Below are 56,049 nucleotides of genomic sequence, written 5' to 3'. Positions count from 1 at the left end.
GGCGTGCACGGCCTGCGACGCCTGCTCCAGCGACTCGGTCGTGCCCGTCGTGCCCGTCGTCATCCGGTCGAGGAAGGACGCCCCGAGGAGGGCGCGCGCGTCGTCGACCTCGGCCGAGAGGTCGTCCCGGACGGCGGGGTCGGCGACCTTCCCGTCGGACTCCGCCAGCAGCTCCTCCGCCGCGGCCGTCCGCCCGTCCAGCTCGTCGTAGGTCGACCCTCGGTACCAGACCAGCCCGCCCCCGGCGGCCCCGAGGAGGAGCGCCAGCGTCACGACGACCGCCACCCACACGCCGCGGTGCCGGCGCGTCCCCCGCGCGTGCCGCCGCTCCCGCCCCGTCGGGTATCCCGAGGGTTCGGTGGAGGAAGGGGCGTTCGTGACGGTCACACCGCCAGAACCTACGCCACCCGGCGTACGCCCTCGGACCGTTCACCGGGTGAGCGTGGACACGCTCACCGAAGTATCACGATCCCCGCCGGACCCTCCCCAGATGATGACCCCCGGCGACGGTGCCGGAGGCGAGACGGGGAGGGGCCATGAAGCGGCTGGTGCTGTGCTGCGACGGCACGTGGAACTCGCCGGTGAACGCGAGCGTGTCGAACATCGAGAAGATCGCGCGCTCGGTCCGCACCGGCATCGGACCGGACGGCGTGCAGCAGATGGTGTTCTCCGTCGAGGGCGTCGGGGCGCAGGGCTACCTCGTCGACCGCCTGCTCGGCGGGGCGTTCGGGTACGGGCTGACGCGCAACGTCGTCGCCGGGTACCGCCACCTCGCGCTCAACTACGAGCCCGGCGACGAGGTCTACGTGTTCGGGTTCAGCCGCGGGGCGTACACGGCCCGCAGCGTCGTCGGCATGGTCGCGACCGTCGGGCTGCTCACCCAGGACTCCCTCGCGCGCGACCACCTGGGCGACGCCGAACGGATCTACCGCCTGCGAGACGGTGCCCAGCGGGCGGAGCAGGCGGCCGTCTTCCGCGCCGCGCACTGCCACGACCACGTCCCGGTCGCGTTCCTCGGGGTGTTCGACACCGTCGGCGCGCTCGGGGTCCCCGGCCTCTCGCGCCGGCGCAGCCGGTTCCACGACCTGCGCCTGTCGACCGACGTCGAGTGCGCCCGCCAGGCCCTCGCGATCGACGACCGCCGCATCACGTTCGAGCCGTGCCTCTGGGACGTGCCCGTCTCCATGGCGGCGCGGGTCAAGCAGGTCTGGTTCCCCGGCGGGCACAGCGACGTCGGTGGCGGGGCGCGCGCACGGGCGCTCTCCGACACCGCGCTCCTGTGGATGGTCGGCGAGGCCGTCGCCCGCGGGCTGTCGTTCGACGAGGACCGGCTGTTCGCGCAGCTCCACCACGAGGACGAGCTCGTGTGCCGGTTCCGCCCCGGACTGCTCTTCGGCGCACTCAATCTCCTCAAGCGCATGCACCCGCGCCCGCGCTTCCGCGGCGACCGGCGCGTCCTCGCCGGGGTGCCCACCCCGCCGGACACCGTCGACGCCGTCTACCTCGCCGAGACGGCCGCGTACCTGACCGCGGACCCGGCCTCCGAGTACGCGCGCCACGCCCGGAACGTCACGTGGTGGCGCGAGAGCGCCGGGCCGGGTCTGGAGCACCTCGTCGAGCCGATCCCGGGCGGCGTCCGGGACGACCGGCCGCTGGTCCTCGCGTGAGGGGCCGGCCGGTCGCGCACGGTCGACGACGGTCCGCACGCGGACTCCCCGCGACGCCCGCGCGGGTGCGGGGGACGACGTCGTCCGCTCGCCGGGTGCGACGCGCCGCCCCCGTGCCATGCTGGGCCACGTGAGCGAGCAGACCGCAGCCCCGATCCCGGCCGAGCAGCTCGTCCCCGCCGACGCGCACGTGCTCGGCAACCCGGACGCGCCCGTCACGATCGTCGAGTTCGGCGACCTCGAGTGCCCGTACTGCGCCGCCGCCGCGCCCGTGCTCCGACAGGTCGTCGAGGCGTCGGCAGGCCAGGTACGTCTCGTGTTCCGGCACTTCCCCCTGTTCGAGATCCACCCGCACGCGCTCTCCGCGGCGCTCGCGGTCGAGGCCGCGGCGGCGCAGGGGCGGTTCTGGGAGATGCAGGCAGCGCTGTTCGAGCACCAGGACCAGCTCGGCGAGGCCGGGCTGGCCGACCGCGCCGAGGAGCTCGGCCTCGACGGCGCGTCCGTCGTGGGGGACGCCGCGCAGCAGCACGCCGCGCCCGTGCAGCGCGACTACGCCGACGCCCTCGCCGCAGGAGTCCAGGGCACCCCGACGCTGTTCGTCAACGGCGTCCGCTACCGCGGCCGCGTCACGGCCGACGGCCTCCGCACCGCGATCGACGCCGCCACCGCGCCGAGGGAGAACCCCGGCCACGCGAGGTAGAGCCGTGGTCGCACGAGGTAGAGCCGTGGTCACGCGAGGTAGAGCCGTGGTCACGCGAGGTAGAGCCGTGGTTGCGCCAGGTAGAGCCGTGGTTCTTGTGCTCGACGGCGCGTGGTCGCCCTGGGTGGTCGGGGTGGGTGGTGGTGCCGCGTCGACCATCCGCCGCTCGTTCCTCGCGGCTCCCGCGTTCTCGGTCGGGATCGTCCTGCGTTCGCCAGCTCACTCCGGACGATCCCTCGTTCCAGGCCCGCCACGACGCGGCACCACCACCCACCCCGCCCGGCGTCGTCTCGCCCTGGTCTCCGCTCACCTCGGGCGACTGCCCGCGGTGTCGGTTCACCGAGCATGTTCCCGGTGTCGCCTTCGGTCGCCGCGTGGCACGGTCGCTCCCGGCTCCCGGCTCCCGGCTCCCGGCTCCCGGCTCCCGGCTCCCGGTGCCGTTGCGCGCCGTGGCCGTGGGTCGTGTCACCGTCGCGACGGTGCTGGTGGTAGCGATGTCGCCCCGGATCGTGGCGACATGACGTCGAGCAGGTGGTTGTGGTTCGTCGGGGGGTGTCTGACGAGCCGCGGTCGCCTGTTCGGCTTGCCTGGACGGCCTGGACGGCCTGGACGGCCTGGACGGCCTGGTCGGCCGGGTGGCGGGCCGTGGTGGGTCGACGGCTGAGCGGTGGGGGTGGGCTCGGATGCGAAGGGGCGTCAGAGCGGCGCTCCTCGAACCCACGGCCGAGGGACCAGGGTGACGGCGCCGCAGCCCCGAGCACCGAGGCCACCCGCGCCGCGGACCCGACCACGCGGGCCTGCGGCCCGACCAGGGCTCTACCTCGCGAGACCAGGGCTCTACCTCGCGAGACCAGGGCTTTACCTCGCGAGACCAGGGCTCTACCTCGCCCGACCGGGGCTCTACCTCGCGGGACCGGGGCTCTACCTCGCGGGACCGGGGCTCTACCTCGCGAGACCAGGGCTCTACCTCGCCCGACCAGGGTTCTACCCCGGTGGACCAGGGTTCTACCTCGGCGGGGGCGGGTGCGTGCTCAGGTGGTCGTGGGTGGGCGCCAGGGGAGGGGCGGGAGCTCGGGCGGGGGGCCGTCGGCGCCGGGGGAGCACAGAGGCCAGCGCTCGCCGACGAACCGGAGCGCGAGGGAGCCGAGCACGGCGGCGACGAGCGAGCCCGCGAGGATGCCGATCTTGGCCTGCTCGATGAGCGCCTCGTCGTCGAACGCGAGCTCGGCGATGAAGAGCGAGATGGTGAAGCCGATGCCGGCGAGGATCGCCCCGCCGAGCAGGTGGGAGTAGCGCACCCGACCGGGGAGGTCGCCGAGGCCGAGGCGCAGGGCGAGCGTCGCGGCGCCGAAGATGCCGACGGCGTTGCCCACGACGAGCGCGACGGCGACGCCGATCGTCACGGGCGACGTCGCCGCGGTCCGGAGCGACTCGGCGTCGAGCTGTACGCCCGCGTTGGCGAGGCCGAACACGGGCACGACGACGTACGCGCTCCACGGGTGGAGCACGCGCTGGAGTCGCTCGCTCGTGGGCACCGCCGCGCGCGCGGCGAGCTCGGTGAGGTGCTCGCGCTCCGCCGTCGTCTCCTGGGCGAGGCGCTTGGCGTACTTGGGCACGACCGCGACGTCGACGGGCCGTGAGGAGCGCGACGGGACGAGCAGGCCCACGAGGACTCCGGCGAGAGTCGCGTGGACGCCGGACGCGTAGACCGCGCCCCACAGCGCGATCCCGGCGAGCGCGTACGGGGTGAGCCGCCAGACGCCGAGCCAGCGCAGCGCGAGGATGACGACGACGAGCACGGCGGCGACGAGGAGCCCCGGGAGCCAGAGGTCGTCGGTGTAGAAGAGCGCCATGACGGTGATGGCACCGATGTCGTCCACGACGGCGAGCGTGAGGAGGAAGAGCCGGAGCTGGTCCGGGCAGCGCGGTCCGAACAGGGCGAGGATCCCCACGAGGAACGCCGTGTCGGTCGACATGACGATGCCCCACCCGTGCTGCGCGGGGGAGCCGGCGTTGAACGCGACGTAGATGAGGGCGGGGACGGCGAGGCCGCCGAGCGCGCCGAGCGCGGGCACGGCGACGGTCCGCCGGTTGCGGAGCTCGCCGCTCGTCACCTCGCGGTTGATCTCGAGCCCGATGACGAGGAAGAAGACGGCCATCGCGGCGTCGTTGACCCAGTGGTGCAGGTCCATCTCGAACGACCACGGCCCGACGTGCCAGCCCGCCGTCGCGGACCACAGGTCGTCGTAGGCGCCGGACCAGGCGGAGTTCGCCCAGACGAGGGCGACGACGGTCGCGACGAGCAGCAGCACCGCGCCGCCCGCCTCGGTCGCGAGGAACGACCGCAGGGAGGGCGCGACGGGACGCAGCTGGAAGCGCAGCGGCGGGCCCGGCCGGGCGGGGACGCGGACGATCGGGAACGACGACGGCGGAGCGGGCTCGGTCACGGGGCCTCCGGGTGGTCGGGGACGGGCGACGCCCCCGGGCGTCGGACGTGAGAGCGGGGATCTTCGGACCGACCCTGGGTCGGCCCTGCGCTGGGACAACTCTTCCGGGCGGGAGTTCCTTCCGCAACGGGCCGGGTGCGGCGGAGTTCTCCACCGCTCTGTCCACAGTGTGGAAAAGTTCTTCCAAAACTCTTGTGTCCTCGGTCACGCGCTGCTAGCGTCGTGCGTGCCAACGGCGGGCCCGGGCCGAGCGACACGCTCGGTGGTCGACGCGATCGATCCGACACCGGCAGCTACCAACCAGGCGGAAGTGACAACTCGCCTGCAGCGGCCCGCCGGCCGCCTCCTCCCGGGTCACCGACGAGCCGGAAGCCGGAGGCGGAGCACCCGGCGTCGCTGCCCGAACCGTGGAGACTCACCATGGACACTCTTGTCGTGGACGCAGCACACCTGGACCGAGCCGTCGCCCTCGCGGTCGACAGCGTCGCGAACGCCGGAGGGCCCTTCGGCGCCGTGATCGTCACCGCCGACGGGCAGGTGTTCGAGGGCAACAACCGGGTCACGCAGGACAACGACCCCACCGCGCACGCCGAGGTCACCGCGATCCGTCGCGCGTGCGCTGCGCTCGGCACGTTCGACCTCACCGGCGCGACGCTCTACTCGAGCTGCGAGCCGTGCCCCATGTGCCTCGCGTCGGCTCTCTGGGCGCGCGTGCAGACCGTGTACTTCGCCGCCGACCGCCACGACGCCGCGAGCGCCGGGTTCGACGACGCCGAGTTCTACGACTTCTTCGCCGCCGACCCCGCCGACCGGAGCATGCAGGTCGTGCACGAGCGCACGGCCACCGCCACCGCGCCGTTCGACGCCTGGCGCGTCCTCGAGTCCCGGATCGAGTACTGACCGGCCGCCGCGCCGTTCAGCACCGCGATCTCGCACCGAAAGGACACAAGGACGTGACCCTCCTCGGCATGCGGCGGGAGACCGCCGAGAACGACGACGCACGCGGCTCCGGCCGGGCCACCGGCCGGCTCGACCGGTTCTTCAGGATCACCGAGCGTGGCTCGACCACGGGGCGCGAGCTCCGTGGCGGCCTGGTGACCTTCTTCGCGATGGCGTACATCGTCATCCTCAACCCCCTCATCCTGGGCGGGACGAGCGCCGAGAACGCGCCCGTCGACGTCGCCGGCGGGTGGCTCCAGACGGCGCAGGTCGGCGCGATGACCGGCCTCGCCGCCGGTGGCCTGACCATCCTGTTCGGGCTCGTGGCGAACCTCCCGTTCGCGCTCGCGGCCGGGCTGGGCATCAACTCGTTCCTCGCGGTCGCCGTCATCGGCGACGTCACGTGGCCCGAGGCGATGGGACTGGTGCTCGTCAACGGTCTGCTCATCGTGCTGCTCGCCGTGACGGGCGCGCGGTCGGCGATCTTCAACGCCGTCCCGCGCCAGCTCAAGGCCGCGATCACGGTCGGCATCGGCCTGTTCATCGCGTTCATCGGGTTCGTCGACGCCGGGTTCGTCACGCGCACCGCGGGCGGGCCGCCGGTCCAGCTCGGCGACGGCGGGTCGATCACGTCGGTCCCGACCCTCGTGTTCGTCGTCGGCCTGCTGACCATGGGCATCCTCGTGGCGCGCAAGGTCAAGGGCGGTCTGCTCATCGGGCTCGTCGCGACGACCGTCGTCGCGATCGTCGCCGAGTCGGTGCTGCACCTCGGCCCCGCGTCCGACGACAACCCCGGCGGCTGGCACCTCACCGTCCCGACGCTGCCGAGCTCCCTCGTCTCGGTGCCCGACCTCAGCCTGTTCGGGCAGTTCTCGTTCGGTGCGTTCGACCGGATCGGGGCGCTCGCGGCGACGATGCTCGTGTTCACGCTGTTCTTCACGAACTTCTTCGACGCCATGGGCACGATGACGGGGCTCGCCAAGCAGGGCGGCCTCGCCGACGCGGACGGCAACTTCCCGCGCATCAAGTCGGCGCTCGTCGTCGAGGGCGTGGGCGCGGTCGTGGGCGGCGCGACGTCGTCGTCGTCGAACACGGTGTTCGTCGACTCGGCGGCGGGCGTGGGCGAGGGCGCGCGCACGGGCCTCGCGTCGGTCGTCACCGGCGGGCTCTTCCTCGTCGCGATGTTCCTCACGCCGCTCACGGCGGTCGTGCCGATCGAGGTCGCGAGCGCGGTGCTCGTGGTCGTGGGCGCGATGATGATGGGCCAGATCAAGGAGATCGACCTCACCGACTTCACGGTCACGCTGCCGGTGTTCCTCACGATCGTGACGATGCCGCTCACGTACTCGATCGCCAACGGCATCGGGATCGGGTTCGTCACGTGGGTCCTGCTGCGGTTCGCGTGCGGCAAGGCGCGCGACGTCCACCCGCTCCTGTGGGTGGTCGCGGCCGGGTTCGTCGTGTACTTCGTGCGCGGTCCCCTGACCGCGGTCGTGGGAGGCTGAGCCTCGACATCGACCGCACGGCCGACGGGTCGCCCGCTCCTCCGGGTGGCCCGTCGGCGTGCGGGGAACGGGGAGGCGAGGCATGGCCGGGACAGCACGTGTGAGCGTCGACGAGCACCGCGCGGACGTCGCGGCGCTCCTCGCCCCGCTGGTGGAGGCGGCCCGACGGCGCACGCGCACCGAGGACGTCCTCCTCGCCGACGCGCTCGGCCGGGTCCTCGCGGGCGACCTCGTCGCGCCCGTCGCCGTCCCGCTGTTCCGGAACTCCCAGATGGACGGGTACGCGGTGCGGGCCGCGGACGTCGCCGTAGCCGGCGCGGACGCGCCCGTACGCCTCGCGGTCGCGGCCGAGATCCCGGCGGCGCCGGGCGTCCCGCCGCGGCTCGCGCCGGGCACCGCGGCCCGCATCATGACCGGCGCGCCCGTGCCTGAGGGCGCGGACGCCGTCGTCCCCGTCGAGGACACCGTCGCAGGGACCTTCGCGGGCACGCCGCGACCCGACGTCCGCGGTCCCGCGGGGGCCGACCCGCCCGGCCCCGGTGCGAGCCCCGCGGTCGAGATACGAGTGCCGCGGTCGGCGGGCGACTTCGTGCGGGAGGCGGGCTCCGACGTCCGGCCCGGCGACGTGCTCCTCGCGGACGGCACCGTCCTCGCGCCGAACCACCTCGCTGCCGCGGCGGCGTGCGGGGCGGGGAGCGTGCGCGTGGTCGTCCGCCCGCGCGTCGCCGTTCTCTCGACGGGGTCCGAGCTCGTCGGGCCGGGCGAGACGCCGGGGCCGGGGCAGGTCTTCGACGCCAACGCCGACGCGCTGGGGGCGGCTGCCCGGCGCGCGGGCGGCGACGTCGTGCTCACCGCCCGGTGCGGCGACGACGCCGCGCGGTTCGCCGCCGTGCTCGCCGAGGCGACCGCGGTCGCGGACCTCGTCGTGACGTCGGGCGGCGTGTCGCAGGGTGCGTACGAGGTGGTCAAGGACGTGCTCGGTGGCTCCGGCGCCGTCGGCGGACAGGGCGCCGGCCGGGATGTGCGTCAGGAGGTGTCGCCGGGCGTCACGTTCCGGTCGGTCGCGATGCAGCCCGGTGGGCCGCAGGGGTTCGGCACCGTGCACGGGACGCCCGTGCTCACGTTCCCGGGCAACCCGGTGAGCGCCCAGGTGTCGTTCGTGATGTTCCTGCGCGAGCCGCTCGAGCGCGCGGCGGGTCTTCCCGGGGCCGAGCGCGTGCGCACGGCGGTCCTCGCCGAGCCGCTGACCTCGCCCGCCGGGAAGCGTCAGCTCCTGCGCGGTGCGACCGGACCCGGTGGCACGGTGCGCGTCGTCGGGGGAGCGGGCTCGCACCTCGTCGCGTCGATGGCGCGGGCGGACGTGCTCGTGGACGTCCCCGCCGACGTGACACAGTGGGACGCCGGGACCGAGGTGGAGGTGCGAGAGCTGTGAGCGAGACGCAGGGCGGGTCCCCGGGCGTCGCCCCCGGTGAGGTGTTCGAGGACGTGAGCCGCGTGACGACCGACGTGCTCGACGACGCCGTGTCGCGCGCCGTCGAGGACGCGGTGGCGAGCCCGGAGTTCGGCGCCGTCGTGACGTTCCGCGGGGTCGTGCGCGACGTCGACGGCGGCCGCGGAGTGAGCCGGCTCGACTACGAGGCGCACCCCGACGCCACCGCGGTGATCCGGCGGTGCGTGGCCACGGTAGCGGCCGAGACCGGGCTGCGCGTCGCCGCGGTGCACCGGTACGGGAGCCTGGGGATCGGTGACGTGGCGCTCGTCGCGGCGGCGGCGGCGGGTCACCGGCGCGAGGCGTTCGAGGCGTGCTCGCTGCTCGTCGAGCGCATCAAGGCCGAGGTGCCGATCTGGAAGCGCCAGCACTTCGACGACGGCGTCTCGGAATGGGTCGGGCTGTAGCGGCACGCTCTACGGGACTGCGCCGACGAACGACGAGAGGCGAGAAGCGGCCCCCGGTCACGGCCGGGGAGGGGCCACCTTCTCGCCTCTCGTGCGTCGGGCTGCGGGGTCCGCCGTGCGACGACGATGTCGGGCGGGACGCTCCCGGTCTCGCGCTCGTCGCGCGGGCCCGGGGTGGGGCGGTCGGGTCAGCGCGCGGCGGGGCGGTTGTCGAGCAGCATGCCGATGCCGAGGCCGACAGCGGTGCCGAGGACGAGCCCGAACCAGCTCAGCACGACGGTCCCGACGACGGCGCCGATCGCCGCGCCCAGGACGCTCTTGGTCCCGGCCTTCCAGCTGTCGGACCGCTCGTCGGTGCGGTAGATCGGCAGCGCGGAGGTGGTGTTGTCCGGCGTCGTCGTGGGCGCGTCGGAGGTCGCGGGGCGGTTGGTGGGTGCAGGGGAGATCGTCGTCACGGCATCCATGGTAGGAAGGTCCGTCGCGCGTGACCTGGGCAGACGCGTCGTGGTGACCGGCTTCACCCTATGATCTGCGCCACCGTCGCGACGCTCAGCCGCCGATCGCGCCCATGCTGCGCGACGTCGGCGCGAACGCGTCGGCGGCGAGCGTCGGCGCGTCGCTGCCGTGCGCGAGGGGCTTGCGCCACATCGCGCCCTGCCACGCGCGGGCGAGCGCGTCGTCGCGCTCGTCCTCGGCGAGGTCGGCGGAGCGCAGGATCGCGCGCAGGTCGGTCTCGTCGTCGCCGAACAGGCACGAGCGGACCGTGCCCTCGGCCGTGAGGCGCGTGCGGTCGCACGCGCCGCAGAACGAGCGCGTGACGGACGCGATGATCCCGACGGTCTGGGGTCCGCCGTCGACGAGCCACTCCTCGGCGGGTGCGGACGGGTCGTCACGGCCGACCTCGAGCAGGTCGAAGCGGGTGCCGAGCACGGCGAGGAGGTCCGTCGCGGAGACGAGGTCGTCCCGCGTCCAGTGCCCGTCGGCGTCGAGCGGCATCTGCTCGATGAAGCGCAGGTGGCACCCGTGGTCCACCGCCCAGGCGAGCAGGTCGGCCGCGCCCGCCAGCGTCTCGGGCATGAGCACCGCGTTGAGCTTGACCGGCGCGAGCCCGGCGGCGAGCGCGGCGCGGATCCCGGCGAGCACGTCGGGCAGGCGGTCGCGGCGCGTGAGGCGCGCGAAGTCCGCACGGTCGACGGAGTCGAGCGAGATGTTCACGCGGTCGAGGCCGGCGGCGACGAGCTCGTGGACGCGCTTGTCGAGCCCGATCGCGTTGGTCGTCAGCGAGAGCGACACGTCGGGCGCGGCCGCGCGCGCGGCGCGCAGGATGTCCACGAGGTCGCGGCGCATGAGCGGCTCGCCGCCCGTGAACCGGACGTCGGTGATGCCGAGGCGGTCGACGGCGACGCGCACGACGCGGCCGATCTCGTCGGGGGTGAGGAGGTCCTCGCGGGGGATCGCGGGCAGCCCTTCCGCGGGCATGCAGTAGGTGCAGCGCAGCGAGCACCTCTCGGTGATCGAGATGCGCAGGTCGCGCGCCACGCGCCCATAGCGGTCGACGAGTGCGTCGGTCGCAGGACGACCCGGGTCGAGGTCCGGCGGGCCGGCCGCGGGCGCGATCGACCGGAGCCTGGGCATCCCGAGCGAGACCGCGGTCATGGCCCGATCGTAGACGTTCCTGACGCCGGACCCGTGACCAGCGGTTCCGGCCCGTGCTAGCGTGGAGTCCGTCGAATGGAAGTTGACTTCCATTCAGCGGAACACTCGCGGAACAGGTGGCGAGGGTTCCAGGGCGGATTCAAGCCCTGTGTTTCCGGCGCGTCACAGCGGACGCGACCTCGGACACGCAGGGGACTCACCGCAAGGGTTCACTGGAAGGACGCCGGTTCGCCGGCACCCTGGCGGAAGCGAGGCCCACGATGCTCCAGATCGTCGACCAGCTCGCCCCGTGGCTCGGCCCGGGGCGGCCCCCGTTCGCCGTCGCGACGGTGGTCGCGGCGTCCGGCTCCGTGCCGCGACCGGTCGGCACCGCGATGGCCGTGCGCGCCGACGGCGCCGTCCTCGGCAGCCTGTCCGGCGGGTGCGTCGAGGGCGCGGTGCACGCCGCCGCGCTCGACGCGATCGCCTCGGGCGCGAGCCACCGCGAGACGTTCGGCTACAGCGACGACGACGCCTTCGCCGTCGGGCTGAGCTGCGGCGGCACGCTCGACGTCCACGTCCAGCCCGTCTTCCCGGGAGACGACGCCGCCCGCGTGCTCGCCGCGCTGGCGGCACCGTCCGACGGGCGCGGGCCCGTGGCGATCGTGCGACGGATCGACGGCGCGCGACGCACCGCGGTCCTCGTCGACGACCCGGCCGGTGCGGGGGAGCGGGACGTCGCCCGGGCGCTGCGCGACCTGGTCGGTCCGGCCTCCCTCGACGCCGCGGCCGCTCAGGTGGTCGCCGTGCTGCGCGCGGGCGGTACGGCGACGGTCCACGCGGCGCACGGGGCACCGCAGGACGGAGCCGCGTGCGACGAGGCCGAGCCCGTCACGCTGCTCGTCGAGACCCGCCTGCCTGCGCCGCGGTTCCTGGTGTGCGGGGCGAACGACTTCGCGGGCGCGCTCGTGCGGCACGTGCGGCTCCTCGGCTACCGCGTGACCCTCGTCGACGCGCGCGAGGTGTTCGCCGAGCCGCGCCGCTTCCCCGAGGCCGAGGTCGTCGTCGAGTGGCCGGACCGCTACCTCGCCGCGGAGGCCGGGGCGGGTCGCGTCGACGCCCGGACCGCCGTCGCGGTCCTCACGCACGACGCGAAGTTCGACGTGCCCCTCCTGCGCCTCGCGCTCGACCTGCCGCTCGCGTACGTCGGGGCGATGGGCTCGCGCCGCTCGCACGCGCAGCGCGTCGCCGCGCTGCGCGCGGAGGGCGTGTCCGAGGCGGCGCTCGCGCGGCTCCGTTCGCCCATCGGCCTCGACCTCGGGGCGGTGACGCCCGACGAGGTCGCCGTCTCGATCACCGCGGAACTCGTCGCGACCCGGCACGGGCGGGCCGCCGTCGTCCCGCTGAGCGGCACGGACGGGCCGATCCATGCCGACCCGCCGCCTGGCTCGCCTGCCCATCTCCCCGCGGCCGACGCCGCGGCGACCCCCGAGGAGGCCTCCTGATGGACCTGAGCACCGTCACCGACCTCGTCCCGACCGTCGACCCTGGCGAGTGGCGCGAGGGCGACGCCTGGCTCGCGGGCGGCACCGTCCTGTTCTCCTACGGCAGCCAGACGCTGCGGCGCCTGCTCGACGTGACGAGCGCCGGCTGGCCCGCGCTCACGGTCACCGACGACGGTCTCGAGATCGCCGCGACGTGCACGGTCGCCGAGCTGTGGGCGTTCGAGGAGAGCGCCCAGGCCGTGCCCGTGCGCGAGCGCTGGTCCGCGCTCGACCTCGTGCGCCCGTGCTGCGACAGCTTCGTCGCGTCCTTCAAGATCTGGAACACCTCGACGGTCGGCGGCAACGTCTGTACCTCCCTGCCGGCGGGGCCCATGATCTCGCTCACCGCAGCGCTCGACGGCGTCGCGGAGGTCTGGGGACCGGGCGGCACCCGGCGGACCCAGCCGGTCGCGGAGCTCGTCACGGGAGAGCTGGCCAACACGCTCGCGCCGGGCGAGCTCCTGCGTGCGATCCGTCTGCCCGACCACGCGCTGAGGTCGCGCACCGCGTTCCGGCGACTGTCCCTCTCGAACCTCGGGCGCTCGGGCGTGCTGCTGATCGGCCGGGTCGACCCGCCCGACGCCGGGGGAGGCTTCGTCCTGACCGTCACGGCCTCGACGCGCCGGCCCGTGCAGCTGCGGTTCACCGCCGACGCGCCGCCCACGGCTGGCGACCTCGCCGCCGCGCTCGACGCCGCGATCCCGATCGACCTCTACCACGACGACATCCACGGCCTGCCCGACTGGCGTCGGGACATGACCTACCGCCTCGGCGAGGAGATCCGCTCCGAGCTCCTCTCCGGGCTCGCGGACGGCACGGACGGAGACCCCCGATGACCGCGATCGACCCCCGCCCGATCCCGCCCGTCTCGATCGACGGCCGCACCGCGCAGGCCGAGCCGCGCGCGGGCCAGTGCCTGCGCACGTTCCTGCGCGAGCAGGGCGCGCCCGGCGTCAAGAAGGGCTGCGACGGCGGCGACTGCGGCGCGTGCACCGTGCACGTCGACGGCGTCCCGGTGCACTCGTGCGTCTACCCCGCGCGGCGCGCGGCGGGCCACGAGGTGACGACGATCCAGGGGCTCGCGGCGACGTCGTGCCCGGGCGGTGCCGCAGGAGACGAGGCGGCGAGCGCGTGCGACCACGACCCTCACGACCCCCAGGACGCGCTGCACCCGGTACAGCAGCAGTTCCTCGACGCGCAGGGCTTCCAGTGCGGGTTCTGCACCGCCGGGATGATCATGACCGCCGCGACGTTCGACGACGCGCAGCGCGAGAACCTGCCGCGCAACCTCAAGGGCAACCTGTGCCGCTGCACGGGGTACCGCGCGATCGAGGACGCCGTCCTCGGGCGTGGCGACACGACCGGGACCGCGCCGGGCACGGGCGAGCGCGCGCCGTCGGGCGGTGACCATGCCTCCCCCTCGAGGGACCACGCCTCTACCTCGGCGGACCACGCCTCTACGTCGGCGTTCGGGCGGGACGTGCCCGCGCCCGCGGGCCGGGGGATCGTCACCGGGACGGTGCGGTACACGCTCGACGTGGACCCGGCGGACTACCCGGGCCTGCTCCACCTGAAGCTCGTGCGGTCGCCGCACGCGCACGCGCGGGTCGTCGCGATCGACACCTCCGCGGCGCTCGCGGTGCCGGGCGTGCACGCGGTCCTCACGCACGAGGACGCGCCCGCGACCCGGTTCTCGACCGCGCAGCACGAGCTGTTCACCGACGACCCCGACGACACGCGGGTCCTCGACGACGTCGTGCGGCACGTCGGCCAGCGCGTCGCGGCCGTCGTCGCCGAGACGGTCGCCGCCGCCGAGGAAGGCGTGCGCCGGGTCCGCGTCGAGTACGAGGTGCTGCCCGCCGTCGTCGACCCCGAGGAGGCCATGACGCCCGGCACCCCGCTCGTGCACCCCGAGCTCGACGCCGCCGACGCGCGCGTCTCGCGGCCCGAGGCCAACGTCGTCGCCGAGGTCCACTCGGAGCTCGGCGACGTGGAGCGCGGTCTCGCGGAGGCCGACGTCGTGCACGAGGCCACCTACCGCACCCACCGCGTGCAGCACGCGGCCCTCGAGACCCACTGCGCCATCGCGTCGCTCGACGACGACGGCCGTCTCGTCGTGCGTTCGTCCACCCAGGTCCCGTTCCTCGCGCGGCGCCACCTCGCGCGCGTGCTCGACCTCGATCCGGAGCGTGTGCGCGTGCACTGCGAGCGCGTGGGCGGGGGGTTCGGCGGCAAGCAGGAGGTGCTCACCGAGGACGTCGTGGCGCTCGCGACGCTGCGGCTCGGGCGGCCCGTCCAGCTCGAGCTGACCCGCACCGAGCAGTTCGTGGGCACGACGACGCGACACCCGTTCCGCATCCGCGTGCGCGCGGGCGCGCGCCGGGACGGGACGCTCACCGCGCTGCACCTCGACGTGCTCAGCAACACGGGCGCGTACGGCAACCACGGCCCGGGCGTCATGTTCCACGGGTGCGGCGAGTCGCTCGGGGTGTACCGGTGCGAGAACAAGAAGGTCGACGCCCACTGCGTCTACACGAACACGGTGCCCGCGGGAGCGTTCCGCGGGTACGGGCTGTCACAGATGATCTTCGCCGTGGAGTCCGCCGTCGACGAGCTCGCTCAGCAGCTCGGCATGGACCCGCTCGAGCTGCGGCGGCGCAACGTCGTGCTCGACGGCGACCCCATGCTCTCCACGCACCCGACGCCCGAGGAGGACGTGCTCTACGGCAGCTACGGGCTCGACCAGTGCCTCGACCTCGCCGCCGATGCCCTCGCGCGCGGCCGGGCCCGCGACGTCGCCACGTACGGGGCGGGCATGGGGACCGGGCCGGACGCGCTCCCGGACCTCGGCCCCGAGTGGGGTGTCGGCGAGGGCGCCGCGCTCTCCATGATCGACACGGTGCCGCCACGCGGGCACTACTCGCACGCGCGCGTGCGCGTGCGGGCCGACGGCGTCGTCGAGGCCGAGGTGGGGACGGCCGAGTTCGGCAACGGCACCACGACCGTGCACGCCCAGCTCGTCGCGAGCGCGCTCGGCCAGCACGCCGGGGACGTCGTCGTGCGGCAGTCCGACACCGACCTCGTCGAGCACGACACCGGGGCGTTCGGGTCGACCGGGACCGTGGTCGCGGGCAAGGCGTCGCTCGCCGCCGCGCAGGACCTGGCCGAGGCGGTGCTCAAGGTCGCGGCCGGGGTCGCGGGCGCCGCGCCCGGCGACTGCCGGCTCGTGCCCGGCGGCGTCGACTGCGCCGGGACGGTCCTGCCGCTGGCCGACGTCGCGCGCGCCGCCGACGACGCCGGGGTCGCGCTCGTCGCCGAGGGCCGCTGGGGCGGCACCCCGCGCTCGGTCGCGTTCAACGTCCACGGCTTCCGCGTCGCGGTGCACCGCGGGACGGGGGAGATCCGCATCCTCCAGTCCGTCCAGGCCGCCGACGCCGGCGAGGTCGTCAACCCGCGCCAGTGCCGCGGCCAGGTCGAGGGCGGCATAGCGCAGGCGATCGGCGCCGCGCTCTACGAGAACGTGATCGTCGACGACACCGGTCGCGTGACGACCGACATCTTCCGCCAGTACCACCTGCCGACCTTCGCGGACACCCCGCGCAGCGAGGTCTACTTCGCGCGGACGTCGGACACGGTCGGTCCGATGGGCGCGAAGTCCATGAGCGAGAGCCCGTTCAACCCGGTGGCCCCCGCGCTCGCCAACGCGATCCGCGCGGCGACGGGAGTGCGGTTCACCGAGCTCCCGCTCGCCCGAGACCGCGTCTACCTGGGTCTGAAGGCCGCCACCGCCCGCTGAGTGCAGGAGACGGTCGCGCCGATCGGCCTCGGACGCGACGATCTCCTCAGTGAAGGGCGGGGGGCGGGTCGAGGAGGTCGAGATCGGCCTCCGTGTCGAGGTCGCGGCCGTCGCCCGGGTGGTCGACGACGTCGATGAGGTCGGCGTGGGCGCGCAGGAAGTCGCGCGCGCCGTGGTCGCCGTGGGCGCTCGCTGCCGCGGGCGCGGCGAGCGCCGCGTCGAGGACGAGCGGGTGGGCCCAGCGAGGGCGGTCGGCTCGCGCTGGGGCGTCGGGCCCGACGGCGGCGGCCCAGCGGGACGCGGCCACGCGGCCGGCGCGGTGGGCGGCGAGGAGGCGCGCGACGTCGTCGGGCACGACGCCGGGCTGGTCCACGTGCGCGACGACGACGCGGGCGGGAGCGAGGTCGAGGGCGGCGGCGACGCCGACGCGCAGGGACGACGCCATGCCGGACGACCAGCCGGGGTTGTCGACGACGTGGATCCGGGGGCCGTCGAGCCCTGTCACGGAGCGGACGCGCTCGGCCTCGGCGCCGAGGACCACGACGACGGCGTCGCACCCGCCCGCGAGGAGGGCGGCGGTCGTGTGCTCGACGAGCGTGCCGCCGCGGTGGGGGAGCAGCGCCTTGGGCCCGCGCTCGAGCCGCGTCCCGGCCCCGGCCGCGAGGAGGACGGCGACGCTGGGCGTCGCGGGCGCGGTCGTCGGCGGGGTCGGCACCCGGCCAGGATAGGTCGCCGCCGAACCCGGGGACTCTCCCCGGACGGCCGCGTCCGTGGGAAGCGATCCAGGGCTGGGCGGCCCGAGCGGGACTCCGCGACCACCGGTCGGTTTTACCAACCCTTGGGGGTTTCATCGGCGGCCCGCGGTGCCGCTATGCTCGGCGCGCCGGGGCGGGCGCGGCGGGCCGGGTGCCCGCACGCCAGGTCGTCCGCGGCCGTCCCGCACGACGAGCGAAGGAGTCCGGATGAGCTTCATGGACAAGCTGCGCGGCCAGCTGATCGACATCATCGAGTTCCTCGACGAGAGCCGGGACACGATCGTCTGGCGCTTCCCGCGCCAGGGCAACGAGATCAAGAACCAGGCGAAGCTCGTGGTGCGCGAGGGGCAGAGCGCCGTCTTCGTCAGCGAGGGCCGGCTCGCCGACGTGTTCGGGCCGGGCACGTACACGCTCGAGACCCAGAACCTGCCGATCCTGTCGACGATCCAGGGCTGGAAGTACGGGTTCAGCTCACCGTTCAAGGCGGAGGTGTACTTCGTCGCGACGCGCCAGTTCACCGACCTCACGTGGGGCACGCAGAACCCGGTGATCCTGCGCGACCCGGAGCTCGGCGCGGTCCGTATCCGGGCGTTCGGGACGTACGCGCTCCAGGTCGTGGACCCGTCGGCGCTGCTCCGCCAGCTCGTGGGCACCGACCCGCAGTTCCGCACCGACGAGATCGGCGACTACTTCCGCCGCCTCGTGGTCGGCCAGCTCGGCCCGGCGCTCGCGGAGGCCGGCGTCGCGGCGATCGACCTCGCCGCGAACCAGCGCGAGATCGCGACGCGGCTCGCGGGCCAGCTCTCGGAGGACCTCTCGGAGTACGGCATCGCCGTGCCGCGCTTCGTCCTCGAGAACGTCTCCTTCCCGCCCGAGGTCGAGGCGGCGCTCGACAAGCGGACGCAGATGGCCGTCGTCGGGAACCTCGACCAGTACACGAAGTTCCAGGCGGCGAACGCGATCGAGACCGCCGCCGCCAACCCCGGGGGCGCGGGCGACGGGTTGGGGCTCGGCGCCGGCATGGGCCTCGGGGCGGCCATGGGGCAGCAGCTCGCGCAGTCGCTCGGGACGACGGCGGCCCAGCCGACCCCGGCGCCGCCCGCCGGTCCGCCGCCCCTGCCCGCCGCGGAGTCGCCCTGGTACTGGGCGGTCGGCGGCGCGCAGGCCGGTCCCGGCACGACGGCGGACCTCGCCGGACGCGTCCGGTCCGGCGAGGTGACCCGCGAGTCGCTCGTGTGGCAGGAGGGCATGGCCGCGTGGACTGCCGCGGGCGAGGTCCCCGCGCTCGCGCCGCTGTTCGCGGCGACGCCCCCGCCGCTGCCCCCGACCGGCGCCCCGACCGGTCCGGCGGCGGGCTGACGGTGAGCGACACCCAGGGAGAGCTCGTCCGCACGCGCTGCGACGCGTGCGGGTCGCAGCTCGCGTACGCGCCGGGGACGCAGCACCTGCGCTGCGTCGCGTGCGGCGGGACGGTCGCGATCGTGCACGCGCCGGGCGACGCCGTCGACGAGCACTCGTTCGACGCGTGGGCCGCGGCGCAGGGCGGGGTGCGCGCGGGGATCCTCGACGCGCGGCTGCTCACGTGCGACGGGTGCGGCGCGACGACGCAGGGCACGGACCTGTCGGTCGCGTGCCGGTTCTGCGGCGGGCACCTCGTCGCGGCGGCCGAGACGGACGGTCTGGTGCAGCCGGAGGCGGTCGTGCCGTTCGGCGTGGAGCAGGCGCAGGCGCGCGACGCGTTCCGGCGCTGGGTGCGCTCGCGCTGGTTCGCGCCGGGCGAGCTGAAGAAGGTCGGGGACACGGAGTCCCTCCATGGCTCGTACGTGCCGCACTGGACGTTCGACGCGCGCACGTCGTCGGCGTACTCGGGGCAGCGCGGGGACGCCTACTACGTGACCGTCAAGAACGGGGACGAGGAGCGCCAGGAGCGACGCGTGAGCTGGACGCCCGTCTCCGGGCACGTCGCGCGCGACTTCGACGACGTGCTCGTCCCCGCGACGTCCCAGGTGGCCGAGCGTGACCTGTCGAAGCTCGGCCCGTGGCCGCTGTCGCACGCGGTGCCGTTCCGCGCCGAGTACCTCGCGGGGTTCGCGGCGGCCCGGTACGACGTCGAGCCCCGGGCAGGTCTGGACCGCGCGAAGCAGAAGATGGCGCCCGTGATCAGGGACGACGTCGAGCGCGACATCGGGGGCGACGAGCAGCGGGTCGGCTCGATCCGCACCGCCTACGCGGACGTCATGTTCAAGCTCGTGCTGCTCCCGCTGTGGATCGCGACGTACGTGTACGCGGGCAAGCAGTGGCAGGTCATGGTCAACGCCAACACGGGCCAGGTGATCGGGCGGCGCCCCTACAGCGTCGGCAAGATCGTCCTGGCCGTGCTGGCCGGGCTGCTCGTCGTCGCCGCGCTCGTGTTCTGGTACCTGCGCTCGCAGACGTGAGCCTCAGGCGTCCCGGCGCTCGTCGTACGCGCGCTGGGACGCCGCGACCTCCGCGACCGAGCCCTCGAGGACGTCGAGCAGCCCCGTCAGGCTGTCGGCGACGCGGCGCCCGAGGTCGGTGAGGGAGTACTCGACGTGCGGCGGGATGGTCGCACGCACCTCGCGCACGACGATGCCGTCGCGCTCGAGGGACTGGAGGGTCTGGGCGAGCATCTTCTCGCTGACCCCGTCGATGCGGCGCCGCAGCGCGTTGAAGCGCACCGCGCCGTCGCGCAGGCCCGCGACCGTGAGGACGCCCCACCGTCCGGTGACGGCCTCGAGGACGTGTCGCGACGTGCAGCCGCGCTGGAAGACGTCGGCCACCATCGCGTCGGTGGGTCCGGGGTCCTCCACGGGGCGGGCGTCGGTCGTCATCGCCCCAGGATACGGCGCCGTCACGGTCCGCAGCACTGTGAGGAAGGTCGCACGCTCTCTTGGTTGGCACTTTCGAAAAGTAAGCGCATGCTGGGACGGCGCGGCCGCCCGGCCGTGCGTTCGCGCACCGAAGGAGCACTCGCATGTCCATCGCCGTCACCGGAGCCAGCGGCCACCTCGGCCGCCTCGTCGTCGAGTCCCTCCTCGCGCACGGGGCCGACCCGTCCCAGGTCGTCGCCGCCGCGCGCACGACGGCGAAGGTCGCGGACCTCGCCGACCGTGGCGTGCAGGTCCGCGAGGCCGACTACGCACGCCCGGAGACCCTCGTCGCAGCGCTCGCGGGCGTCGACGTGCTCGTGCTCGTCTCGGGCTCCGAGGTCGGCCAGCGCGTCGAGCAGCACCGCAACGTGATCGACGCCGCGCGGGCGGCGGGCGTCGCGCGCGTCGTCTACACGAGCGCGCCGCACGCCACGACCTCGGCGTTGGTCCTCGCGCCCGAGCACAAGGCCACGGAGGAGCTCCTCGCGGCGTCCGGCCTGGCGACCACGATCCTGCGCAACAACTGGTACACCGAGAACTACGTCGGCGACGTGCTGGGCGCCCGGGAGTCCGGCGAGCTCGTGTCGAGCGTGGGCGACGGCCGCGTCGCGAGCGCGAGCCGCGCCGACTACGCCGAGGCCGCCGCGGTCGTGGCGCTCGCCGCGCAGGCGGACGCCGCCGCGCACGCGGGGGCCGTGTACGAGCTGAGCGGCGACGTCGCGTGGACGTTCGACGACCTCGCCGCCGCGGCCTCCGAGGTGCTCGGGCGTCCCGTCACCTACCGGCGCGTGAGCCCCGACGAGCACCGGGCGTTCCTGCTCGGGGCGGGGCTGGACGAGGGCACGGCCGGGTTCGTCGTCGCGCTGGACGCCAACATCCGCGACGGGCTGCTCGCCGAGGCGTCGGGAGAGCTCGCGCGACTGCTGGGCCGTCCGACGACGCCGCTGGTCGACGGGCTGCGCGCCGCCGTCGCGCAGGGCTGAGAGGACGCGACGCGGCCGTCCGGGGGACCGGGCGGCCCGCGTCGCGGCACCCGTCAGGAGGGCGTCAGTGGGACGCCTTCACCACGAGCACCGGGACGGGCGAGTCGAGGAGCACGCGCTGCGTCGTGCTGCCGAGCAGGAACTTGCCCACCGGCGACCGCTTGCGCGCACCCACGACGACGAGGTCGGGCGCCGTGCGCTCCGCCTCGTCGATGATCGCCTCGGCGGGGTCGAGGTGCTCGGGGCGGTAGGAGATCTCGGGACGAGCGACCTCGACAGGGAGCGTGTCGAGCAGGTGCGCGAGAGTCGCGGGGACGCCGGCGTCGGCGTCCTGCGGGGTGAGGACGAGGACCGCGAGGGCGGTCGAGCGGTGGACCGCCTCGGCGACCGCCGCACGGAAGGCGGTCTCGCCCTGCGGGGAGTCGTTGTACGCCACGAGGACGGTCATCGCGCGGGCCCTTCCGTCATTCCGTCGTGCTGCCGTTGAACTCTCTCACACGGCGGGCCCCGTCGCCGGTCGGCGGGTGCCCGCGGCGACCTGCGCGCCGAACCGACCCAGCGCGGCGTCCGGCACGGCGAGCGTCGGGGGCAGCAAGGTCGGGACGACCTCGCGCAGGACCGCCTCGATCTCGCGGCGCCGAGGTGCGCCCAGGCGCTCGGCCGGCGCGGTGACGCTCACGGCGGCCACGGACTGCCCGTCCCGCAGGATCGGCAGGGCGACGCAGCTGATGCCCGGCTCGTTCTCCTCGGTCTCCGTCGCGAACCCGCTCGCCCGCGTCGCCTCGCACGTCGCGCGGAGCGCGGCGGGCGAGACGGGGTGCTCGCCGGGGGCCGCCGCCGCGTACCAGGCGAGCGCGCCGTCGTCGAGCGGCCGGTGGGCGAGCAGCGCGCGCCCGAGCGCCGTGGTGGCCGCGGGGCGGCGACGGCCCACGGCCGACCAGACCCGGACCGCGCGCGCGGGCTCGACCTTGTCGAGGTAGACGATCTCGGTCCCGGCGAGGGCGCCGAGGTGGACGAGCTCATCGGTCTCCCGGCACACCGCGACGAGCACCGGGTGCAGGAGCGCGGGCAGGTTCTCCTCGCCGAGGTAGACGGTCGCGAGCGCGGTCGCCGCCGGTCCGAGCCGGTAGTCGCCCGTCGTGGCGTCCTGCTCGGCGTAGCCGCGGTAGCGCAGCGCCGCGAGCGTGCGGTGCAGCGAGGCCTTGTGCAGCCCGAGCGAGCGTGCGAGGTCACCGAGCGCGACCCCGGCGGGACCGGCCCCGGCGAGCGCCTCGAGCGCGGTCAGCGCTTTGTCCACGCTCCCGAGCGGGCTGCCGCCTGGTCCGTTCGTCGCGTGCTCGTCGCCCTCGGGGGTGCCCGACGGCGTGGCCCCGGCTTCCGCCATCGTCGCTCCTTCGCCTAGAGTGCGTTCCGTAGTGAACAACAGGCGTTCACCATAGCGAAACGGAGCGAGGATGTCATCCCACGGACCCCTGGAGGCGATCGCACGCGCCCGCGTCGTGCCGGTCGTCGTCGTCGACGACGCGGAGCAGGGCGTGCTCGTCGCGAGCGCGCTGCGCGACGGCGGCCTTCCCGTCGCGGAGGTGACCTTCCGCACCGCGGGTGCGCGCGCCGCGATCGAGGCGATCGCGCGCGAGGTGCCGGACGTGCTCGTCGGTGCGGGGACCGTCGTCAACGCGGGCCAGGTCGACGAGGCCGTCGAGGCCGGCGCCCGCTTCCTCGTCTCGCCCGGGCTCTCGGCCGCCGTCGTGCGCCGCGCGCAGGAAGTCGGGGTGCCGGTCCTGCCCGGGGTCGCGACGCCGTCGGACGTCATCGCCGCGCTCGACCTCGGTCTCGACGCCGTGAAGCTCTTCCCGGCGAACGTCGTCGGCGGTCCAGCGGCGGTCAAGGCGCTTTCCCCGCCGTTCCCCGGCCTGCGCTTCGTGCCGACCGGCGGCGTGAGCGCCGCCAACCTCCTGGACTACCTCGCGCTGCCGTCCGTCCTGGCCGCCGGCGGCTCGTGGATGGTCGACGCCGCCCTCGTGCGCGCGGGCGACACCGCCGAGATCACCCGCCGCACGCGCGAGGCCGTCGAGCTCGCCGCGACCGCCCCGTACCCCGCCGAAGGAGCCTGACCCGTGCCGGACACGACCCAGAACCAGCCCCCGCTCGCCGTCCGCCCCGCGGCCGAGTGCGCCTACGACGTCGTCGCGCTCGGTGAGGTCATGCTCCGCCTCGACCCGGGCGAGCGTCGCATCAAGACGGCCCGCAGCTTCGACGCGTGGGAGGGCGGCGGCGAGTACAACGTCGCGCGCGGGCTGCGCCGCGCCTTCGGCCTGCGCGGCGCGGTCGTCACCGCGCTCGCGGACAACGAGGTCGGCCGGCTCGTCGAGGACCTCATGCTCACCGGCGGGCTCGACACGCGCTGGGTGCAGTGGCGCGAGTACGACGGCATCGGCCGCACCGTGCGCAACGGCCTCAACTTCACCGAGCGCGGCTTCGGCGTGCGCGGGGCGGTCGGCGTCTCCGACCGCGGCAACACCGCGATCGCCCAGCTCCGCCCCGAGGACGTCGACTGGGACGACGTGTTCGGCCGCGGCGTGCGCTGGTTCCACACCGGCGGCATCTTCGCTGCGCTGTCCGAGTCGTCCGCCGACGTCGCGGAGGCGGCCATGGCCGCCGCGCGCCGCCACGGCACGATCGTGTCCTACGACCTCAACTACCGCCCCTCGCTGTGGCAGGGCATCGGCGGCGTCGAGCGCGCGCAGGAGGTCAACCGCCGCCTCGCCCGGTACGTCGACGTGATGATCGGCAACGAGGAGGACTTCACCGCCTCGCTCGGCTTCGAGGTGGAGGGCGTCGACGAGAACCTCACCGACCTCGACACCGGGGCCTTCCGCGCGATGATCGCGCGGGCCGCCGAGGAGTACCCCAACTTCCAGGTCGTCGCGACGACGCTGCGCGGCGTGAAGACGGCGACCGTCAACGACTGGGGCGCGATCGCGTGGTCGCGCGTGCAGGGCTTCGCCGAGGCGACGCACCGCCCCGGGCTGGAGATCCTCGACCGCGTGGGCGGCGGCGACTCGTTCGCGTCGGGCCTCGCGTACGGGCTCATGGAGCTCGGCTCGATCCACGAGGCGGTGGAGTACGGGGCCGCGCACGGCGCGCTGGCGATGACGACGCCGGGCGACACCTCTACGGCGTCCCTCGCCGAGGTCCGCAAGCTCGCGTCGGGCGGTAGCGCGCGCGTGCAGCGCTGACCGGGCCGCCTCCCGTCTCCCGCCGTGCCGGGCCGCAGGACCAGGGTTAGTGTGGTCGGGCTGTCGGCGGGAGGCGGGAGGTGCGGCGTGGCTGGTGGGGCCTTCGTGCCCGGGCTGCCACGCCGCGGCGCCGAGGAACCACCCGACCTGGTCCGCGCTCTCGAGCACGCCCGCATCCTCCGCGCGGCGGGGGACCCCGGCGGAGCCGCCCAGGTCCTCGACCGTGCCTTCGCCGCCGAAGGTGTGCGCACGCGGAGCGTCGCCGAGCGCGTGCGGTTCCGCGCCCTGGTGCTGCGTGCCGACCTCGCGCTCGCCCTGCACGACGAGGCCGCGGCGGAGCGGTTCCTCGAAGGGGCCGAGTGGTTCCGGGCCGGGGCCGACTTCCTCCCACGGGTCGCCGACGCGCTCGCCGCCCTCGACGACGAGGTCCACCGCGCCGACGAGCTGCGCGACCGGCTCGCGAACGAGCGCCGTACCGGCTGACGCGGCCGGCCGGGAACCGCGCGTGCGGGAGCCGCGTTGGACTCCGCAGTACCCGAGCGGGCGCGGACCGCGCCCGGCCCATCTCGCGAGGAGGCAGACATGCTGTGCCCCACCGACCAGACCGTGCTCGTCATGACCGAGCGCAAGGGCGTGGAGATCGACTACTGCCCGACGTGCCGCGGGGTGTGGCTCGACCGCGGTGAGCTCGACAAGATCATCGACCGCTCGCTGGAGAGCGAGATCGCCGCCGAGGCCGCCGGCCCGGCCGCTGCCGCACCCACCGCCCCCGCGGCACCGCCCGCCCCCGCGCCGACGTCGTACCCGCCGGCGACCGCCGCGGACTACGGCACGCCCGGCTACGGCGAGCGCCGCGACGACCGCCGGTACGACGACCGCGACCGCTACCGGGGCGACCAGTACGGCGACGACAGGTACCGGGACGACCGCTACCGCGACGACCGCGACCGGCGCCACGACGGGCGCGACGGCTACGACCCCCGCTACCGCAAGCGGAAGAAGAAGGAGTCGTGGCTCGAGGACCTCTTCGACTTCTGACGCACCCCGTGGTCGACTGTCCCGCGTGACCGTCCTCGACTCGTTCTCGCTCGCCGGCCGCACGGCCCTGCTCACCGGCGGGAGCCGCGGGATCGGGCGCGCCGTCGCCCGCGCGCTCGGCGAGGCCGGCGCCCGGGTCGCGCTCACGGCGACGACGGCGCCTGCGGCGGAGGCGGCGGCCGCCGCGCTGCGGGAGGACGGGATCGATGCTCGCGGGTACGTGCTCGACGTGACGGACCGCGCCCAGGTGGACGACGTCGTCGGGCGCGCCGCCGCGGACCTGGGGACGGTCGACCTGCTGGTCAACAACGCGGGGATCTCGATCGGCGGTGCGGCGCTCGAGATCGACGACGACGTGTGGCACCGCACGCTCGCGACCAACCTCGACGGCGTCTGGTACTGCTCGCGCGCGGTCGCGCGGGCCCTGGTCGTCGACGGTCGACCGGGCGCGATCGTCAACGTCGGCTCGATGTCGGCGTCGATCGTCAACCGGCCGCGCTGGCAGCCGGCGTACCTGGCCTCGAAGGCGGCGGTGCACCAGCTCACCAAGGGGCTCGCCGCGGAGTGGGCCCCGCACGGGATCCGCGTCAACGCCGTCGCGCCCGGGTACGTGCGCACCGAGGCGTCGCCCGTCGACCAGCCGGAGTACTACGACGACTGCGTCGCGCCCGCCGCCATGCGCCGGTGGGCCGAGCCGGAGGAGATCGGGCCGCCCGTGGTCTTCCTGGCGAGCGCGGCGTCGAGCTTCATGACCGGCGCGGTGGTGACGGTCGACGGCGGCTACACCCTCTTCTGAGCCGGGCTAGGCTCGGTCCCCGTGCGCGCAGTCCTGAGCCGGTGGGTCGACCCGTTCGTCGGCACGCTGCTCGTCGTGCTCGTGCTCGGCCTGGTCGTGCCGGTGGGGCCCGGCGCGCAGCGCGTGGTCGACACCGTCGCGGACGTCGCGGTCACGCTCCTCTTCCTCGTCTACGGCATGCGCCTGTCGACGCGCGAGGTGTGGGCGGGGCTGCGGAACTGGCGACTCCAGGGGGGCATCCTGGCGGCCACGTACGTCGTGTTCCCGGTGCTCGGGCTCGTCACGGCGTGGGCCATCGAGCCGCTCGTCGGGGCGCCGCTCGCCGCGGGTGTGCTCTACCTGTCCCTGCTCCCGTCGACGGTGCAGTCGTCCGTCGCGTTCACGTCGGTCGCGCGCGGCAACGTCGCCGGGGCGATCTGCGGCGCGACGGTGTCGAACGTCGCAGGGATGGTCATCACCCCGCTGCTCGTGCTGTGGCTCATGACCGGAGCGGACGGGGGCGCCGACGGGCCCACGGGCGGGCTCGGCGGGCTCCGGACCGTGCTGCTCCAGCTCCTGCTGCCGTTCGTCGTCGGGCAGCTCCTCCAGCCCTGGGTCGGCGACCGGGTCCGCGCGCGGCGCTGGCTCACGCTCGGCGTCGACCGCGGCACCATCCTCGTCGTCGTGTTCGGCGCCGTCGCGGCCGCGTCCTCGGCGGGCGTGTGGTCGAGCGTGTCCGGGTGGTCGATCGTCGCGCTGCTCGTCGTGAGCGCGCTCGTCCTCGCCGCGATGCTCGCGCTCACCTGGTGGGGCGGTGCGGCCCTGCGGCTGTCGACCGAGGACCGGATCGCGCTCCTCATGTGCGGGTCCAAGAAGTCGCTCGCCACGGGTCTGCCCATGGCGAGCGTGCTGTTCCCCGTCGCCGTCGCGGGCGTCGTCGCCGTGCCGGTGATCGTGTTCCACCAGCTCCAGCTCGTCGTGTGCGCGGTCCTCGCGCGCCGCCTCGCGCTCCGCGGCTGACGGCCGGCGCCCGCGCGGACCCCGGGTCAGGGCCGCGCGGCGACCTGCTCGCGCACCTGGCGCTTGGCGCGCGTGAGCATGCCGTTCATGCCGCCGATGCGCAGCGGGCTCACGGCCCGCGTGAGGCCGATCGACATGGGGAAGTCGTCCGGCACGTCGAGCACCTCCTGCACGGTCAGACCCGACAGGCCCTGCGCGAGGATCGACGCGAACCCGCGCGTCGTCGGCGCCTCGGCGGGCGCGGTCGCGAAGAAGTGCACGACGCCGTCGTCGTCGACCTCCGCGAAGGCCCGCACGGGCGACTGGCACTCCTCGATCCGCTCCAGCAGACCGGGCGCGCTCGCGTAGCGCTCGGGGAGGTCGGGGAGCTCGTTCGCGAACTCGAGCAGGAGCTGGAGACGCTCGCGCTCGGGCAGCGCGAGGAAGTCCTCGCGGATCTCCGCGAGGGCCGCGGGCAGGGACGAGGCGTCGGACGAGGAGCTCATGGTGTCGATCCTTGCATCGGGGGCGTGCGGCCGGGACCCGGTCCCACCGTGCGGAACGCCCGGCGCGCTCGCCGTATGCCCGGCGGCAGACGCCGACGGCGCGCGGCGGGCCCACGAGGGGCCGGCCGCGCGCCGTCGGGCGTGAGGGACGAGCGGTGCGTCAGTTGAGCGACGCGGGGGCCTCGCCGGCCTCCTCGCCCTTGACGATCGGCACGCGCACGGCGTTGCCCCACTCGGTCCACGAGCCGTCGTAGTTGCGGACCTTGTCGAAGCCGAGCAGGTACGTCAGCGCGAACCACGTGTGGCTCGAGCGCTCGCCGATGCGGCAGTACGTGACGACCTCGTCGTCCGTCGCGAGGCCGAGGCCGCCCTCCTGGTAGATCGCCTCGAGCTGCTCGCGCGACTTGTAGGTGCCGTCCTCGGCGACCGCGGTCGCCCACGGGACGTTGCGCGCCGTCGGGATGTGGCCGCCGCGCAGCACGCCCTCCTCCGGGTAGTCCGGGATGTGCAGGCGCTCGCCCGTGTACTCCTGGGGGGACCGGATGTCGACGAGCGGGCCGTTGCCGATGTGCGCGAGGACGTCCTCCTTGAACGCGCGGATCGTCACGTCGTCGCGCTCGACGACGGGGTACTCGACGGCCTCCGGCGCGGGGACGTCGGTCGTGACCTCGCGGCCCTCCGCGATCCACTTGCCGCGGCCGCCGTCGAGCAGGCGCACGTCCTCGTGACCGAACAGCGTGAACACCCACGCGGCGTACGCGGCCCACCAGTTGTTCTTGTCGCCGTAGACGACGATCGTCGTGTCGCGGCCGATGCCCTTGCCGCCGAGGAGCTGGGCGAAGCCCTTGCCGTCGATGTAGTCGCGCGTGTCGGGGTCGTTGAGGTCGGTGTGCCAGTCGATCTTCACCGCGCCGGGGATGTGACCGGTCTCGTAGAGCAGCACGTCCTCGTCGGACTCGACGACGACGATGCCCGGCTGACCGAGGTGCTCGGCGAGCCAGCCCGTGCTCACGAGGCGGTCGGGGTGGGCATACTGCGTGATCTTCTCGCTGGTGTCGAGCGGTGCGGGCATGGTGTCCTCCGTGCGGCGGGATGAGCTGTGGGTCGTCCGAGGTGGTGGTCCGTCCGAGCGTCAGGCTAGGTCGGCTGTCCGCATCACGGAAGGCCCGTCGCGCATGCTGAGACGGTGTAAACGCAGGCTCTCGACCGGCTCGCACCCGGCTCGTCGTGCGGCGGGGGGAGGTCACGGAACCTGACCTCGCCGACAGCGTCGGTGGCCCGGGAGCGGCTCAGCCGAGCAGCTCGCGCTCCGCCTCGCCGAGCGCGCGGTCGAGCAGGTCGAGGCCGAGGTCGAGCTCCTCCTCGCTCACGGTGAGCGGGGGCGCGATCCGGAATACGCCGCCCATGCCGCGGAGCTGCACGACGTTCATGTGGAGCCCGAGGTCCAGCGCCCGCCGGGTGACCAAGGCGCCGAGGGCGTCGGCGCCCTCCTTGGTCTCGCGGTCGAGCACGAGCTCGATGCCCTGGAGCAGACCCCGCCCGCGGACGTCGCCGATCGTGGTGTGACGGTCCTGGAGGTCGAGCAGCCCGGCCCGCAGGCGGTCGCCGAGCACGCGTACCCGGGCGTCCATCTGCTCGGCCTCGAGAACGTCGAGGACGGTGTTGCCGACCGCTGCGACGAGCGGGTCGGAGACGTGCGTCGTGAAGAACAGGAAGCCGCGCTCGTGCGCGAGCTCCTCGATCTCGGCGCTCGTGACGACGGCGGCGAGCGGCAGGCCGGCGCCGAGCGTCTTGGAGATCGTGAGGATGTCGGGCACCACGGGCTCCTCGCCGTCGCGACCCTCGAACGCGTACCAGGACCCGGTCCGGCACAGCGCCGTCTGCGCCTCGTCGAGGATGAGGAGCATCCCGCGCTCGTGGCACTTGTCGCGCAGCGCCGCGAGGTAGCCGGGCGGCAGCTCGACGATCCCGCCCGAGCTGAGGATCGGCTCGACGATGCACGCTGCGAGGCTCCCCGTGGACTGCACGTCGACGAGGTCGAACGCGAGGTCGAGCTGGCGGCGCCAGTCGTGCGCGCCGTCGGGCGTGAGGTGGTCCGGGCGGTACGCGTTCGGGACGGGGATGACGAGGTTCCCGGGCGCCGTCGGGCCGTAGCCGCGGCGCCCCGCGCTGTACGTCGCCGCGGCCGCGGCGTGCGTCATGCCGTGCCACGACCCGGCGAGCGACACGACCTCGTGCCGACCCGTGACGAGCTTCGCCATCCGGATCGCGGCCTCGTTCGACTCGGCTCCCGTCGTGAGGAGCAGGACCTTCTCGAGCGGGCCGGGCAGCGTGCCCGCGATGCGCCGCGCGAGGTCGACGACGGGGGGCGACAGCATCCCGGAGAAGAGGTGGTCGAGCGTGCCGATCTGGCTGCGGACCGTCTCGACGATCGCCGGGTGGCTGTGCCCGAGGATCGCGCTCATCTGCCCCGACGTGAAGTCGAGGACCCGCCGTCCGCCGACCGTCGTGAGGAAGCTGCCCGACGCGCGCTCGACGATCTCCGGCGTGAACGGCCCGCCGTACCGCACGAGGTGCCGGTCGGCGTCGGCCCAGAACGCCGCGGCGTCCGGGGTCGTCGGGGCGGGGGACGGGAGGACGGCCATCCTCCGAGCGTAGGGACGGAGCCCTGTGCGCGTACAGCACGAGTTCTCGTACAGTCTGTGCAGAGAAACCGCACAAGCGACCGCACGGAACGGAGGAGCGCGTGCTCAACGCCGCCCGGCTCCAGATCCTCGCCCGGCTCGAGAGCCTCGGGACCGTGCGCGCAGTGGGTGCGTCCCTGCACCTGAGCCCGTCCGCGGTGTCCGCGCAGCTCGCGGCGCTCGAGGCCGAGACCGGGTCGCGCCTCGTCGAGCGGACCGGGCGGAGGGTGAGTCTCACGCCCGCGGGGCGCACCCTCGCCCGGCACGCTCGCGTGATCCTCGACCAGATGGCGCTCGCGGAGGCGGAGCTCGCCCAGCCCGACGGGCAGCCCGCCGGGGTCGTGCGCGTCGCGGCGTTCTCGAGCGGCGTCCGGGCCCTCGTGATCCCCCTCGCGCGACGCCTGGCCGTCGAGCACCCCAGGGTGCAGGTCGAGGTCGTCGAGCTCGACCCCCGCGAGAGCGGGCCCGCGCTCCGCCGCGCGGACGTCGACGTCGCGGTGACCGCCGACCTGCTCGACGGCGCGCGGCTCGCCGGGCCCGACGTCGCGACCGTCCCGCTGCTCGAGGACCCGGTCGTCCTCGTCGCACCGAGGAGTGCGTCGGCGGAGGCGTCGGCAGGGAGTGCGGCGGGGGAGGGGCCTGTCGACCTTGCCGCCCTGGCGGGCGCGCGCTGGGCCGCCGACCTGCCGGGCCGGTATCTCTCCACGCTCGTCGAGAGCGCGTGCCGAGACGCCGGGTTCGAGCCGCACGTGGTCGCGCGGTTGCCGAGCTACGAGCTGCTGCTCGCGCACGTCGAGGCGGGGCTGTCGGTCGCGCTGCTGCCGGGCCTCGCCGTCGATCCGCGCTACGACGTCGTCGCGCGCCCCCTGCGCACGCCCCGGACGCGCCCGGTGTACGCCGCCGTGCGACGCGGCGCCCCGCCCACCGCGGCGACGAGCGTCGTCCTCGCGGGGCTGCGTCGCGTCGCGGCGGACGCGACGGCCACGGTCGGGGCGGCGACCGGCCGGCCGCCGCGGTAGCGGGCCGACGGGCGCGCCCTACACTGGGGCCCAGCACCGCACGACGACGTGGGAGGTCCCGTGTCGCGCACCCTCGCACCGCCGCTGCGCTCGGACGCGCACCCGCGTCGCCCTGACGCGCGCCGCGACGCCCGCTCGGTCCGCGCGGCCTACCGGTCGTTCCTCGTCGACGGCGTCCTCCCGCACGGCGTCCACCCGGTCGTCGCCGACTCGTGGCGCCGGTCCGTGCACAGCGGCGTCGACCCCGAGGGCCCGCGCACGGAGTCCGCGCTCGCCCACGACGACCTCGTCGCCTACCGCGACGCCCACCCGCTCGCGGGGGTCATGCCCGTGGTGCGCGAGCTCGTCGTCGACGCCGCGGCGGACGACGGCCTCGCCGTCGCCGTGTCCGACGACGCGGGCCGGCTCCTGTGGGTCGAGGGCAGCCGCGCGCTGCGGGACGCGGTCGAGCGCGTCGGCTTCGTCGAGGGGTCGGTGTGGCGCGAGGAGCGCGTCGGGACCAACGCCCCCGGGACCGCGCTCGCCGCGCGCCGGGCCGTGCAGGTCCTCGGCGCGGAGCACTTCTCGCGGCCCGTCCAGGCGTTCAGCTGCACGGCCGTCCCCATCCACGAGCCCGGGACCGGCCGCGTCCTCGGCGTCCTCGACGTCACCGGCCGGCAGTCGGCCGCCTCGGGCGTCGTGCTCTCGCTCGTGCGCGCCACCGTGCTGAGCCTCGAGCGCGAGCTGGCCGAGCGTGCCGCTGCCGCGACGACGGCGACCGGCCGCGTCGGGACGCCCCCCGCGCCACCGCCCGACGGGCGGCCCGAGCTGTTCGTGCTCGGCACCACCCCGCTGCTCCGGGCGCCCGACGGGCTGGAGCACCGGCTGTCGCTGCGGCACGCCGAGATCCTCGCTCTCCTTGCCGCCCACCCGCGCGGCCTCTCCGCCGACGAGCTCGCCGTGCTCCTGCACCCTGGCGCGCTCTCCGACGTCACCGTGCGCGCGGAGGTCTCGCGCCTGCGCCGCGTCGCCGGACCGCTCCTCGCCGGCTCCCGTCCCTACCGGCTCGCGCGGCCGCTGCGCACGGACGCCGACGTCGTGCGCGACCGGCTCGCGGTCGGCGACGTCCGGGGGGCTGTCGCCGCCTACCGCGCCCCGCTCCTCCCGCGCTCCGGCGCGCCCGCCGTCGAGCACCTGCGCGCCGAGCTCGCGGCGGAGCTCCGCGCGGCCGTCGTGTCGACGGGCGACGCCGACGCCCTCGACGCCTGGACCCGCACCGACGACGGCGCCGAGGACCACGACGCGTGGACGCGCCTCCAGCGCGTCGCCGACCACGGCAGCCCCCTCTGGGTCCGCGCCCGCGCGCACCTCGACCTGCTCGACGACGAGCTCGGCTGACCGCGACAGGCGCTGCAACGGTCCTGCAACCCTCGCGTGCCTAGCGTCGTGCCACGGCGCGACGAGGCGCCGTGCCGCGCACCGCCGTCGGGCACTCCCCGCCCGGAGGCGACCTCCCAGGAGCGCGGCGAGATCGAGCGCTGCGAGCCAGCGCGACGAGGAGGCAGACGATGACGGTCTACGCAGCCCCCGGCACGGACGGGGCCATCGCCGAGTACAAGTCCCGGTACGACCACTGGATCGGCGGCGAGTACGTCGCGCCGTCGGGCGGGCAGTACTTCGAGAACCCCAGCCCGGTCACGGGCCGGACCTTCACGGAGGTCGCGCGCGGCAACGCCGACGACGTCGAGCGCGCGCTCGACGCCGCGCACGGCGCCGCCCGGTCGTGGGGTCGCACGAGCGCGACGGAGCGCGCGAACATCCTCAACAAGATCGCCGACCGCATGGAGGAGAACCTCGAGCGGATCGCCGTCGCCGAGTCGTGGGAGAACGGCAAGCCGGTCCGCGAGACGCTCGCCGCCGACATCCCGCTCGCGATCGACCACTTCCGCTACTTCGCGGGCGCGATCCGCGCGCAGGAGGGGTCGATCTCCGAGATCGACGAGGACACCATCGCGTACCACTTCCACGAGCCGCTCGGCGTCGTCGGCCAGATCATCCCGTGGAACTTCCCGATCCTCATGGCCGTGTGGAAGCTCGCCCCGGCGCTCGCGGCGGGCAACTGCGTCGTGCTCAAGCCCGCCGAGCAGACGCCCGCGTCGATCCTCTTCCTCATGGACGTCATCGGTGACCTGCTGCCGCCCGGGGTGGTCAACGTCGTCAACGGGTTCGGCGTCGAGGCCGGCAAGCCGCTCGCCTCCAGCCCGCGCATCCGCAAGATCGCGTTCACGGGCGAGACGACGACGGGCCGCCTGATCATGCAGTACGCGAGCCAGAACATCATCCCGGTCACGCTCGAGCTCGGCGGCAAGTCGCCGAACATCTTCTTCTCCGACGTCGCCGAAGCGCGCGACGACTTCTACGACAAGGCGCTCGAGGGGTTCACGATGTTCGCTCTCAACCAGGGCGAGGTGTGTACGTGCCCGTCGCGGGCCCTCATCCAGTCGTCGATCTACGACACGTTCCTCGGCGACGCGGTCGCCCGCACCCAGGCCGTCAAGCAGGGCAACCCGCTCGACACCGAGACGATGATCGGCGCGCAGGCGTCCAACGACCAGCTCGAGAAGATCCTGTCGTACATCGAGATCGGCAAGGCCGAGGGCGCCAAGGTGCTCACGGGCGGGACGCGCGCCGAGCTCGGCGGCGACCTCGCCGGCGGGTACTACGTGACGCCCACGATCTTCGAGGGCAAGAACTCGATGCGGATCTTCCAGGAGGAGATCTTCGGTCCCGTCGTCGCGGTCACCGACTTCTCCGACTTCGACGACGCCATGACGATCGCCAACGACACCCTCTACGGGCTCGGGGCCGGCGTCTGGTCGCGGTCGGGGAGCACCGCCTACCGCGCGGGCCGGACCATCGAGGCCGGCCGCGTGTGGACCAACTGCTACCACGCGTACCCCGCGGCCGCGGCGTTCGGCGGGTACAAGGGCTCCGGCGTGGGTCGCGAGAACCACAAGATGATGCTCGACCACTACCAGCAGACGAAGAACCTCCTCGTCTCCTACTCGGCCCAGAAGCTGGGCTTCTTCTAGAGCCCGGCCCCTGTCCGCCGAACACGGGGTTGGTGTCGTTCTCGCCGTCAGAACGACAGCAACCCCGTGTTCGGCGGTGAGCAATCCCGTTCTCGCTCTCTGCTGCAGGAGGTTTCCGTGCCCGACGACGTTCCCTCGCCCCGCGCGGCCAGCTCGGTCCCGGGGCGGGTCGCGCTCACCCACGACGCCGCCGCGCTGCTCGCGCGGTTGCGGCCGGTCCATGGCGAGCTCATGTTCCACCAGTCCGGCGGGTGCTGCGACGGGTCGTCGCCCATGTGCTACCCGCAGGGCGACTTCCTGCTCGGCGACGCCGACGTGCACCTCGGCGACCTCGTCGTCGACGCGCCGGGCCCCGGTACCGACGGCCCCGCCGGGGCGGACGGCGCGGAGGGCGGGTTCGCCGTGCCGGTGTGGATGAGCCGCGCGCAGTTCGAGTACTGGAAGCACACCCACCTGACGATCGACGTCGTCCCCGGCCGCGGCGCCGGGTTCAGCGTCGAGGCGCCCGAGGGCGTGCGGTTCATCATCCGGTCGCGCCTGCTCACCGACGACGAGTGGGCAGCGCTCGACGTGGCCTAGGCTGAACCCACCGACAGGCTCCACGACGGGCCCCGGCGGCCCGCGACCGGAGAGGAGGCGACCCGATGAACGACCTGCTCGTCGTCGCGCGGGACCTCGCCTCCGCGCTCACGCTCCTGCTCGGCACGTCGACCCTCACCGCCACGCTCTTCCTCCTCGGTGCCACGGCCCTCGTCGCGGCGGTGGCTGCGATGACCGCACGCTGGGGCGCACCGCTCGCGCTCGGCGTGGCGGCTCGCCCGGCGGGCCGGCTGCGCGACACGGTCGACGTCGGTCCCGCCGTGACGCAGAGCGACCCGGACGCCCCCGGCAGTGCCCGGCCCCGGGCACCCGGCCGACTCCTCGGCTGATCACCCGGCCGAGGCCCTCCCTCGCATCCCGCGCGCACCGTGTCGCGGTGTGCCCCAGCCTGCCCGGCGCAGGGTGATCGGCGAACGCGTACCCCGCACGTTCGACCGAGGACACCACCATGAACCTGCTCGACCTCCCGCTCGTCTCCACCGTGCTCGACGCCGCCTACCGCGCCCTGATGGCCTTGTCCGCCCTGCTCGAACCCGTCGCCGGAGGTGCCGCGGCCGCGGCGGCCGTCGTCCTGCTGACGCTCGCCGTCCGCGCGCTGCTCGTGCCCGTCGGTGTCTCCCAGGCCAAGGCGGAGCGTGACCGCGCGCGCCTCGCGCCCCGGCTCGCCGAGCTCCAGCGTCGCCACCGGGACGACCCGCAGAAGCTGCAGCGTGCGACCCTCGACCTCTACGCCGAGGAGGGCACGACGCCGTTCGCCGGGTGCCTCCCGATGCTGGCCCAGGCGCCCGTGGTCGGGTTGGTCTACGCGCTGTTCCTCCATGCGGAGATCGCCGGGCACGGCAACGCGCTGCTCGGCCACACCCTGTTCGGCGCACCTCTGGGCTCGAACCTCGTCGGTGCGGTCGGGGTGGGCGCCGTGCCCACCGTCGTCGTGGCGGGGGTGGTCGTGCTCGCGATCGCCCTCGTCGGCGAGCTCTCGCGCCGCGCCTCCCTGCCCGGGGGGCGTCTCGCGCTGCCCCGCACGGCGCGCGGGTCCGACGCCGTGCCGAGCGTCCCCGGCGGGGCGGCGCTCTCCGGTGCCGGCCTGCAGAACGCGCTCGGTGTCCTGCAGTTCGTCACCGCAGTGATCGCGTGCTTCGTGCCGCTGGCCGCCGGGCTGTACCTGCTGGTGACGGTGACGTGGACGCTCGTGCAGCGGCTCGTCCTGCGCCGCCGGTATCCGTTCGAGGCGGTCGCGTAGCGCGACGGCGCGGTGGGCCTGGTCACGGGCCTGCCGCACGTGCGAGGGTGTCGGGTATGACCGATCTGCCCCCGTACCGCGACGACGCGGACGACGTCGAGGTCCCCCTGCTCGGTGGTGACGTGTCGGACGGGATCGTCCGGCGCGGCGACACCGTCCGCCGTCCGCGCGGCCCGCACAGCCCTGCCGTCGAGGCGTACCTGCTGCACCTGGAGCGCGAGGGCTTCGAGCGCGCGCCGCGGTTCCTCGGTGTCGACGACGACGGCCGGGAGGTCGTGACGTTCCTGCCGGGCGAGATGGGCGGGCGCCCGCCGCACGCGTGGGCGACCGACGAGGACGTGCTCGTCCAGCTCGGGGAGTGGCTGCGTGACCTCCACGCGGTGTCGCGCGACGTCGTGCTGCCCGACGGCGTCGCGTGGCCCGAGCGGGTGCAGTTCCCGGAGGTGCCGGACGTGTTCGACGTGCCGGACGTCGTCGGGCACAACGACCTCACCGTCGAGAACGCGTTGTTCGTTCCGGCCGGCGACGACCCGCGGGGTCCGCACCGGCTCGTCGGGGTGATCGACTTCGACCTCGCCGCGCCGACCACGCGGTTGCTCGACGTGGCGACGACGCTGCTCTACTGGGCGCCGGTCGTGCCGCCGGAGACGCGGCCGGAGGTCCTGCGCGACCTGGACGCACCGCGGCGTGCGCGGATCCTCACCGAGGCGTACGGGCTGGACCGGTCGCAGCGGCTCGCGCTGCTCGACGTGCTCGCGCAGCGGTTCGCGCGGAGCTGGTACGCGATGCGGCACGCGGCACACACCCGCGGCGGGGGCTGGCAGCGCATGTGGGACGGCGGGGTCGGGGACCGGATCCGCGAGAACGAGGCCTGGTTCGCCGCGCAGCGCGTGGACTTCGTGCACGCGCTGGGCTGAGCGCGCGGGGGCGGGGCGTTCTCCGCCCCCGCGCGGCGCGCTCAGAGCACGGCGAACCGCACCCGTGCTCCGGGTGCCGGTCAGCTCGCGAGCGGGTCGTCCGCCGTGAGGTACCAGGGCTCGTAGCCCTCGAGCGAGAGCGTCCACAGCCCGGGTGCGCCCGTGGGAACTGCGACGCACACGTTGCCCGACACGGTGTCGTCGGTCCCGACGAGGCCCGTGCCGACGAGGGCGTCCGGCACGGCGCCGCACTGCCCGTCGGCATGGACGCCGTCGTCGCCGACGAAGCCGACGTCGACCGCGCCCCACGCGCTCACCTGCGAGCTGGGGCCGTAGTACGTGGCGGTCACCGGGACGATCCAGTACTCCGTGCCCTCCGGCGGCGCGACGTTGACGTCGCTGTGCGTGAGGATCTCCGCGGTCGCCTCGTACGGCGGGTCGAGGAGGACCTCCCACTCCTCACCGGCGACGGTATAGCCGTCGAAGAACCACGGGTCGGCCCGCGTCCCGGAGCCCTCCCACTCGCCCTCGGACCAGTCCTCGTCCGACCAGTCCTCGGACCACTCGTCCTCGACCGGCTCGGTGTACCAGTCGGCGATACGCCCGCCCGCGTCGCTCGCGACACCGGCCGCGAAGCCGACGCCGCCGCCCACCGCGAGGCACGCGGCACCGACGATCAGCCCGACGGCGGTGCGCGACAGGCCGCGGCGCGCGGCGGGCGGGGGCGGGCCGGGGAGTCCGGCGACGGGGTACGTCGGCCCTGATGGGAGCGGCCCTGGCGGGAGCGGCCCTGGCGGGACGGGACCGTGGCCGATCGGCGCCGGACCGGGCCCGATCGGCGACGGCGGCGAGGCGGACTGCGGGGGAGCGGGGTACCCGGGCGTGGGGACCGGAGGCGAGGTCGCCGGGGGCGCCGTCGGGGCCGGGGCCGTCGGCGCGGCGGGAGTTGCCGACGGCGCGGGGGGCGCTCCCGAGGTCGACTGGCTCGGTGGCGCGAAGGGGTTGCTCATGGCTGCTCCGGGGTCGTGCGGGCGAGCGCCCGGACGACCGTGTCGCCGTGCGTGGCCGGATGCTCCCACATCTCGGCCTGCCAACACCAGGAGTGGGGACGACGGACGCTCGGGGACGCGGACCGCCGTCGAGCACGCACGACCTGCCGACCACGACACCACCCGCCCGCGAGCACGACATGGGGGTCGTTATCCAGCGGATTACGACCCCCATGTCGTGCTCGGCGACGCCGTTACGGCTGGTCGGGCTCCGAGCCCACCAGGAACTGCGAGTAGGCCCCGATGGTGAGGAACGTCGGGAAGTCCTCGGCCAGCGCGACGGCGCGGAACACGTTGGCCGCGTCGTCGATGCGGTTGCCCGGGGTGCGCGGCAGGTCGTCGACGATCTCGGCGAGGAGCGCCTCGACGCGGTCGCGCGTGATCGGCACGCCGTTCTCGGTCCGCGTGCCCGACGCGATCCACTGCCAGACCTGCGAGCGCGAGATCTCGGCGGTCGCGGCGTCCTCCATGAGGTGGTCGATCGCCGCGGCGCCGACGCCGCGCAGCCACGACTCGAGGTACCGCACCCCGACGGAGACGTTGGAGCGCAGGCCCGCCGCGGTCACGGTCGCCCCGGCGCGGCGGGCCGAGCCGATGTCGAGCAGCTCGTGCTGGCCCACCTCGACGTCGTCGCGCAGGCGGGACACCTGGTGCGGCCGGTCGCCCAGGACCGCGTCGAACTCGCCGCGCGCGACCTCGATGAGGTCGGGGTGCGCGACCCACGTCCCGTCGAACCCGTCCGTCGCCTCGCGGCGCTTGTCGGCACGCACCTGCTCGAACGCGCGCTCGGTGACGTCCGGCCGGCGCCGGTCGGGGATGAACGCGCTCATCCCGCCGATCGCGTGCGCGCCGCGCTTGTGGCACGTCGCGACGAGCAGCTCGGTGTACGCGCGCATGAACGGTGCGGTCATGGTGACCTGCGCGCGGTCGGGCAGCACGTAGGAGTCGCCGCGCGTCCGGAACGCCTTGATCACGGAGAACAGGTAGTCCCACCGACCGGCGTTGAGCCCGGCGCAGTGGTCGCGCAGCTCGTGGAGGATCTCCTCCATCTCGAAGGCCGCGGGCAGGGTCTCGATCAGCACGGTCGCGCGGATCGTGCCCAGCGGCAGCCCCAGGTACTCCTGGGCGAGCACGAACACGTCGTTCCACAGCCGCGCCTCGCGGTAGCCCTCGAGCTTGGGCAGGTAGAAGTACGGCCCGCGGCCGCGCGCGACGAGCTCGTGCGCGTTGTGGAACAGGTACAGCCCGAAGTCGACCAGCGACGCCGACGCCGACACGCTCACGCCCGCACGGTCGACGTACCGCATGTGCTTCTCGATGAGGTGCCAGCCGCGGGGGCGGAACACGATCGTCGGCAGGTCGGTGAGCGTCGTCGAGCGCAGGCGGTACTCCTTGCGGTGGTCGCCCGACCCGGTCGTGTGGGTCAGCGTCCCGCGGATCGCGTCGTGCAGCGCGAGCTGCCCCTCGACGACGTTGCGCCACGTCGGGCTGGAGGCGTCCTCGGCATCGGCGAGCCACACCTTGGCGCCGGAGTTGAGCGCGTTGATCGTCATCTTGGGGTCGGTCGGCCCGGTGATCTCGACGCGGCGGTCCTCGAGGCCCGGCGCGCCGGCCGAGCCGGCGACGCGCCACGAAAGGTCGTCGCGCACGGGCCGCGTCGCGGCGCGGAAGTCGGGGTCGATGCCGTCCGCGACGTCCTGCCGACGCTGCTGCCGGTCCATGAGCAGCTCGTGGCGGCGGGCGACGAACCGGTCGTGCAGCAGCGTGAGGAAGTCGAGCGCCTCCGGCGTGAGGATCTCGCGGTAGCGGTCGCCCAGCGTCCCGGTGACGCGCAGCGTGCCGGTGACGCGGAAGGTGCCCGACGGCGTGGGTGCGCCCGGGCGCTCGGCGTGCGGGCCGGAGGTCGGGGGAGAGGTGGTCGTGGTGAGGGTGGTCATGGCGTGCTCCGAAGGTCGATGTCGCGAGGTAGAGCTCTGGTAGGCCGAGGTAGAGCCCTGGTCCACGAGGTAGAGGCGTGGTCATGACCAGGCCTCTACCTCGCGGGACTGCTCCTCTACCTCGCGAGGGGCTTAGTGGAACTGGGCGGTCTCGGTGGACCCGGCGAGCGCGAGGGTGGCGGCGTCGGGGTTGAGAGCCGTGGCGACCCGGTCGAAGTAGCCGGTGCCGACCTCCCGCTGGTGGCGGGTGGCGGTGTAGCCGTCGGCCTCGGAGGCGAACTCGGCCTCCTGGAGCTCGACGTAGGCGGACATCGCGCGCTCGCCGTAGCCGCGCGCGAGCTCGAACATGGAGTGCGAGACGGCGTGGAAGCCGGCCAGCGTGATGAACTGGAACGCGTAGCCCATCGCGGCGAGCTCCTTCTGGAAGCTCGCGATCTGGGCGTCGTCGAGGTGCTTCTTCCAGTTGAACGACGGCGAGCAGTTGTACGCGAGCTTCTTGTCCGGGTACTGCGCGTGGATCGTCTCCGCGAACGTGCGCGCGAGCTCGAGGTCGGGCTCGCCCGTCTCGACCCAGATGAGGTCGGAGTACGGCGCGTACGCGAGGCCGCGCGCGACGACGGCGTCGAGCCCCGGGCGCACCCGGTAGAAGCCCTCCGAGGTGCGCTCGCCCGTGAGGAACGGCTGGTCCCGCTCGTCGACGTCGGACGTCAGCAGGTCCGCGGCGAGCGAGTCCGTGCGGGCGATGATGACCGACGGCACGCCCGCGACGTCAGCCGCGAGGCGCGCGGCGTTGAGGGTGCGGATGTGCTGGCTCGTGGGCACGAGCACCTTGCCGCCGAGGTGGCCGCACTTCTTCTCCGACGCGAGCTGGTCCTCCCAGTGCACGCCCGCCGCGCCCGCGGCGATCATCGAGTGCATGAGCTCGTACGCGTTGAGCGGGCCGCCGAACCCGGCCTCGGCGTCGGCGACGACCGGGGCGAGCCAGTCCCGGCTCGGCGCACCGGACTCCGCCGTCTCGATCTGGTCCGCGCGCAGGAGCGCGTTGTTGATGCGGCGCACGACGGCGGGCACGGAGTTGGCGGGGTAGAGCGACTGGTCGGGGTACGTCTGGCCGGAGAGGTTGGCGTCGGCCGCGACCTGCCACCCGGACAGGTAGATGGCCTTGAGACCGGCACGCACCTGCTGCACGGCCTGGTTGCCGGTGAACGCGCCGAGCGCGGCGACCCACTCCTCGGTGTGGATCTGCTCCCAGAGCTTCTCGGCACCGCGTCGCGCGAGCGTGTGCTCCTCGCGCACCGAGCCGCGCAGCGCGACGACGTCGTCCGCGGTGTAGTCGCGCTGGAGGCCGGCCCAGCGCGGATCGGTCGCCCACTGCTCGGCGATCTCGGCCGCCGTCTGGGTCTGGTCGCCGGGGCGGGAGCCGGGGCGGTCCGGGGTGTGGCCCGCGACGTCCGCCGTCGTCGCGACGGTGCCGAGCGGACGGGCGCCGCCCGCGTACTCGGACGGGGAGCGGCGGCTGACGATGGTGGGCCTGTTCACGGGTGCCTCCTGGTGGTGCGCCGGTCCGCGCAGCGCGGACCGGACGGGCCGGTCGGTGGACCTCGGCGAGGTCCGTGCTTCGACCTTCCTCCCGCTGACAACCCCGTCTCAAGCCAGATCGAGCGAAAGAATTGCACTTCTTCTCTTGTGCGCAAGGAGTGGGGCGTGTCACTCTCAGTCATGGCTATCCCGACGACGCGACCGGCCGGAATTGCGGAACATGCGGAAATCCCGCTCGAGAGCGAGCCCGACGCCCTGACGATCGGCCGCAGGATCCGGCACCTGCGCACCGCGCGCGGCATGACGCTCGACGAGCTCGGCGCCGCGATCGGTCGCGCGCCGTCCCAGGTGTCGCTCCTGGAGAACGGCAAGCGCGAGCCGAAGTTCGCCCAGCTCCAGGCCGTCGCGCGGGCGCTCGGCGCGAGCCTCGACGACCTGCTGTCACCCGAGGCGCCGTCCCGGCGGGACGCGCTCGAGATCGAGCTCGAGCGCGCGCAGCGCGGCCCGCTCTTCGACGCCCTCGGGCTGCGTCCGGTCAGGGTCGGCAAGTCGCTGCCCACGGACGCGCTCGAGACCATCGTCGCCCTGGAGCGCGAGCTCCAGCGGCTGCACACCGAACGCGCCGCGACCCCCGAGGAGGCGCGCCGCGCCAACGCGGAGCTGCGCGCGACGATGCGCGCGCAGGACAACTACTTCCCCGAGCTCGAGGACGCGGCGGCCGAGCTGCTCGACGGCGTCGGGCACGCCGGCGGCCCGCTGCCTCAGCGCGTCGCGGCGGACATCGCGGCGCACCTCGGCTTCACGCTGCACTACGTGGGCGACCTGCCGCACTCGACGCGCTCGGTGCTCGATCTGCGGCACCGCCGCGTCTACCTGCCGAGCAACGGGATGCGCGGGCGGTCCAACGCGACGTCGGCGCTGCTCCAGGCGCTCGCGCCGCACGTGCTCGGCCACGCGGAGCCGCGCGACTACCGCGAGTTCCTGCGCCAGCGCGTCGAGGCCAACTACCTCGCGGCGGCTCTGCTCCTGCCGGAGCGGCACGCGGTCAAGGCGCTCCGGGCCGCGAAGGACGCGCGCGAGATCTCGATCGAGGACCTCCGAGACGCGTTCGCGGTGTCGTACGAGACCGCCGCGCACCGGTTCACGAACCTCGCGACGAAGCACCTCGGCATCCCGGTGCACTTCATGAAGGTCCACGAGTCGGGTGTCATCCACAAGGCCTACGAGAACGACGGCGTGCGCTTCCCCGCCGACCCGCTCGGCGCCGTCGAGGGGCAGTACGTGTGCCGGAGCTGGACCGCGCGCACGGTGTTCGCGGTCGAGGACCGGCTCAGCCCGTTCAGCCAGTACACGGACACCCCGAGCGGCACCTACTGGTGCACGTCGCGCGTGCAGGCGTCGGCCGACGGCGAGTTCTCCGTGAGCGTCGGCGTCCCGTTCGCGCACGTCAAGTGGTTCCTCGGGCGCGACACGACCGAGCGTCTGGTCTCCCGGTGCCCCGACGGCGCCTGCTGCCGCCGCCCGCCGGACGCGCTCTCGGACCGCTGGGCCGGGCAGTCGTGGCCGAGCGCCCGCCCGCACGCGTCGATGCTCGCCGCGATGCCGACCGGCGCGTTCCCCGGCGTCGACACCACGGAGGTGTACGCCTTCCTGGACCGGCACGCGCCCCGGTGAGCCCGGGCCGGGTCAGCCGATCGAGCCGCCCTGCGTCGGCGCGCCCATCGCGGCCTTGAGGCGCGCGGTGTCGGCGGCCGACCAGCCCGCGGGAGCGTGCAGGGCGGCGAACCCGTCGGCGTACTCGAGCTTGTAGACGTGGCCGTGGCCGGGCGGGATGTCCGACGCGGCCGCGACGAACAGGTCGCCCGTGAGCTGCCAGAACGTGACGAACGGGTACCACCGCACGTCACCCAGGACGTCGGGGCCGCGGGGTTCGCGCAGCCAGTCGGGCTCGGACCACAGCGTCTCCGGTCCCCACCAGGTCACGCCGTCGGACGCGTGCTGGAGGTAGACGACGCGCGGCTCGTCCCACCGGGGGCCGGGACCCCAGAGGTCTGCGACCCCGGTCTCGACGGGGCGCCCCCACCGGACCTGCCGGCCGTCGTCGAGCACGGGCGCGTACTCGAGCGACCCGGGGTCGCGCGCGTCGGTGAGCTCGCGCCACAGCGGCGTGAAGCCGGGCGTCCCGGTGAACATCGCGCCGTCGGAACGCGCCTCGACGTCCTGCACGCCGCTGAAGGCGCCCTGCATCCCGAACGACCCGAGCGAGATGCCGAACGCGAGCAGGCGCGGACGGTCGTCCTCGGGCAGCTCCGACCAGCGGTCGTACACCGCCTCGAACAGCGCCTTGCCCGCGGCGGGCGGGGTCGACCGGTCGCCGACGAAGCTGATCCAGCTCGGCAGGTACGAGTACTGCATGCTCGCGATCGCGGTGTCGCCGCCGTGCATGAGCTCGAGCGCCTCGACCATGCCGGGGTCCACCCAGCCCGTCCCGGTCGTGGTGGCGACGACGAGGACGGACCGGTCCCACGCGTCCGTCCGGTCGAGCTCGTCGACGACGCGCGCCGCCGTGGCGTCGAGGTCGCCGTCGGGATCGAGGCCGGCGTAGGCGTGGATCGGCTCGCGCACGTCCGCGGGGTCGACGACGTCGCCCGCCTGGGCGAACGCGGTCAGCTCGTCGAGCGTCGGGCCGGACACGACGAACTTGCGCCCCTCAGCACCGAGCGAGTCCCACGTCTCGGGCGACGCGTCCGACCCGGACCGTTCGGGCTGGGTCGGCGGCGACAGGCGTGGGTCGACGTCGGCGTTCGCGGCCGCGTAGATCGAGTTGAGCGCGCTCATCGCGCCCGACCAGACGACCCCGTTGAACACGAGCACCACGACGACCGCGACGGCCACGCCGCTCACGAACCGCGCAACCGGGGCGGGCACGACCCGGCCGACGAGCCGGGCGACCCAGCGCGCGACGCGGCGCAGCCCGCGCCCGGCCTGGAGCACGAGCAGCGCGACGACGAGCGCGACGAGGAGCGTCACGACCTCACGTCCGGGGACGTCCTCGGACATGCCGAACAGGTGCCGCAGCTCGATCTGGCGGCGGGCGCCCAGGACCAGCGAGAGCGGCACGAGCACGACGGTCGCTCCTGCGAGGACCCACCACGCGACGCGGCTCGCCCGCGCCGTCCATCGGATGCGCAGCCCGACCTTGAGCGCGAACCACTCGACGAACGCCCCCAGGCCGTAGCCGCCGACCGCGCTCACCCCGGAGATCACGGCCTGGTAGTACCAGGCGCGCGGGATGAGCGACGGCGTGAACGACAGGCAGAACCACAGCAGCGCGAGCACCAGCCCGGTCGCCGAGAACCGCCGCAGCCACCGCCCCCACACACCGTGCCTCGCAGGCTTCTCGTCGACGAGATCGGGGGCGCGGGTCTCTGTCACGGTCGGCTGCACGTCGCGAGCGTAGGCGAGGTGCTCCGCGCCGTCCTGTCGAGCCGGTCGAGCGTGGTCACGCCTCCAGCAGCAGCGCCTCTCCCTGGCCGCCGCCGCCGCACAGCCCGACGGCGACGCGCCCGCCACCACGGCGCGCGAGCTCGTGCGCCGCGTGAACCGCGAGGCGGGCACCGGACGCACCGATGGGGTGGCCGAGCGAGATGCCGCCACCGTGCACGTTGACGACGTCCGGCGAGACGCCGAGCACGCGCGTGGACACCGCGACGACGGTCGCGAAGGCCTCGTTGATCTCGACGAGGTCGAGGTCGTCGACGGTCCAGCCGGCGCGGTCGAGCGCCTGCAGGATCGCGCGCGCGGGTTGGGAGTGCAGCGACGTGTCGGGGCCGGCGACCTGCCCCCACGTCCGCACGGTCGCGAGCACGGGCGCACCCGCGGACTCGGCCCGGGCACGCGTCGTGAGCACGAGCGCGGCGGCGCCGTCGGAGATCTGCGACGCGTTGCCCGCGGTGATGGTGCCCTCGGGGTCGAACGCGGGGCGCAGGCGGGCGAGGCCCTCGACGGTCGTGTCGGGCCGCACGCCCTCGTCGTCGCGCACCTCGACCGCCTCGCCCCGGCGCTGCGGGACGCTCACGGGCGCGAGTTCGGCGTCGAACAGGCCGTCCTTCGCCGCGGCCGCAGCGCGCTGGTGCGAGGCCGCCGCGACGACGTCCTGCTCCTCGCGCGAGACGAACACGTCGCCGACGTTGGTGCGCTCGGTCGAGACGCCCATGGACGCGCGGTCGAACGCGTCGGTGAGCCCGTCGCGCGCGACGGCGTCGACGAGCGTCGCGTCGCCGAACGCGAACCCGGCGCGCGATCCGGGCAGCAGGTGCGGCGCGTTGGTCATCGACTCCTGGCCGCCGACGAGCACGACCTCGGCCTCGCCGGAGCGGATCATGCGCGTGCCGTCGATGACGGCGGTGAGCCCCGAGAGGCACACCTTGTTCACCGTCACGGCGGGCACGTCCCAGCCCACGCCGGCGCCCGCGGCGGTCTGGCGCGCGGGGTTCTGCCCCGCCCCGGCCTGGAGCACCTGGCCGAACACGACCGCGTCGACTGCGTCCGCACCGAGGCCCGAGCGCTCGATCGCGGCGCGCGCGGCGACGGCGCCGAGCTCGACCGCGGTCAGCGCGGCGAGCGAGCCCTTGAGCCGCCCCTGCGGGGTGCGGGCTGCGGCGACGATCACGACGTCGTCCGGGCGGGCGGCGGGAGAGACATGGGGGGAGACGGGGGTGGTGGTGCTCACGGCTGGACCTCCAGGGGTGCGGACGGCGGTGTCTGCACGGGCGCCGGGGGTGTGGCGCCCGCTCGTGCGGCGGCGGCGTCGACGTCGGCAACGGCAGTGTCGACCAGCCCGAGCAGGAGCCCGAGGAACACGTCCGGCTCCTCGAGGTGGGGGCTGTGCCCGACGCCGGGCCGCACCTCTTCACGGTACCGCCCGCCCGCGGCGGCGTAGGCGTCGAGGACGGCCCGGGTCTGGGCGACCATCGGCTGCGGCGGGTGCGTCTCGGCCCCCGGCCAGCCGGGGACGGCGCCGAGCGCGCCGAGCTGCGCGAGGTCGAACAGCGACGTGTCCGCGACGATCGCGTCGGCGTCGCCGCGCACCCACAGCACGGGCGCCGTCGCACCGGACGTCGCGAAGCCGGAAAGGTCGCAGAACTTTGCGCTGATCGCGTTGTTCATGCCGCGCCTCCCCGGCGCCACGCCGGGCCAGGTGTCGGAGGTCGTCCGGTCGCCCGGGTAGTTGTCGTCGCCCGTGCGCGTGGAGAGCACGGAGTCGAGCAGGAGCTCCTCCAAGGCACCGAGCGGCTCGCCGAGCGCGGCCGGGTCGGCGACGTAGAACCGGCGCAGCACGTCGCGGGGCGACCCGGCGTCCTCGCTGCGGTCACCCGCGGCGAGCGCCGCGACGAACGCGGGGTTCGCCGTCCCGCCGCCCGAGCCCGCGAAGTCGGGGGAGAGCGGCGTGCCGTCGACGTCGCGCGTGCCGCCGAACCCGTACGGCGACATGGGCGCCTCGAGGAGGATCGCGTCGAACAGGTCGGGCCGGTCGGTCGCGAGCTGGAGCGCGACGCCCGCCCCGGCGGAGTGCGCGACGGCGACGAGCGGGCGCGCGAGGTCGAGCGCGTCGAGGACGGCCGCGACGTCGTCGGCGAACTCCCGCACGCCGCGGGTCGCGTCGACGGGCCGGGGCTCGGCGTCGCCGTACCCGCGCAGGTCGACCGCGACGCCGCGCACGTCGGCGGGCAGCGCGCGCAGCAGCGGGTCGAAGAACGCCGACGACGAGCAGTTGCCGTGCACGAGCAGGACCGTTGCCCGCACGTCGCCGTCGGCCACGACCTCGCGCACGTGCTCGCGACCGCGCGGGGTGGGGACGTCGCGGCGCAGCACCTCGCGCGTCACGACGGCGTCCCCGCGGCCTGCGTGGACGGTCCTGGGCCGGCATCGGCGACGTCGAGCGGGGCGTCGTCGAGCGCGACGACGAGGTCGGGCTCGGTCGCGGCGCGCACGTCGTCGACGCTCACCCCGGGCGCCGTCTCGCGCAGCACGAGGCCGTCGGGCGTCACGTCGATCACGGCGAGGTCGGTGATGATCCGGTGCACGACGCCCCGCCCGGTGAGGGGGAGCGAGCACGAGCGCAGGATCTTGGGCGAGCCGTCGCGCGCCACGTGCTCCATGAGCACGATCACGCGGCCCGCCCCGTGCACCAGGTCCATGGCGCCGCCGGGGCCCTTGACCATCTTGCCGGGGATCATCCAGTTGGCGAGGTCGCCCGTCTCGGAGACCTGCATGCCGCCGAGGATCGCGGCATCGATCTTGCCGCCGCGGATCATGCCGAAGCTCAGCGCGGAGTCGAAGAACGCGGCGCCCGGCAGGACGGTGACGGTCTCCTTGCCGGCGTTGATGAGGTCGGGGTCGACGGCGTCCTCGGTCGGGTACGGCCCGACGCCGAGGATCCCGTTCTCCGACTGGAGCACGAGGTGCTTGTCCGCCGGCACGTAGTTGGGCACGAGCGTCGGCAGGCCGATGCCGAGGTTGACGTACCAGCCGTCCTGGAGCTCGCGCGCGGCGCGCGCGGCCATCTCGTCGCGGGTGAGCGGCACGGCTCAGCCCTCCTTCACGGTCGTCGCGGTGCCCGACGGCGCGGGCGCGGGCTGGTCGGTCGCGGCGGCCGGGCGCACGGTGCGGCGCTCGATGCGCTTGGGCGCGTCGGGGCCCACCTCGACGACGCGGTGCACGAAGACGCCGGGCAGGTGCACCTCGTCGGGGTCGATCTCACCCGGTTCGACGAGCTCCTCGACCTGCGCGACGCACACGCGGCCCGCCATCGCGGCGAGCGGGGAGAAGTTGCGGGCCGAGCGGTGGAACACGAGGTTGCCGTGCCGGTCGCCGCGCAGCGCGTGCACGAGCGCGAAGTCCGTGGTGATCGCGTCCTCGAGCACGAACTCGGCCTCGTCGGCGAACGCGCCGTCGTGACCGCGCGGGCCGACGCCGAACGTGCGCACCTCCTTGGGCGCGCTCGCCTGCGCGACGCCGCCCGCGCCGTCGTACCGCTGGGGGAGGCCGCCCTCGGCGACCTGCGTGCCGACGCCGGTGCGCGTCCAGAACCCGGCGATGCCCGCGCCGCCGGCGCGCAGCTTCTCGGCGAGCGTGCCCTGCGGGGTGAGCTCGAGCTCGAGCTCGCCCGAGAGGAACTGCCGCTCGAACTCCTTGTTCTCCCCGACGTACGAGCTCGTCATCTTGCGGATGCGGCCCGCCCCGAGCAGGACCCCGAGGCCCCAGTCGTCGACGCCGCAGTTGTTGCTCACGACCCACAGGTCGCGCGTGCCCTGGGCGAGCAGCGCCTCGATGAGGGCGATGGGGTTGCCGCACAGGCCGAACCCGCCGACGGCGAGCGACGCGCCGTCGGGCACGTCCGCGACGGCCTCGGCCGCGGACGCGACCACCTTGTCCAGCCCGGTCCCTCGTGGGGACGCGATCGTGGGGCTCATGCCGTGACCTCCTCGTCACTCGCCGGTCCCGGTCCGTCGCTCGTGACGGCGGCCAGGGCCTGCAGGGTCTCGCCCGCGACGGCCTCGACGCCGGGCGGGCTCATGATGATCGTGTAGTGATTGATACCCGCTACGTCGCGGGTGCGCAGCCCCGGCAGCCGCGCGCGCCACGCGGCGAGGTGCTCGGGGGAGTAGAGGGCCTCGGGCTCGTCGAGCAGGCCGCGCGGCGCGCGCAGCAGCACGAGGGGCACGTCGAGGGGGTGGTCGCCCGCGAGCGCGTCCGCGAGCGGCCCGCCCTCGTAGAGCTCGAGCGAGTCGGCGGAGACCGCCGCCCCTGACGACGCCGGACGCAGCGCGGGCGCCTCGCCGACGAGGTCGTAGTCGACGTACCCCGCGACGACGTCGGCCCACGGCTCGTCCCACGCGCTCGCGAACGCGGGGTGCGCGCGCCAGAAGCCGCGGTACTCCTCGTGGTCGGCGAACGTGCGCTCGAGGCGCTCGACGGCCGGGCCGAGCAGGGCGCGCAGGACCTCGTCGTGCGTCGCGTCCGGCGCGAGCCCGGTGGGCGGCGGGAGCGGGAGGCCGCCGTCGACGAGCACGAGCCGGGAGACGCGGCCGGGGTGGCGGTGCGCGAGCACGACGGACACGAACGCGCCCATCGAGTGCCCGAGCGCGACGACGCTCCCGATCCCCAGCGCGTCGAGCACCGCGGCGAGGTCGTCGGCGTGCGCGCCCATGCCGTACGGGCCGGGCAGGGCGTTGCTGCGACCGCGCCCCCGCAGGTCGGGCGCGACGACGCGCACGCCCGGGAGGGCCGCGACGACCGCCGGCCACGCGCGGTGCGACGCGGTGATGCCGTGCACGGCGAGGACGGTCGGGACCGCGTCGTGCGCGGGGGGCGTGCCGCCGTCGGGCCGGGCGCCCGGCCCGGGTGCGTGCGGGCCGACCGGGTCCCACACGCCGACGCGCAGCCGGCCGCCCGCGACGGGCACGTCGAGCGTCGCGTAGGTGTGGGTCGCCGCGGTGACGTCGTGCGACGCGCGCGCGGGGTCCGTCGTCGGGCGGGCGGCCGTGCCCGCGGTCGCTCCCGCGGTCACCGCGCGCTCCAGCCGCCGTCGATCGTCCACGAGGCTCCCGAGACCATCGATGCGTCCGGCCCGGTGAGCCAGCCGACGAGCGACGCGACCTCCTCCGGCTCGACGAGCCGCTTCACCGCGGACTCGGCGAGGAGCACCGTCGCGAGCACCTCGGACTCGGGGATGCCGTGCACGCGTGCCTGGTCCGCGATCTGCTTCTCGACGAGCGGCGTGCGCACGTACCCGGGGTTGACGCACACGCTCGTCACGCCGTGCGGGCCGCCCTCGAGCGCCGTCACCTTGGACAGGCCCTCCAGGCCGTGCTTCGCGGACACGTACGCCGACTTGAACGGCGACGCGACGAGGCCGTGCACGGACGAGACGTTGACGACACGGCCGAACCCGCGCGCGTACATCCCCGGGAGCGCGGCCCGGACCAGCAGGAACGGCGCCTCGAGCATGATCGCGTGCAGCAGGCGGAAGTCGTCGGGGCGGAAGTCCTCGATGGGGCTCACGCGCTGCACGCCCGCGTTGTTGACGAGGACGTCGACGTCGAGCGCGAGGTCGTCGAGCGCACGCGTGTCGGCGAGGTCGACGACCCACGCCTCGCCGCCGAGCTCGTCCGCGAGGCGCTTCGCGCCGTCGGGGTCGACGTCGGCGATCGTGACGTGCGCGCCGCGACCGGCGAGCTCGCGCGCGCACGCCGCACCGATGCCGCTCGCGCCGCCCGTGACGAGCGCGCGGCGCCCGGCGAGCGTGGGGGCGCCGGACCCGGCGGGGATGCCTGCGGGGACGGTGGCGGCGGCGGTCATCGCGCGTCTCCTTCGGTGTCGGTCGTGGTGGCGGGTCCGGTCCCGGCCGGTGGAGCGGCCCGCGGCGCGGCGAGCGCGCGCTCGATGAACTGCATGGTCTGCTCGAACACGTGCGGCGGGACCTCGGCGGCCGCGGTGTCGTACGACGGCGGCTCCGCGCCCTCGTCCCAGCGCCCGCCCCACAGGACCCAGCGCATCCCGACGATCTCGCCGATGCCCATGAGCGCCCACGCGGCGACCTCCGGGTCGACGTCGTGGCCGACCTCGCCGTTCGCGCGCGCCTTGTCGAGGCCGGTCATGTAGCCCTCGACGATGCGCGAGTAGTGCCGGCGCAGCGCTCCGGGCGAGACGAACTCGGCCTGCCGCACGATCCGGTACAGCGCCGGGTGCTCGGCGGTGAAGCGGAAGAACGCCTCGAAGCCCGCACGCTCGGCGGCGAGGCGCGTCGTCGCCTGCGAGCTCGCCTCGATCATCGCGTGCCGCACGCGGCGGTTGAGGTCGTCGACGAGCTCGTCGAACACGTCGATCTTCGACTCGAAGTACAGGTAGAACGTGCCCTGCCCGACGCCCGCCGCCTCGGTGATCTTGACGATCGACGCGTCGTGGTACCCGACCATGGCGAACACCTGCTCGGCCGCGGCGAGGATCTTGGCTCGCGTGCGGTTGCCGCGGGCGGTGCGGGGCTGGGTGCTCATGAGTCCTCCGGGACGGTCACGCGCTCGGCGAGCGAGCGGCGCGACACCTTGTGCAGCGACGTGCGGGGCAGGGACGGGACGAGGTCGAAGCGACGCGGGACCTTGAAGTGCGCGAGCTCGCGGCGGCAGAACGCCTCCAGGTCCTCGGCGTCCGTGGGGACGCCCTGGCGCGGGACGACGAACGCCGCGCCGACCTCGCCCCACCGGTCGTCGGGGACGCCCACGACCGCGACGTCCGCGACGCCGGGGTGGCGTCGGAGCACGGTCTCCACCTCGGACGGCGTGACGTTCTCGCCGCCGACGATGAAGACGTCCTTGATCCGGTCCACCACGCGGTAGTACCCGTCGGCGTCGCGCTCGACGAGGTCCCCGGTGCGCAGCCAGCCGTCGTGCAGGACGGCGGCCGTCGCGGCGTCGTCGCGGAAGTAGCCGGCGAACACCCCGGGACCCCGGACCAGCAGCTCGCCGGACGCCGGTCCGTCGAGGTGCCGGCCAGTCACCGGGTCGGCCACCGCGACCTCGACGTGCGGGTACGGCGTCCCGGCGGACCCGATGCGTTCGCGCGCCTGGTCGTCGGGCAGGCACAGCACGTTGGGCCCGGCCTCGGTGAGCCCGTACCCCTGCGAGAGCGCGACGCCGCGGCGGTGCCACGTGCGCAGCAGCGGCTCCGGCATGGGCGCTCCGCCCACGACGGCGTGCCGCAGCGACGACAGGTCGGCGTCGGCGAAGCCGGGGTGCTCGGCGAGCAGCAGGTAGTTCGTCGGGACGCCCATCATGGTGGTGACGCGGCGCTCGGCGACGAGCTGGAGCACTCGCTCGGGCTCGAACGTGCGCTCCAGGACGACCGTCGCCCCGGTCCACCACGCGAGCAAGGGCTGGATGTTCCAGCCGCCCGCGTGGAACTGTGGCAGCACGCTCAGCACGACGTCGTGGCTCGTGAGCTCGACCGTGCGCGAGAGCGAGAGGTTGGTCCAGAAGCAGTTCGCGTGCGTGAGCAGCGCGCCCTTGGGCGTGCCCTGCGTCCCGGACGTGAAGACGAGCAGGAGCGGGTCGTCGTCGCGCACGACCCGGCGCTCAGGGGCGGGAGCCACTGCGGCCCGGTCTGCGCCACCCGTACCCCGTGCGCCGTCGGTCGGCCGCGGGCGGCGCGACGGCGCGGGGACCCGCGCCTCGACGCCGCTGCGGCCGAGCTCGGTGCGCCGAGGCGGCAGGACGAGCCGGTCCAGGGCGGCGTCGGCCAGCGCGGAGAACTCCTGCTCGACGAGCACGAGCGCGGGGTCGGCCTGCTCGAGCTGGGCCGCGAGCTCGCCGGGCGACAGGCGCCACGAGAGCGGCGCGAGGACGAGCCCCGCCTGCGCGCACGCGAAGAACAGCACGACCTGGTCGGCGCTGTTGCCCGTCACCGTGGCCACGCGGTCCCCGACGCCGTAGCCCGCCTCGCGGAACGCGGCCGCCAGGGTGCTCGCGCGCTCGTGCAGGTCGCGGTAGCGCAGGGTCACGCCCCGGTCGTCGACCGCGACGCGGTCCGGCGTCGCGAGGGCGCGGTCGCGCGTCCAGCGCCCGAGGGTGTGCAGGCCGTCCCCCGCGCCGGGCCGGTGCTGCGTCGTCGTCATGCCACCTCCTCGAGGCGCTCGCGGGCTCCCTCCCGATCCTCCCGCGGGCGGCGGCGCGCGGCGAGGCGCGACGCGGCACCGGCGATCCCGCCGGGCAGGAACATCACGACGAGGATGAAGAGGGTCCCGAGGAGGAACAGCGGCTCGCTGAGCGGCACGCGCAGCACGGCCGGGAGGTCGGCGACGGCCGCGGAGCTCGCGAGCGTCCCGAGGCGCTGGTCGAGGATCGTGTAGAGCACGCCGCCGACGATCGCGCCCCACCGGGACCCGACACCGCCGAGCACGACCATGACGAGCAGCGTGAGCGTGAAGTCGGCGGACGTCGCGCGCGGCACGGCCCCGGACTGGAGCAGCAGGTACGCCATGCCGACGACGGTCGCGAGCGTCGCCGCGAGCACGAACACGAGGAGCTTGACGAGGTAGGGCCGCCCGCCGATGACGCGCACGCGCATCTCGTTCTCGCGCGTCGCCGCCGCGACGTGCCCGGCGCGCGAGCGCTCGACCCACAGCACGACGAGGTAGACGCCGACGAGCACGGCGAGCGCGAGCCAGTAGAGGTTGCGCGTGTTGAGCACGCCCACGAACGCGTCGGGGACGTTCCCGGTCGCGAGCGCGAGGCCCTCCTCGCCGCCCGTGGCCCCACCGGGGTTGCGACGCACGAGCACGTTGCCCGCCTGCGCGAACGCGAGCGTCACCATGGCGAAGGAGATCCCGGTGACGCGCAGCGAGATCGCGCCGACGACGTGCGCGAGGACGATGCCCCCGACGAGCACGAGCGCCGCGGCGGGCAGGAGCGGGATCTCGGTCGTGTCGAGCACGATCGCGAGCCCGTAGACGCCGGCGGCGAAGTAGAGCGCGTGGCCGAAGCTCAGCAGCCCCGCGACGCCGAACAGCAGGTGGTAGCTCAGGGCGAGCGCGCCGATGAGCCAGCACAGCGCCATCATCTGGAGCGCGCCGGGCGTGTAGGTGGGGCCGGGCAGGACGCCCGGGACGTGGATGGCGAGCAGCGGGAGGCACGCGAGCAGCGCGACGAGCGCGACGCCCGCGAGCGTGCGGACGAGCGTGCCCGACGGCGCCCGGCGGGCGGGTCGGTCGGCGCGCGGTGCGTCGTCGGCGGGGGTGGCCGGGGCCGGGGGAGCGGTCTGGGTGGTCATGCGGCTGCCCTCCCGAGGAGGCCGGTGGGACGGACGAGGAGCACGAGCGCGAGCAGCAGCACGACGATGAGGTCGCCGTAGCCGAGGTAGTAGTTCGCGAACTGCTGGAGGACCGCGACGAGCACGGACGCGACCGCGGCCCCGGTCAGCGAGCCCAGCCCGCCGATGACCGTGACGATGAACGCGAAGATGAGCAGCGACCCGCCGAGGTGCGGCGAGACGTAGCCGAAGTACTGCGACGCGAGGACGCCGCCGAGGCCCGCCGCGGCGCCGCCGAGCGCGAACACGAGCGTGAACGCCTTGCGCACGTCGATCCCGAGCGCCGTGACCATGGACCGGCTCTCGACGCCCGCGCGGATGATGAGCCCGTAGCGGGTGCGCTGGAGGAAGAGCACGATCGCGCCGAGCACGAGCGCCGCCGCGGCGATCGCGACGAACCGGTCGTTGGGCACAGGCGCGCCCGCGAGGTCGGTCGTGCCCTTGAGCCACGCAGGCCCGGAGATGAACTCGGGGTCCGAGCCCCACATGCCCTCGAACAGCGCGACCGACGCGAGCGAGAGCCCGACCGTGACGAGCACCTGCTCGATGTGCCGCTCGTAGAGGGGGCGGATCAGCAGCAGCTCGGTGAGCGCCGCGGCGCCCGCCCCGACGACGGCTCCGGCGAGCAGCGAGAGGGCGAACACGCCCCACGAGTCCGCGCCGAGCGAGCGCGCGACGAACCAGCCGCCGAACGCGCCGAGCGTGAGGAACGACCCGTGCGCGAAGTTGAGGACGCCCATGAGCCCGTAGATGAGCGACAGGCCCGACGCGACGAGGAAGTACAGCGCCCCGAGGCCGAGCCCCGTGACGAGGAGGAGGACGATCGTGCTCACCGGGCAGCCGCCCCTTCGTTCTCGTGGTGTGCGTCCCCGGCGTGCACGCCGAGGAGCTGCTGGACGCGGTCGGGGTCGTCGAGGAGCTCGCGCGCCGGGCCGGTGTGCACGACGCGGCCCGCGTCGATGACGACGACGCGCTCGGCGAGCCGCTCGATGACCTCGAGGTTCTGCTCGACGAGCAGGATCGGCACGGTGCGCGCCGCCTCCGCGAGCGCGTCGGACACCTCGCCGACGATCCGGGGCGCGAGGCCCTTGGTCGGCTCGTCGACGAGGAGCAGGCGGTTGGCGTTGAGCAGGGCGCGCGCGAGCGACACCATCTGCTGCTGACCGCCCGAGAGGGTGCCCGCGCGCTGCGCCGCGCGCTGCACGAGGTCCGGGAAGAGCTCCGCGACGAGCTCGCGGCGCGGGTGGGCGTCGCGCTCGGCGAGCCGCAGGTTCTCCGCGACCGTGAGCCCGGCGAAGACCTCGCGGTCCTCGGGCACGTACCCGACGCCTCGGCGCACGATCTTGTCCGTGCGCTCGCCGTCGACGCGCTCGCCCGCGAGCCGCACCTCGCCGCGGCGCTCGATGAGGCCGAGCACGGCCTTGAGGGTCGACGTCTTGCCGACGCCGTTGCGCCCCAGCACCGCCGTGACGCCCGTGGCCGGGACGGAGAACGTCACGTCCTCGACGACCTGCTGTCCCGCGATGCGCGCGGAGAGCCCGCGCACCTCGAGGACGGGCACGTCGCTCGGCGCCCCCGCGTGGGCGGCGTCGTTCCTGCGGCCGCTCATGCTGCCTCTCCTGCCGTGACGCCCAGGTAGGCGCTCTGCACCGTGGGGTCCGCCATGACGGCGTCCGGGGTGTCGCACGCGAGCAGCTCGCCGTGGTGCATGACGGCGACGCGGTCCACGAGCCCGAGGACGACGTCCATGTGGTGCTCGACCATGAGGACCGTGCAGCCGGTCGCGTGCAGGTCGCGGATGACCTCGACGAGGC

The 56,049-nt window shown here is 74.6% G+C and carries 53 protein-coding genes (2 of these 53 running past the window's edge); 26 read left to right on the top strand and 27 right to left on the bottom strand.

Going from position 1 to position 56,049, the window contains the following annotated elements:
- Positions 1-387 carry the start of a M15 family metallopeptidase gene (locus AC6CH9_RS06925; RefSeq protein ID WP_498154259.1) on the bottom strand. The gene continues 732 nt to the left of window position 1, outside the view, so the window shows 387 of its 1,119 coding nt (coding positions 1-387); it begins with the start codon at positions 385-387; the stop codon falls past the left edge of the window.
- A 149-nt stretch (positions 388-536) separates the two neighbouring features.
- Between AC6CH9_RS06925 and AC6CH9_RS06920 the strand changes: the two genes are divergently transcribed.
- Complete coding sequence (locus AC6CH9_RS06920) at positions 537-1,667, top strand: T6SS phospholipase effector Tle1-like catalytic domain-containing protein (RefSeq protein WP_498154258.1); 1,131 nt, start codon at positions 537-539, stop codon at positions 1,665-1,667.
- Positions 1,668-1,797: 130 nt separating this feature from the next.
- Positions 1,798-2,367, top strand: a complete 570-nt coding sequence (locus AC6CH9_RS06915) for a DsbA family protein (protein ID WP_498154257.1) — start codon at positions 1,798-1,800, stop codon at positions 2,365-2,367.
- Positions 2,368-3,398: 1,031 nt separating this feature from the next.
- Here the strand turns inward: AC6CH9_RS06915 and nhaA are convergent.
- Positions 3,399-4,814 carry a Na+/H+ antiporter NhaA gene (nhaA, locus tag AC6CH9_RS06910; protein WP_498154256.1) on the bottom strand — a complete coding sequence of 472 codons (1,416 nt, stop codon included), beginning with the start codon at positions 4,812-4,814 and terminating at the stop codon, positions 3,399-3,401.
- Positions 4,815-5,234: 420 nt separating this feature from the next.
- On the opposite strand from nhaA, the gene AC6CH9_RS06905 reads away from it, so the two are divergent.
- The 4 genes from AC6CH9_RS06905 (at position 5,235) to AC6CH9_RS06890 (ending at position 9,154) form a co-directional block, all read left to right on the top strand.
- Entirely contained in the window at positions 5,235-5,714 is a 480-nt protein-coding gene (locus tag AC6CH9_RS06905; protein ID WP_264031822.1) for a nucleoside deaminase, read from the top strand.
- Positions 5,715-5,782: 68 nt separating this feature from the next.
- A complete protein-coding gene (locus tag AC6CH9_RS06900) occupies positions 5,783-7,258 on the top strand; it encodes an NCS2 family permease (protein ID WP_498154432.1) in 1,476 nt (491 codons plus the stop codon).
- An 82-nt stretch (positions 7,259-7,340) separates the two neighbouring features.
- On the top strand, positions 7,341-8,690 hold the full coding sequence (locus AC6CH9_RS06895; protein ID WP_498154255.1) for a molybdopterin molybdotransferase MoeA: 1,350 nt from the start codon (positions 7,341-7,343) through the stop codon (positions 8,688-8,690).
- Between the two features lie 74 nt (positions 8,691-8,764).
- On the top strand, positions 8,765-9,154 hold the full coding sequence (locus AC6CH9_RS06890; protein WP_498154431.1) for a molybdenum cofactor biosynthesis protein MoaE: 390 nt from the start codon (positions 8,765-8,767) through the stop codon (positions 9,152-9,154).
- Between the two features lie 188 nt (positions 9,155-9,342).
- On the opposite strand, the gene AC6CH9_RS06885 is transcribed toward AC6CH9_RS06890, so the two are convergent.
- Together AC6CH9_RS06885 and moaA are read right to left on the bottom strand one after the other, a co-directional pair.
- Positions 9,343-9,609, bottom strand: a complete 267-nt coding sequence (locus AC6CH9_RS06885) for a DUF4564 domain-containing protein (protein WP_064316899.1) — start codon at positions 9,607-9,609, stop codon at positions 9,343-9,345.
- A 94-nt stretch (positions 9,610-9,703) separates the two neighbouring features.
- On the bottom strand, positions 9,704-10,810 hold the full coding sequence (gene moaA, locus AC6CH9_RS06880; RefSeq protein WP_498154254.1) for a GTP 3',8-cyclase MoaA: 1,107 nt from the start codon (positions 10,808-10,810) through the stop codon (positions 9,704-9,706).
- A 260-nt stretch (positions 10,811-11,070) separates the two neighbouring features.
- Here moaA and AC6CH9_RS06875 point away from each other — a divergent pair, with 260 nt between their 5' ends.
- The 3 genes from AC6CH9_RS06875 to AC6CH9_RS06865 are packed head-to-tail and all read left to right on the top strand — an operon-like array spanning position 11,071 to position 16,129.
- Positions 11,071-12,294, top strand: coding sequence for an XdhC family protein (locus AC6CH9_RS06875; protein ID WP_498154253.1), 1,224 nt, complete (start codon positions 11,071-11,073; stop codon positions 12,292-12,294).
- A complete protein-coding gene (locus AC6CH9_RS06870) occupies positions 12,294-13,169 on the top strand; it encodes an FAD binding domain-containing protein (protein ID WP_498154252.1) in 876 nt (291 codons plus the stop codon). Before AC6CH9_RS06875 ends, AC6CH9_RS06870 begins: the two co-directional genes overlap by 1 nt.
- Entirely contained in the window at positions 13,166-16,129 is a 2,964-nt protein-coding gene (locus AC6CH9_RS06865) for a molybdopterin-dependent oxidoreductase (RefSeq protein WP_498154251.1), read from the top strand. The genes AC6CH9_RS06870 and AC6CH9_RS06865 overlap by 4 nt, the downstream gene beginning before the upstream one ends.
- A 46-nt stretch (positions 16,130-16,175) precedes the next feature.
- Here the strand turns inward: AC6CH9_RS06865 and AC6CH9_RS06860 are convergent, their stop codons facing one another.
- A complete protein-coding gene (locus AC6CH9_RS06860; RefSeq protein WP_498154250.1) occupies positions 16,176-16,844 on the bottom strand; it encodes a nucleotidyltransferase family protein in 669 nt (222 codons plus the stop codon).
- A gap of 247 nt (positions 16,845-17,091) precedes the next feature.
- Between AC6CH9_RS06860 and AC6CH9_RS06855 the strand changes: the two genes are divergently transcribed.
- Positions 17,092-18,243 carry an SPFH domain-containing protein gene (locus AC6CH9_RS06855; RefSeq protein WP_498154249.1) on the top strand — a complete coding sequence of 384 codons (1,152 nt, stop codon included), beginning with the start codon at positions 17,092-17,094 and terminating at the stop codon, positions 18,241-18,243.
- A 2-nt stretch (positions 18,244-18,245) separates the two neighbouring features.
- Entirely contained in the window at positions 18,246-19,322 is a 1,077-nt protein-coding gene (locus tag AC6CH9_RS06850; RefSeq protein ID WP_498154248.1) for a hypothetical protein, read from the top strand.
- 3 nt (positions 19,323-19,325) lie between these two features.
- Here AC6CH9_RS06850 and AC6CH9_RS06845 read toward each other — a convergent pair whose 3' ends face one another.
- Positions 19,326-19,736, bottom strand: coding sequence for a winged helix-turn-helix transcriptional regulator (locus AC6CH9_RS06845; RefSeq protein WP_498154247.1), 411 nt, complete (start codon positions 19,734-19,736; stop codon positions 19,326-19,328).
- Between the two features lie 143 nt (positions 19,737-19,879).
- On the opposite strand from AC6CH9_RS06845, the gene AC6CH9_RS06840 reads away from it, so the two are divergent.
- Entirely contained in the window at positions 19,880-20,758 is an 879-nt protein-coding gene (locus AC6CH9_RS06840; RefSeq protein ID WP_498154246.1) for an SDR family oxidoreductase, read from the top strand.
- 64 nt (positions 20,759-20,822) lie between these two features.
- On the opposite strand, the gene AC6CH9_RS06835 is transcribed toward AC6CH9_RS06840, so the two are convergent.
- Positions 20,823-21,206, bottom strand: a complete 384-nt coding sequence (locus tag AC6CH9_RS06835; RefSeq protein WP_498154245.1) for a universal stress protein — start codon at positions 21,204-21,206, stop codon at positions 20,823-20,825.
- A 45-nt stretch (positions 21,207-21,251) separates the two neighbouring features.
- Positions 21,252-22,142 (bottom strand): IclR family transcriptional regulator, encoded by an 891-nt coding sequence (locus tag AC6CH9_RS06830; protein ID WP_498154244.1) that lies wholly within the window; start codon positions 22,140-22,142, stop codon positions 21,252-21,254.
- Between the two features lie 70 nt (positions 22,143-22,212).
- Between AC6CH9_RS06830 and eda the strand changes: the two genes are divergently transcribed.
- The 6 genes from eda (at position 22,213) to AC6CH9_RS06800 (ending at position 26,830) form a co-directional block, all read left to right on the top strand.
- Positions 22,213-22,872 (top strand): bifunctional 4-hydroxy-2-oxoglutarate aldolase/2-dehydro-3-deoxy-phosphogluconate aldolase, encoded by a 660-nt coding sequence (gene eda, locus AC6CH9_RS06825; RefSeq protein ID WP_498154243.1) that lies wholly within the window; start codon positions 22,213-22,215, stop codon positions 22,870-22,872.
- A gap of 3 nt (positions 22,873-22,875) precedes the next feature.
- Positions 22,876-23,997, top strand: coding sequence for a PfkB family carbohydrate kinase (locus AC6CH9_RS06820; RefSeq protein WP_498154242.1), 1,122 nt, complete (start codon positions 22,876-22,878; stop codon positions 23,995-23,997).
- Positions 23,998-24,084: 87 nt separating this feature from the next.
- Positions 24,085-24,480 carry a DUF8817 family protein gene (locus AC6CH9_RS06815; RefSeq protein WP_498154241.1) on the top strand — a complete coding sequence of 132 codons (396 nt, stop codon included), beginning with the start codon at positions 24,085-24,087 and terminating at the stop codon, positions 24,478-24,480.
- Between the two features lie 99 nt (positions 24,481-24,579).
- On the top strand, positions 24,580-25,035 hold the full coding sequence (locus AC6CH9_RS06810) for a TFIIB-type zinc ribbon-containing protein (protein WP_498154240.1): 456 nt from the start codon (positions 24,580-24,582) through the stop codon (positions 25,033-25,035).
- Positions 25,036-25,060: 25 nt separating this feature from the next.
- Entirely contained in the window at positions 25,061-25,831 is a 771-nt protein-coding gene (locus tag AC6CH9_RS06805; protein ID WP_498154239.1) for an SDR family NAD(P)-dependent oxidoreductase, read from the top strand.
- 21 nt (positions 25,832-25,852) lie between these two features.
- Positions 25,853-26,830: a bile acid:sodium symporter family protein gene (locus tag AC6CH9_RS06800; protein WP_498154238.1), complete on the top strand. Its 978-nt coding sequence runs from the start codon at positions 25,853-25,855 to the stop codon at positions 26,828-26,830.
- Between the two features lie 26 nt (positions 26,831-26,856).
- On the opposite strand, the gene AC6CH9_RS06795 is transcribed toward AC6CH9_RS06800, so the two are convergent.
- From AC6CH9_RS06795 to AC6CH9_RS06785, 3 genes are all read right to left on the bottom strand, one after another.
- On the bottom strand, positions 26,857-27,315 hold the full coding sequence (locus AC6CH9_RS06795) for a SufE family protein (protein ID WP_498154237.1): 459 nt from the start codon (positions 27,313-27,315) through the stop codon (positions 26,857-26,859).
- Positions 27,316-27,475: 160 nt separating this feature from the next.
- A complete protein-coding gene (locus tag AC6CH9_RS06790) occupies positions 27,476-28,387 on the bottom strand; it encodes a sulfurtransferase (protein WP_498154236.1) in 912 nt (303 codons plus the stop codon).
- A 217-nt stretch (positions 28,388-28,604) separates the two neighbouring features.
- Positions 28,605-29,960, bottom strand: coding sequence for an aspartate aminotransferase family protein (locus AC6CH9_RS06785; protein ID WP_498154235.1), 1,356 nt, complete (start codon positions 29,958-29,960; stop codon positions 28,605-28,607).
- Positions 29,961-30,061: 101 nt separating this feature from the next.
- On the opposite strand from AC6CH9_RS06785, the gene AC6CH9_RS06780 reads away from it, so the two are divergent.
- From AC6CH9_RS06780 to AC6CH9_RS06750, 7 genes are all read left to right on the top strand, one after another.
- Positions 30,062-31,018, top strand: coding sequence for a LysR family transcriptional regulator (locus AC6CH9_RS06780; protein WP_498154234.1), 957 nt, complete (start codon positions 30,062-30,064; stop codon positions 31,016-31,018).
- Positions 31,019-31,078: 60 nt separating this feature from the next.
- Positions 31,079-32,395, top strand: a complete 1,317-nt coding sequence (locus AC6CH9_RS06775) for a helix-turn-helix domain-containing protein (RefSeq protein ID WP_498154233.1) — start codon at positions 31,079-31,081, stop codon at positions 32,393-32,395.
- A gap of 170 nt (positions 32,396-32,565) precedes the next feature.
- The gene (adh, locus tag AC6CH9_RS06770; RefSeq protein ID WP_498154232.1) at positions 32,566-34,089 is read left to right on the top strand and encodes an aldehyde dehydrogenase; all 1,524 of its coding nucleotides are present in this window, start codon (positions 32,566-32,568) and stop codon (positions 34,087-34,089) included.
- A gap of 117 nt (positions 34,090-34,206) precedes the next feature.
- The gene (locus AC6CH9_RS06765; RefSeq protein WP_498154231.1) at positions 34,207-34,668 is read left to right on the top strand and encodes a DUF779 domain-containing protein; all 462 of its coding nucleotides are present in this window, start codon (positions 34,207-34,209) and stop codon (positions 34,666-34,668) included.
- 65 nt (positions 34,669-34,733) lie between these two features.
- Complete coding sequence (locus tag AC6CH9_RS06760; RefSeq protein ID WP_400573662.1) at positions 34,734-35,018, top strand: DUF6412 domain-containing protein; 285 nt, start codon at positions 34,734-34,736, stop codon at positions 35,016-35,018.
- Between the two features lie 119 nt (positions 35,019-35,137).
- Positions 35,138-35,929: a YidC/Oxa1 family membrane protein insertase gene (locus AC6CH9_RS06755; RefSeq protein ID WP_498154230.1), complete on the top strand. Its 792-nt coding sequence runs from the start codon at positions 35,138-35,140 to the stop codon at positions 35,927-35,929.
- 56 nt (positions 35,930-35,985) lie between these two features.
- On the top strand, positions 35,986-36,846 hold the full coding sequence (locus tag AC6CH9_RS06750; protein WP_498154229.1) for a phosphotransferase: 861 nt from the start codon (positions 35,986-35,988) through the stop codon (positions 36,844-36,846).
- Between the two features lie 80 nt (positions 36,847-36,926).
- Here the strand turns inward: AC6CH9_RS06750 and AC6CH9_RS06745 are convergent, their stop codons facing one another.
- The 3 genes from AC6CH9_RS06745 to aceA all read right to left on the bottom strand — a co-directional run bounded on the left by AC6CH9_RS06745 (position 36,927) and on the right by aceA (position 41,371).
- Positions 36,927-37,856, bottom strand: coding sequence for a hypothetical protein (locus tag AC6CH9_RS06745; RefSeq protein ID WP_498154228.1), 930 nt, complete (start codon positions 37,854-37,856; stop codon positions 36,927-36,929).
- 233 nt (positions 37,857-38,089) lie between these two features.
- Positions 38,090-39,832, bottom strand: coding sequence for a malate synthase A (gene aceB / locus AC6CH9_RS06740; protein ID WP_498154227.1), 1,743 nt, complete (start codon positions 39,830-39,832; stop codon positions 38,090-38,092).
- A 132-nt stretch (positions 39,833-39,964) separates the two neighbouring features.
- Positions 39,965-41,371: an isocitrate lyase gene (aceA, locus tag AC6CH9_RS06735; RefSeq protein WP_498154226.1), complete on the bottom strand. Its 1,407-nt coding sequence runs from the start codon at positions 41,369-41,371 to the stop codon at positions 39,965-39,967.
- Positions 41,372-41,551: 180 nt separating this feature from the next.
- Here aceA and AC6CH9_RS06730 point away from each other — a divergent pair, with 180 nt between their 5' ends.
- On the top strand, positions 41,552-43,045 hold the full coding sequence (locus AC6CH9_RS06730) for a helix-turn-helix domain-containing protein (RefSeq protein WP_375809725.1): 1,494 nt from the start codon (positions 41,552-41,554) through the stop codon (positions 43,043-43,045).
- Positions 43,046-43,057: 12 nt separating this feature from the next.
- Here the strand turns inward: AC6CH9_RS06730 and AC6CH9_RS06725 are convergent, their stop codons facing one another.
- The 13 genes in view from AC6CH9_RS06725 to AC6CH9_RS06665 are tightly spaced (at most 55 nt apart) and all read right to left on the bottom strand, a layout consistent with a single transcriptional unit that may run on beyond the window.
- Positions 43,058-44,818 carry an alpha/beta hydrolase gene (locus tag AC6CH9_RS06725; protein WP_498154225.1) on the bottom strand — a complete coding sequence of 587 codons (1,761 nt, stop codon included), beginning with the start codon at positions 44,816-44,818 and terminating at the stop codon, positions 43,058-43,060.
- Positions 44,819-44,873: 55 nt separating this feature from the next.
- A complete protein-coding gene (locus AC6CH9_RS06720) occupies positions 44,874-46,103 on the bottom strand; it encodes an acetyl-CoA C-acyltransferase (RefSeq protein WP_498154224.1) in 1,230 nt (409 codons plus the stop codon).
- A complete protein-coding gene (locus AC6CH9_RS06715) occupies positions 46,100-47,257 on the bottom strand; it encodes an alpha/beta fold hydrolase (protein WP_498154223.1) in 1,158 nt (385 codons plus the stop codon). Before AC6CH9_RS06715 ends, AC6CH9_RS06720 begins: the two co-directional genes overlap by 4 nt.
- Positions 47,254-47,958, bottom strand: a complete 705-nt coding sequence (locus AC6CH9_RS06710; protein ID WP_498154222.1) for a CoA transferase subunit B — start codon at positions 47,956-47,958, stop codon at positions 47,254-47,256. The genes AC6CH9_RS06715 and AC6CH9_RS06710 overlap by 4 nt, the downstream gene beginning before the upstream one ends.
- A gap of 3 nt (positions 47,959-47,961) precedes the next feature.
- Positions 47,962-48,846, bottom strand: a complete 885-nt coding sequence (locus AC6CH9_RS06705) for a CoA transferase subunit A (protein ID WP_498154221.1) — start codon at positions 48,844-48,846, stop codon at positions 47,962-47,964.
- On the bottom strand, positions 48,843-49,943 hold the full coding sequence (locus AC6CH9_RS06700; RefSeq protein WP_498154220.1) for an alpha/beta hydrolase: 1,101 nt from the start codon (positions 49,941-49,943) through the stop codon (positions 48,843-48,845). The genes AC6CH9_RS06705 and AC6CH9_RS06700 overlap by 4 nt, the downstream gene beginning before the upstream one ends.
- Positions 49,940-50,734 carry a 3-hydroxybutyrate dehydrogenase gene (locus tag AC6CH9_RS06695; protein ID WP_498154219.1) on the bottom strand — a complete coding sequence of 265 codons (795 nt, stop codon included), beginning with the start codon at positions 50,732-50,734 and terminating at the stop codon, positions 49,940-49,942. Before AC6CH9_RS06695 ends, AC6CH9_RS06700 begins: the two co-directional genes overlap by 4 nt.
- Positions 50,731-51,429, bottom strand: coding sequence for a TetR/AcrR family transcriptional regulator (locus tag AC6CH9_RS06690; protein ID WP_498154218.1), 699 nt, complete (start codon positions 51,427-51,429; stop codon positions 50,731-50,733). Before AC6CH9_RS06690 ends, AC6CH9_RS06695 begins: the two co-directional genes overlap by 4 nt.
- On the bottom strand, positions 51,426-53,042 hold the full coding sequence (locus AC6CH9_RS06685; RefSeq protein WP_498154217.1) for a class I adenylate-forming enzyme family protein: 1,617 nt from the start codon (positions 53,040-53,042) through the stop codon (positions 51,426-51,428). Before AC6CH9_RS06685 ends, AC6CH9_RS06690 begins: the two co-directional genes overlap by 4 nt.
- Positions 53,039-54,196 carry a branched-chain amino acid ABC transporter permease gene (locus AC6CH9_RS06680; RefSeq protein ID WP_498154216.1) on the bottom strand — a complete coding sequence of 386 codons (1,158 nt, stop codon included), beginning with the start codon at positions 54,194-54,196 and terminating at the stop codon, positions 53,039-53,041. Before AC6CH9_RS06680 ends, AC6CH9_RS06685 begins: the two co-directional genes overlap by 4 nt.
- The gene (locus AC6CH9_RS06675; protein ID WP_498154215.1) at positions 54,193-55,068 is read right to left on the bottom strand and encodes a branched-chain amino acid ABC transporter permease; all 876 of its coding nucleotides are present in this window, start codon (positions 55,066-55,068) and stop codon (positions 54,193-54,195) included. The genes AC6CH9_RS06680 and AC6CH9_RS06675 overlap by 4 nt, the downstream gene beginning before the upstream one ends.
- Positions 55,065-55,844 (bottom strand): ABC transporter ATP-binding protein, encoded by a 780-nt coding sequence (locus AC6CH9_RS06670; RefSeq protein WP_498154214.1) that lies wholly within the window; start codon positions 55,842-55,844, stop codon positions 55,065-55,067. The genes AC6CH9_RS06675 and AC6CH9_RS06670 overlap by 4 nt, the downstream gene beginning before the upstream one ends.
- On the bottom strand, positions 55,841-56,049 hold the final stretch of the coding sequence (locus AC6CH9_RS06665) for an ABC transporter ATP-binding protein (RefSeq protein WP_498154213.1). Its footprint extends 568 nt past the window's final position; the window shows 209 of its 777 coding nt (coding positions 569-777); the start codon falls outside the window, past its right edge; it ends in the stop codon at positions 55,841-55,843. The genes AC6CH9_RS06670 and AC6CH9_RS06665 overlap by 4 nt, the downstream gene beginning before the upstream one ends.

The sequence above is a fragment of the Cellulosimicrobium sp. GQ32 genome, from assembly GCF_059758455.1.
The sequence above is the reverse complement of the archived record's forward strand: the minus strand, read 5'-3'. Positions and strand labels throughout refer to the sequence as shown.

Coding starts and splice junctions, on each gene's coding strand:
- AC6CH9_RS06920 (WP_498154258.1), top strand. CDS start 537: ATGAAGCGGCTGGTGCTGTGCTGCGACGGCACGTGGAACTCGCCGGTG.
- AC6CH9_RS06905 (WP_264031822.1), top strand. CDS start 5,235: ATGGACACTCTTGTCGTGGACGCAGCACACCTGGACCGAGCCGTCGCC.
- AC6CH9_RS06900 (WP_498154432.1), top strand. CDS start 5,783: ATGCGGCGGGAGACCGCCGAGAACGACGACGCACGCGGCTCCGGCCGG.
- AC6CH9_RS06895 (WP_498154255.1), top strand. CDS start 7,341: ATGGCCGGGACAGCACGTGTGAGCGTCGACGAGCACCGCGCGGACGTC.
- moaA (WP_498154254.1), bottom strand. CDS start 10,810: ATGACCGCGGTCTCGCTCGGGATGCCCAGGCTCCGGTCGATCGCGCCC.
- AC6CH9_RS06875 (WP_498154253.1), top strand. CDS start 11,071: ATGCTCCAGATCGTCGACCAGCTCGCCCCGTGGCTCGGCCCGGGGCGG.
- AC6CH9_RS06870 (WP_498154252.1), top strand. CDS start 12,294: ATGGACCTGAGCACCGTCACCGACCTCGTCCCGACCGTCGACCCTGGC.
- AC6CH9_RS06865 (WP_498154251.1), top strand. CDS start 13,166: ATGACCGCGATCGACCCCCGCCCGATCCCGCCCGTCTCGATCGACGGC.
- AC6CH9_RS06855 (WP_498154249.1), top strand. CDS start 17,092: ATGAGCTTCATGGACAAGCTGCGCGGCCAGCTGATCGACATCATCGAG.
- AC6CH9_RS06845 (WP_498154247.1), bottom strand. CDS start 19,736: ATGACGACCGACGCCCGCCCCGTGGAGGACCCCGGACCCACCGACGCG.
- AC6CH9_RS06840 (WP_498154246.1), top strand. CDS start 19,880: ATGTCCATCGCCGTCACCGGAGCCAGCGGCCACCTCGGCCGCCTCGTC.
- AC6CH9_RS06835 (WP_498154245.1), bottom strand. CDS start 21,206: ATGACCGTCCTCGTGGCGTACAACGACTCCCCGCAGGGCGAGACCGCC.
- AC6CH9_RS06830 (WP_498154244.1), bottom strand. CDS start 22,142: ATGGCGGAAGCCGGGGCCACGCCGTCGGGCACCCCCGAGGGCGACGAG.
- eda (WP_498154243.1), top strand. CDS start 22,213: ATGTCATCCCACGGACCCCTGGAGGCGATCGCACGCGCCCGCGTCGTG.
- AC6CH9_RS06810 (WP_498154240.1), top strand. CDS start 24,580: ATGCTGTGCCCCACCGACCAGACCGTGCTCGTCATGACCGAGCGCAAG.
- AC6CH9_RS06795 (WP_498154237.1), bottom strand. CDS start 27,315: ATGAGCTCCTCGTCCGACGCCTCGTCCCTGCCCGCGGCCCTCGCGGAG.
- AC6CH9_RS06790 (WP_498154236.1), bottom strand. CDS start 28,387: ATGCCCGCACCGCTCGACACCAGCGAGAAGATCACGCAGTATGCCCAC.
- AC6CH9_RS06785 (WP_498154235.1), bottom strand. CDS start 29,960: ATGGCCGTCCTCCCGTCCCCCGCCCCGACGACCCCGGACGCCGCGGCG.
- adh (WP_498154232.1), top strand. CDS start 32,566: ATGACGGTCTACGCAGCCCCCGGCACGGACGGGGCCATCGCCGAGTAC.
- AC6CH9_RS06760 (WP_400573662.1), top strand. CDS start 34,734: ATGAACGACCTGCTCGTCGTCGCGCGGGACCTCGCCTCCGCGCTCACG.
- AC6CH9_RS06755 (WP_498154230.1), top strand. CDS start 35,138: ATGAACCTGCTCGACCTCCCGCTCGTCTCCACCGTGCTCGACGCCGCC.
- AC6CH9_RS06750 (WP_498154229.1), top strand. CDS start 35,986: ATGACCGATCTGCCCCCGTACCGCGACGACGCGGACGACGTCGAGGTC.
- AC6CH9_RS06745 (WP_498154228.1), bottom strand. CDS start 37,856: ATGAGCAACCCCTTCGCGCCACCGAGCCAGTCGACCTCGGGAGCGCCC.
- aceB (WP_498154227.1), bottom strand. CDS start 39,832: ATGACCACCCTCACCACGACCACCTCTCCCCCGACCTCCGGCCCGCAC.
- AC6CH9_RS06730 (WP_375809725.1), top strand. CDS start 41,552: ATGGCTATCCCGACGACGCGACCGGCCGGAATTGCGGAACATGCGGAA.
- AC6CH9_RS06705 (WP_498154221.1), bottom strand. CDS start 48,846: ATGAGCCCCACGATCGCGTCCCCACGAGGGACCGGGCTGGACAAGGTG.
- AC6CH9_RS06695 (WP_498154219.1), bottom strand. CDS start 50,734: ATGACCGCCGCCGCCACCGTCCCCGCAGGCATCCCCGCCGGGTCCGGC.
- AC6CH9_RS06690 (WP_498154218.1), bottom strand. CDS start 51,429: ATGAGCACCCAGCCCCGCACCGCCCGCGGCAACCGCACGCGAGCCAAG.
- AC6CH9_RS06685 (WP_498154217.1), bottom strand. CDS start 53,042: ATGACGACGACGCAGCACCGGCCCGGCGCGGGGGACGGCCTGCACACC.
- AC6CH9_RS06680 (WP_498154216.1), bottom strand. CDS start 54,196: ATGACCACCCAGACCGCTCCCCCGGCCCCGGCCACCCCCGCCGACGAC.
- AC6CH9_RS06670 (WP_498154214.1), bottom strand. CDS start 55,844: ATGAGCGGCCGCAGGAACGACGCCGCCCACGCGGGGGCGCCGAGCGAC.